The 54,345-nt window shown below is 70.7% G+C and carries 60 protein-coding genes (2 of these 60 cut by a window edge); 25 read left to right on the plus strand and 35 right to left on the minus strand.

Features of this window, described 5'->3' with window-relative positions; all coding sequences use genetic code 11:
- Positions 1-490: the 3' portion of a CG0192-related protein gene (locus Ato02nite_RS25760; RefSeq protein WP_213009194.1), read on the plus strand. 134 nt of this gene lie to the left of the window's left edge; only the last 490 of its 624 coding nucleotides appear in the window; its start codon lies off the left edge, out of view; the stop codon is at positions 488-490.
- On the opposite strand, the gene Ato02nite_RS25765 is transcribed toward Ato02nite_RS25760, so the two are convergent.
- Positions 484-1,149, minus strand: a complete 666-nt coding sequence (locus tag Ato02nite_RS25765) for an NAD(P)-dependent oxidoreductase (RefSeq protein WP_213009195.1) — start codon at positions 1,147-1,149, stop codon at positions 484-486. The genes Ato02nite_RS25760 and Ato02nite_RS25765 overlap by 7 nt on opposite strands.
- 62 nt (positions 1,150-1,211) lie before the next feature.
- Here Ato02nite_RS25765 and Ato02nite_RS25770 point away from each other — a divergent pair, with 62 nt between their 5' ends.
- Positions 1,212-1,685 (plus strand): MarR family winged helix-turn-helix transcriptional regulator, encoded by a 474-nt coding sequence (locus Ato02nite_RS25770; protein ID WP_213009196.1) that lies wholly within the window; start codon positions 1,212-1,214, stop codon positions 1,683-1,685.
- Here Ato02nite_RS25770 and Ato02nite_RS25775 read toward each other — a convergent pair.
- Positions 1,680-2,618, minus strand: a complete 939-nt coding sequence (locus Ato02nite_RS25775; RefSeq protein WP_213009197.1) for a TIGR03557 family F420-dependent LLM class oxidoreductase — start codon at positions 2,616-2,618, stop codon at positions 1,680-1,682. The genes Ato02nite_RS25770 and Ato02nite_RS25775 overlap by 6 nt on opposite strands.
- A 109-nt stretch (positions 2,619-2,727) precedes the next feature.
- Between Ato02nite_RS25775 and folP the strand changes: the two genes are divergently transcribed.
- A complete protein-coding gene (gene folP / locus Ato02nite_RS25780; RefSeq protein WP_246607427.1) occupies positions 2,728-3,525 on the plus strand; it encodes a dihydropteroate synthase in 798 nt (265 codons plus the stop codon).
- Here the strand turns inward: folP and Ato02nite_RS25785 are convergent.
- Positions 3,522-4,073: a TetR/AcrR family transcriptional regulator gene (locus Ato02nite_RS25785; protein ID WP_213009199.1), complete on the minus strand. Its 552-nt coding sequence runs from the start codon at positions 4,071-4,073 to the stop codon at positions 3,522-3,524. The genes folP and Ato02nite_RS25785 overlap by 4 nt on opposite strands.
- A 76-nt stretch (positions 4,074-4,149) precedes the next feature.
- On the opposite strand from Ato02nite_RS25785, the gene Ato02nite_RS25790 reads away from it, so the two are divergent.
- Entirely contained in the window at positions 4,150-5,559 is a 1,410-nt protein-coding gene (locus Ato02nite_RS25790) for an MFS transporter (protein WP_213009200.1), read from the plus strand.
- Positions 5,560-5,976: 417 nt separating this feature from the next.
- On the opposite strand, the gene Ato02nite_RS25795 is transcribed toward Ato02nite_RS25790, so the two are convergent.
- Positions 5,977-6,186 carry a hypothetical protein gene (locus Ato02nite_RS25795; protein WP_213009201.1) on the minus strand — a complete coding sequence of 70 codons (210 nt, stop codon included), beginning with the start codon at positions 6,184-6,186 and terminating at the stop codon, positions 5,977-5,979.
- 255 nt (positions 6,187-6,441) lie between these two features.
- Between Ato02nite_RS25795 and Ato02nite_RS25800 the strand changes: the two genes are divergently transcribed.
- Positions 6,442-7,389, plus strand: coding sequence for a hypothetical protein (locus Ato02nite_RS25800; RefSeq protein WP_246607419.1), 948 nt, complete (start codon positions 6,442-6,444; stop codon positions 7,387-7,389).
- Positions 7,390-7,453: 64 nt separating this feature from the next.
- Here the strand turns inward: Ato02nite_RS25800 and Ato02nite_RS25805 are convergent, their stop codons facing one another.
- Positions 7,454-7,948 (minus strand): DinB family protein, encoded by a 495-nt coding sequence (locus Ato02nite_RS25805; RefSeq protein ID WP_213009202.1) that lies wholly within the window; start codon positions 7,946-7,948, stop codon positions 7,454-7,456.
- Positions 7,949-7,998: 50 nt separating this feature from the next.
- Here Ato02nite_RS25805 and Ato02nite_RS25810 point away from each other — a divergent pair, with 50 nt between their 5' ends.
- Positions 7,999-8,649: a class I SAM-dependent methyltransferase gene (locus tag Ato02nite_RS25810; RefSeq protein ID WP_213009203.1), complete on the plus strand. Its 651-nt coding sequence runs from the start codon at positions 7,999-8,001 to the stop codon at positions 8,647-8,649.
- On the opposite strand, the gene Ato02nite_RS25815 is transcribed toward Ato02nite_RS25810, so the two are convergent.
- A complete protein-coding gene (locus tag Ato02nite_RS25815; RefSeq protein ID WP_213009204.1) occupies positions 8,631-9,194 on the minus strand; it encodes a dihydrofolate reductase family protein in 564 nt (187 codons plus the stop codon). The genes Ato02nite_RS25810 and Ato02nite_RS25815 overlap by 19 nt on opposite strands.
- Positions 9,195-9,221: 27 nt before the next feature.
- On the opposite strand from Ato02nite_RS25815, the gene Ato02nite_RS25820 reads away from it, so the two are divergent.
- The 3 genes from Ato02nite_RS25820 (at position 9,222) to Ato02nite_RS25830 (ending at position 12,192) form a co-directional block, all read left to right on the plus strand.
- Complete coding sequence (locus Ato02nite_RS25820; protein WP_213009205.1) at positions 9,222-9,998, plus strand: class I SAM-dependent methyltransferase; 777 nt, start codon at positions 9,222-9,224, stop codon at positions 9,996-9,998.
- 4 nt (positions 9,999-10,002) lie between these two features.
- Positions 10,003-10,941: an RNA polymerase sigma-70 factor gene (locus tag Ato02nite_RS25825; protein ID WP_213009206.1), complete on the plus strand. Its 939-nt coding sequence runs from the start codon at positions 10,003-10,005 to the stop codon at positions 10,939-10,941.
- 84 nt (positions 10,942-11,025) lie between these two features.
- Positions 11,026-12,192: an NAD(P)/FAD-dependent oxidoreductase gene (locus Ato02nite_RS25830; protein ID WP_213009207.1), complete on the plus strand. Its 1,167-nt coding sequence runs from the start codon at positions 11,026-11,028 to the stop codon at positions 12,190-12,192.
- On the opposite strand, the gene Ato02nite_RS25835 is transcribed toward Ato02nite_RS25830, so the two are convergent.
- Positions 12,159-12,602, minus strand: coding sequence for a hypothetical protein (locus tag Ato02nite_RS25835; protein WP_213009208.1), 444 nt, complete (start codon positions 12,600-12,602; stop codon positions 12,159-12,161). The genes Ato02nite_RS25830 and Ato02nite_RS25835 overlap by 34 nt on opposite strands.
- A gap of 175 nt (positions 12,603-12,777) precedes the next feature.
- Here Ato02nite_RS25835 and Ato02nite_RS25840 point away from each other — a divergent pair, with 175 nt between their 5' ends.
- Positions 12,778-14,595 carry a LamG domain-containing protein gene (locus tag Ato02nite_RS25840; protein WP_213009209.1) on the plus strand — a complete coding sequence of 606 codons (1,818 nt, stop codon included), beginning with the start codon at positions 12,778-12,780 and terminating at the stop codon, positions 14,593-14,595.
- 5 nt (positions 14,596-14,600) lie between these two features.
- Here the strand turns inward: Ato02nite_RS25840 and Ato02nite_RS25845 are convergent, their stop codons facing one another.
- From Ato02nite_RS25845 to Ato02nite_RS25880, 8 genes are all read right to left on the minus strand, one after another.
- Entirely contained in the window at positions 14,601-16,049 is a 1,449-nt protein-coding gene (locus Ato02nite_RS25845; protein WP_213009210.1) for a serine/threonine-protein kinase, read from the minus strand.
- 10 nt (positions 16,050-16,059) lie between these two features.
- Positions 16,060-18,231, minus strand: coding sequence for a bifunctional polysaccharide deacetylase/glycosyltransferase family 2 protein (locus tag Ato02nite_RS25850; protein ID WP_246607421.1), 2,172 nt, complete (start codon positions 18,229-18,231; stop codon positions 16,060-16,062).
- Complete coding sequence (locus tag Ato02nite_RS25855) at positions 18,228-18,542, minus strand: hypothetical protein (RefSeq protein ID WP_213009211.1); 315 nt, start codon at positions 18,540-18,542, stop codon at positions 18,228-18,230. Before Ato02nite_RS25855 ends, Ato02nite_RS25850 begins: the two co-directional genes overlap by 4 nt.
- 87 nt (positions 18,543-18,629) lie before the next feature.
- Positions 18,630-18,923: a hypothetical protein gene (locus tag Ato02nite_RS25860; protein ID WP_213009212.1), complete on the minus strand. Its 294-nt coding sequence runs from the start codon at positions 18,921-18,923 to the stop codon at positions 18,630-18,632.
- Between the two features lie 122 nt (positions 18,924-19,045).
- Positions 19,046-19,342, minus strand: coding sequence for a hypothetical protein (locus tag Ato02nite_RS25865; protein WP_213009213.1), 297 nt, complete (start codon positions 19,340-19,342; stop codon positions 19,046-19,048).
- Positions 19,335-20,309, minus strand: coding sequence for a GTPase family protein (locus Ato02nite_RS25870; protein WP_213009214.1), 975 nt, complete (start codon positions 20,307-20,309; stop codon positions 19,335-19,337). Before Ato02nite_RS25870 ends, Ato02nite_RS25865 begins: the two co-directional genes overlap by 8 nt.
- Before the next feature lie 181 nt (positions 20,310-20,490).
- A complete protein-coding gene (locus Ato02nite_RS25875; RefSeq protein ID WP_213009215.1) occupies positions 20,491-21,114 on the minus strand; it encodes a maleylpyruvate isomerase family mycothiol-dependent enzyme in 624 nt (207 codons plus the stop codon).
- A 54-nt stretch (positions 21,115-21,168) separates the two neighbouring features.
- The gene (locus tag Ato02nite_RS25880) at positions 21,169-21,744 is read right to left on the minus strand and encodes a TetR/AcrR family transcriptional regulator (RefSeq protein WP_213009216.1); all 576 of its coding nucleotides are present in this window, start codon (positions 21,742-21,744) and stop codon (positions 21,169-21,171) included.
- A 56-nt stretch (positions 21,745-21,800) separates the two neighbouring features.
- Here Ato02nite_RS25880 and Ato02nite_RS25885 point away from each other — a divergent pair, with 56 nt between their 5' ends.
- Complete coding sequence (locus Ato02nite_RS25885; protein WP_213009217.1) at positions 21,801-22,724, plus strand: alpha/beta fold hydrolase; 924 nt, start codon at positions 21,801-21,803, stop codon at positions 22,722-22,724.
- Between the two features lie 12 nt (positions 22,725-22,736).
- Here the strand turns inward: Ato02nite_RS25885 and Ato02nite_RS25890 are convergent, their stop codons facing one another.
- Genes Ato02nite_RS25890 through Ato02nite_RS25900 form a run of 3 tightly spaced genes read right to left on the minus strand, consistent with a single transcriptional unit; the run spans position 22,737 to position 24,867 of the window.
- On the minus strand, positions 22,737-23,084 hold the full coding sequence (locus Ato02nite_RS25890) for a nuclear transport factor 2 family protein (protein WP_213009218.1): 348 nt from the start codon (positions 23,082-23,084) through the stop codon (positions 22,737-22,739).
- Positions 23,081-23,398, minus strand: coding sequence for an ArsR/SmtB family transcription factor (locus Ato02nite_RS25895; protein WP_213009219.1), 318 nt, complete (start codon positions 23,396-23,398; stop codon positions 23,081-23,083). The genes Ato02nite_RS25890 and Ato02nite_RS25895 overlap by 4 nt, the downstream gene beginning before the upstream one ends.
- A 53-nt stretch (positions 23,399-23,451) precedes the next feature.
- Positions 23,452-24,867, minus strand: coding sequence for a GntP family permease (locus tag Ato02nite_RS25900; protein WP_213009220.1), 1,416 nt, complete (start codon positions 24,865-24,867; stop codon positions 23,452-23,454).
- Between the two features lie 56 nt (positions 24,868-24,923).
- On the opposite strand from Ato02nite_RS25900, the gene Ato02nite_RS25905 reads away from it, so the two are divergent.
- A complete protein-coding gene (locus Ato02nite_RS25905) occupies positions 24,924-26,270 on the plus strand; it encodes an FUSC family protein (protein ID WP_213009221.1) in 1,347 nt (448 codons plus the stop codon).
- Positions 26,271-26,284: 14 nt separating this feature from the next.
- Positions 26,285-26,614 carry a hypothetical protein gene (locus Ato02nite_RS25910; RefSeq protein ID WP_213009222.1) on the plus strand — a complete coding sequence of 110 codons (330 nt, stop codon included), beginning with the start codon at positions 26,285-26,287 and terminating at the stop codon, positions 26,612-26,614.
- Positions 26,615-26,689: 75 nt separating this feature from the next.
- Here Ato02nite_RS25910 and Ato02nite_RS25915 read toward each other — a convergent pair whose 3' ends face one another.
- On the minus strand, positions 26,690-28,546 hold the full coding sequence (locus Ato02nite_RS25915) for a hypothetical protein (protein ID WP_213009223.1): 1,857 nt from the start codon (positions 28,544-28,546) through the stop codon (positions 26,690-26,692).
- 98 nt (positions 28,547-28,644) lie between these two features.
- Positions 28,645-29,316 carry an SDR family oxidoreductase gene (locus Ato02nite_RS25920; protein WP_213009224.1) on the minus strand — a complete coding sequence of 224 codons (672 nt, stop codon included), beginning with the start codon at positions 29,314-29,316 and terminating at the stop codon, positions 28,645-28,647.
- Between the two features lie 72 nt (positions 29,317-29,388).
- Between Ato02nite_RS25920 and Ato02nite_RS25925 the strand changes: the two genes are divergently transcribed.
- Entirely contained in the window at positions 29,389-29,892 is a 504-nt protein-coding gene (locus tag Ato02nite_RS25925) for a TetR/AcrR family transcriptional regulator (RefSeq protein WP_213009225.1), read from the plus strand.
- Between the two features lie 13 nt (positions 29,893-29,905).
- Here the strand turns inward: Ato02nite_RS25925 and Ato02nite_RS25930 are convergent, their stop codons facing one another.
- Together Ato02nite_RS25930 and Ato02nite_RS25935 are read right to left on the minus strand one after the other, a co-directional pair.
- On the minus strand, positions 29,906-30,505 hold the full coding sequence (locus tag Ato02nite_RS25930; RefSeq protein ID WP_213009226.1) for a TetR/AcrR family transcriptional regulator: 600 nt from the start codon (positions 30,503-30,505) through the stop codon (positions 29,906-29,908).
- Positions 30,502-32,010, minus strand: coding sequence for an MFS transporter (locus tag Ato02nite_RS25935; RefSeq protein ID WP_213009227.1), 1,509 nt, complete (start codon positions 32,008-32,010; stop codon positions 30,502-30,504). The genes Ato02nite_RS25930 and Ato02nite_RS25935 overlap by 4 nt, the downstream gene beginning before the upstream one ends.
- 72 nt (positions 32,011-32,082) lie before the next feature.
- Here Ato02nite_RS25935 and Ato02nite_RS25940 point away from each other — a divergent pair, with 72 nt between their 5' ends.
- The 3 genes from Ato02nite_RS25940 to Ato02nite_RS25950 all read left to right on the plus strand — a co-directional run bounded on the left by Ato02nite_RS25940 (position 32,083) and on the right by Ato02nite_RS25950 (position 34,081).
- On the plus strand, positions 32,083-32,949 hold the full coding sequence (locus tag Ato02nite_RS25940) for an amidohydrolase family protein (protein ID WP_213009228.1): 867 nt from the start codon (positions 32,083-32,085) through the stop codon (positions 32,947-32,949).
- Positions 32,950-33,021: 72 nt separating this feature from the next.
- Positions 33,022-33,177, plus strand: coding sequence for a hypothetical protein (locus Ato02nite_RS25945; protein WP_213009229.1), 156 nt, complete (start codon positions 33,022-33,024; stop codon positions 33,175-33,177).
- Between the two features lie 37 nt (positions 33,178-33,214).
- Positions 33,215-34,081: a PfkB family carbohydrate kinase gene (locus Ato02nite_RS25950; RefSeq protein ID WP_213009230.1), complete on the plus strand. Its 867-nt coding sequence runs from the start codon at positions 33,215-33,217 to the stop codon at positions 34,079-34,081.
- Positions 34,082-34,128: 47 nt separating this feature from the next.
- Here the strand turns inward: Ato02nite_RS25950 and htpG are convergent, their stop codons facing one another.
- The 7 genes from htpG to Ato02nite_RS25985 form a co-directional block, all read right to left on the minus strand.
- Entirely contained in the window at positions 34,129-35,970 is a 1,842-nt protein-coding gene (gene htpG / locus Ato02nite_RS25955; RefSeq protein ID WP_213009231.1) for a molecular chaperone HtpG, read from the minus strand.
- A 32-nt stretch (positions 35,971-36,002) separates the two neighbouring features.
- Complete coding sequence (locus Ato02nite_RS25960; RefSeq protein ID WP_213009232.1) at positions 36,003-36,986, minus strand: hypothetical protein; 984 nt, start codon at positions 36,984-36,986, stop codon at positions 36,003-36,005.
- Between the two features lie 45 nt (positions 36,987-37,031).
- Entirely contained in the window at positions 37,032-37,925 is an 894-nt protein-coding gene (locus Ato02nite_RS25965) for an RNA polymerase subunit sigma-70 (protein ID WP_213009233.1), read from the minus strand.
- A gap of 11 nt (positions 37,926-37,936) precedes the next feature.
- Complete coding sequence (locus Ato02nite_RS25970; protein WP_213009234.1) at positions 37,937-38,893, minus strand: serine hydrolase domain-containing protein; 957 nt, start codon at positions 38,891-38,893, stop codon at positions 37,937-37,939.
- Between the two features lie 180 nt (positions 38,894-39,073).
- The gene (locus tag Ato02nite_RS25975; protein ID WP_246607422.1) at positions 39,074-40,249 is read right to left on the minus strand and encodes an RNA polymerase sigma factor; all 1,176 of its coding nucleotides are present in this window, start codon (positions 40,247-40,249) and stop codon (positions 39,074-39,076) included.
- Entirely contained in the window at positions 40,246-40,587 is a 342-nt protein-coding gene (locus Ato02nite_RS25980) for a YciI family protein (protein WP_213009236.1), read from the minus strand. The genes Ato02nite_RS25975 and Ato02nite_RS25980 overlap by 4 nt, the downstream gene beginning before the upstream one ends.
- A 55-nt stretch (positions 40,588-40,642) precedes the next feature.
- The gene (locus Ato02nite_RS25985; protein ID WP_213009237.1) at positions 40,643-41,005 is read right to left on the minus strand and encodes a nuclear transport factor 2 family protein; all 363 of its coding nucleotides are present in this window, start codon (positions 41,003-41,005) and stop codon (positions 40,643-40,645) included.
- A 90-nt stretch (positions 41,006-41,095) separates the two neighbouring features.
- On the opposite strand from Ato02nite_RS25985, the gene Ato02nite_RS25990 reads away from it, so the two are divergent.
- The gene (locus Ato02nite_RS25990) at positions 41,096-41,650 is read left to right on the plus strand and encodes a TetR/AcrR family transcriptional regulator (RefSeq protein WP_213009238.1); all 555 of its coding nucleotides are present in this window, start codon (positions 41,096-41,098) and stop codon (positions 41,648-41,650) included.
- Here the strand turns inward: Ato02nite_RS25990 and Ato02nite_RS25995 are convergent.
- The 5 genes from Ato02nite_RS25995 to Ato02nite_RS26015 all read right to left on the minus strand — a co-directional run bounded on the left by Ato02nite_RS25995 (position 41,647) and on the right by Ato02nite_RS26015 (position 47,039).
- Entirely contained in the window at positions 41,647-42,207 is a 561-nt protein-coding gene (locus Ato02nite_RS25995; RefSeq protein ID WP_213009239.1) for a GrpB family protein, read from the minus strand. The two genes, Ato02nite_RS25990 and Ato02nite_RS25995, sit on opposite strands and share 4 nt — an antisense overlap.
- An 89-nt stretch (positions 42,208-42,296) precedes the next feature.
- The gene (gene arfA / locus Ato02nite_RS26000; protein WP_213009240.1) at positions 42,297-43,805 is read right to left on the minus strand and encodes an arabinosylfuranosidase ArfA; all 1,509 of its coding nucleotides are present in this window, start codon (positions 43,803-43,805) and stop codon (positions 42,297-42,299) included.
- Positions 43,806-43,814: 9 nt separating this feature from the next.
- Positions 43,815-44,693, minus strand: coding sequence for a carbohydrate ABC transporter permease (locus Ato02nite_RS26005; protein ID WP_213009241.1), 879 nt, complete (start codon positions 44,691-44,693; stop codon positions 43,815-43,817).
- On the minus strand, positions 44,690-45,649 hold the full coding sequence (locus Ato02nite_RS26010; protein ID WP_213009242.1) for a carbohydrate ABC transporter permease: 960 nt from the start codon (positions 45,647-45,649) through the stop codon (positions 44,690-44,692). Before Ato02nite_RS26010 ends, Ato02nite_RS26005 begins: the two co-directional genes overlap by 4 nt.
- 52 nt (positions 45,650-45,701) lie before the next feature.
- The gene (locus Ato02nite_RS26015; protein WP_213009243.1) at positions 45,702-47,039 is read right to left on the minus strand and encodes an extracellular solute-binding protein; all 1,338 of its coding nucleotides are present in this window, start codon (positions 47,037-47,039) and stop codon (positions 45,702-45,704) included.
- A gap of 317 nt (positions 47,040-47,356) precedes the next feature.
- Here Ato02nite_RS26015 and Ato02nite_RS26020 point away from each other — a divergent pair, with 317 nt between their 5' ends.
- The 7 genes from Ato02nite_RS26020 to Ato02nite_RS26050 all read left to right on the plus strand — a co-directional run bounded on the left by Ato02nite_RS26020 (position 47,357) and on the right by Ato02nite_RS26050 (position 53,709).
- Positions 47,357-48,349, plus strand: coding sequence for a LacI family DNA-binding transcriptional regulator (locus Ato02nite_RS26020; RefSeq protein WP_213009244.1), 993 nt, complete (start codon positions 47,357-47,359; stop codon positions 48,347-48,349).
- 91 nt (positions 48,350-48,440) lie between these two features.
- Positions 48,441-48,998: a LemA family protein gene (locus tag Ato02nite_RS26025; RefSeq protein ID WP_213009245.1), complete on the plus strand. Its 558-nt coding sequence runs from the start codon at positions 48,441-48,443 to the stop codon at positions 48,996-48,998.
- 140 nt (positions 48,999-49,138) lie between these two features.
- Positions 49,139-50,191 carry a hypothetical protein gene (locus tag Ato02nite_RS26030; RefSeq protein ID WP_246607423.1) on the plus strand — a complete coding sequence of 351 codons (1,053 nt, stop codon included), beginning with the start codon at positions 49,139-49,141 and terminating at the stop codon, positions 50,189-50,191.
- A complete protein-coding gene (locus tag Ato02nite_RS26035) occupies positions 50,188-51,033 on the plus strand; it encodes a hypothetical protein (protein ID WP_213009247.1) in 846 nt (281 codons plus the stop codon). Before Ato02nite_RS26030 ends, Ato02nite_RS26035 begins: the two co-directional genes overlap by 4 nt.
- Complete coding sequence (locus Ato02nite_RS26040; RefSeq protein WP_213009248.1) at positions 51,030-51,401, plus strand: cupredoxin domain-containing protein; 372 nt, start codon at positions 51,030-51,032, stop codon at positions 51,399-51,401. The genes Ato02nite_RS26035 and Ato02nite_RS26040 overlap by 4 nt, the downstream gene beginning before the upstream one ends.
- Positions 51,398-52,633 carry a hypothetical protein gene (locus Ato02nite_RS26045; protein WP_213009249.1) on the plus strand — a complete coding sequence of 412 codons (1,236 nt, stop codon included), beginning with the start codon at positions 51,398-51,400 and terminating at the stop codon, positions 52,631-52,633. The genes Ato02nite_RS26040 and Ato02nite_RS26045 overlap by 4 nt, the downstream gene beginning before the upstream one ends.
- A gap of 95 nt (positions 52,634-52,728) precedes the next feature.
- Positions 52,729-53,709, plus strand: a complete 981-nt coding sequence (locus Ato02nite_RS26050) for a discoidin domain-containing protein (RefSeq protein ID WP_213009250.1) — start codon at positions 52,729-52,731, stop codon at positions 53,707-53,709.
- Here Ato02nite_RS26050 and Ato02nite_RS26055 read toward each other — a convergent pair.
- Positions 53,706-54,345, minus strand: partial view of a formylglycine-generating enzyme family protein gene (locus Ato02nite_RS26055; protein ID WP_438873073.1) — the 3' portion only. 17 nt of this gene lie beyond the right edge of the window; 640 of the gene's 657 nt are visible here — the last part of the coding sequence; its start codon lies beyond the right edge, outside the window — the gene reads right to left on this strand; it ends in the stop codon at positions 53,706-53,708. The genes Ato02nite_RS26050 and Ato02nite_RS26055 overlap by 4 nt on opposite strands.

Below are 54,345 nucleotides of genomic sequence, written 5' to 3' on the forward strand. Positions count from 1 at the left end.
CCCGGCCGGCGCGGTCGGGGTGGAGATGATCCTGGTCCGGGCCGAGGACGGTCCTCTGGTCCATGTGCCGCTGACCTACCGCGGCGCCCCGCTCGAGGGCGCCGACCTGCACCTGATCGGCACCACCGAGCATTCGGTGCTGGGCACCCGCTGGGTCTACGACGCGGTCGCCGACCCGGTCTACCTGTCGACGCTGACCGCGGCCATCCGCACCGGCGGTGAGCAGGCCGAGGAGTTCGTGGAGACGGCCGACGGGCCGCAGCGCCGCGACCCGCAGATGCGGGTGCGCGGCAGCGGCATCGCCCGGAAGTCGGCCCCGGTGGGGCCGCCGGTCCGGCTGGAGGAGGGGGACCCGGCGGTGGTGGTGACCGAGGAGGTCCGGCTGGACGTGCGCCGCGTTCTCAGTGCCGAGCCGGCCGCCGGGCCGCTGTTCCTCACCGGCACCTGGGAGGGGAACGAGAAGCCGACGGTGCTGGCCGAGCTCTACTGAGCCACGCCGATGGTGTGCCCGATCGTCTCGGGCCGGTCGAGGCAGGCGAGCATCTGGTGGGCCACGTCGGCGCGGGAGACGGTCAGGCCGCCGCGCACGTTGCGGTCCACCGCCGTCCGGTAGCGGCCGCTCAGCGGCTTGTCGGTGAGCCGGGGCGGGCGGCTGATCGTCCAGTCCAGACCGCTGGCGCGCACCACGTCCTCCATCCGGGCCAGGTCGGCGTAGTGCTCGCGGAACATCCGGTGGGTGAACGGAACGCCGAGGTGGCGCATGAAGAAGCCGTCGCCCGGGTCGTGCCGCGGCGGGTGCGGCCGGTCGGGTGACGGCAGTGTTCCGATCGGGGCGGCACTGACCACGATCAGCCGCCGGACGCCGGCCCGCCGGGCGGCCTCGACCAGCGCGGTGGTGCCCAGGGTGGCGACGCCGGCCTCGGGGGTGGTGCGGGCGCCGAGCCCGGACAGCACGGCGTCGGAGTCCTTGATCGCCTCGGTCAGGGCGGGCAGGTCGGGGTGCGCGAGATCGGCGTAGGCCGTGCGGACCGGCGCGGTGATCTTCTCAGGGCTGCGGGCCACGGCGGTGACATCGTGCCCCGCGTCCAGGGCCTGCCGGAGTAGTTGACGTCCGATACCGCCGGTGGCGGCGACAATGGTGAGCCTCATGTCGGCCCTCCCTCAGTCAGTTAGTATGAAAACCATAACATCTCCTTTGAGGTTCGTACTATATGGATTCCGTAGCATCTTCGGACGCGCGTGACCGCCGCCGGCTCACCAACGGCCTCAAACAGGCTCTGCGGGAGGCGGCACTCCGCATCGCGCAGCTGAACCACCAGGTCAGCGGCAAACTCGGGCTGCGCGACGTCGACTACGACTGCCTCAACCTGCTCAACCTGCACGGCCCGATCAGTCCGGGCGCGCTCGCGAAACTGGCCGGCGTGCACCCGGCGACGATGACCGGCGTGCTCGACCGCCTGGAGAAGGCCGGCTGGGTGGGGCGCGACCGTGACCCGGCGGACCGCCGGGCCACGGTGATCGTCGTGCACCGCGAGCGCGGCGGCGAGGTGCGTGCCCTCTACGCCGGGGCGAACGCCGAGATGGACGACATCTGCGCCGGCTACACCCCCGAGCAGCTGGCCACGATCATCGATTTCCTGCAGCGGGCCGCCGAGGTGGGGGTGCGGGCGACGCGGGATCTATAGGAGTTCCTTGGCCGCGAAGTCGAGGAAGCCGTCCATGTCGGGACCGCAGTTCATCAGCGCGATGTGGTCGTACCCGGCGTCCTGGTGCTTGCGGATCGCCTCGAGGTACGGCTGCGGGTCCGGTCCGACCACGAACTGTTCCCGGATGTCCTCGGGCCGGACGGTCGCACTGGCCGCCTCGAAGTTCACCGGGTTGGGCAGCTCGGACATCACCTTCCAGCCGGTGACCGCCCAGCGGGTCGTCTCGTGCGCGGCCCGCACGGCGTCGTCGGCGTTCGGCGCCCACGCGACGGGGATCTCCACGTAGGCCGGCCCGTCACCGCCCGCGCTCTTGAAGGCCTCGACCAGGTCGGCGCGGGGCTCGGTGGCGAACAGGCCGGAACCGTGCGTGGCCGCCAGCTCCGCGGCCTGCTTCCCGCCGGCCGCCACCGCGATTCTCGGCAGCCGCTCCGGCAGATCGAAGACCTGGGCGTCCTCCAACTTCAAATGCTTTCCGTCGTACGACTGGTAGCCGCCCCGCCACAGCAGGTTGATGATGTCCAGCGCCTCGGCGAGCAGTTCCTGCCGTTCCCGTACGGCCGGAAAACCGCGACCCACCACGTGCTCGTTGAGTCTCTCTCCGGAACCGACGCCGAGCGTGAATCGATCATCGGAGATGATCGCGAGGGTCGCCGCGGCCTGCGCGATGATCGCCGGGTGGTAACGCACCGTAGGGCAGGTGACCCCGGTGGCCAGCCCGAGGCGGGACGTCCGCGCGGCCACCGCACCCAGCACGCTCCACACGAACGGCGAATGCCCCTGCACGTCCAGCCACGGGTGATAGTGGTCGCTCATCTCGACGAACCCGAACCCGGCCTCCTCGGCCCGCACCGCCTGCCGGATCAGCTCCTTGGGTCCGAACGCCTCCGCCGCCAGCTTGAATCCCAGTTCCATGGCTTCGGGATTCCCGGAAGACCGCCTGTTAACCTCGCGAATCGTGGGCGACGTGGGAAGACGGATCATCGGCGGGCGGGAGTTCGACTTCGCGCGGCAGGTCGCGGTGATGGCGATCGTGAACCGGACACCCGACTCGTTCCACGACCAGGGCAGCACGTTCGCGCTGGAGAAAGCCCTGGAACGGGTCAAGCAGGCGGCCGCCGACGGGGCCGACTGGATCGACATCGGCGGCGTACCGTTCGCACCCGGCCCGGAGGTCTCGGTCGCCGAGGAGATCGAGCGGGTGTTACCGGTGGTGACCGCGGCCCGTGACCTGGCGGTGGTCTCGGTCGACACGTTCCGCCCCGAGGTGGCCCGCGAGGTGATCGCGGCCGGCGCCGGGGTCATCAACGACACCTCCGGCCTGCGCGACCCGGCGATGGCCGACACGGTGGCCGGGACCGGCGCCCAGCTGGTGATCACGCACAGCCTGGCCGCCCCGCGCACGCTGTGGCCGAGCCCGCAGTACCGGGACGTGACCGCCGAGGTGGGCGCGTTCCTGCGGTCGCGGGTCGAGCTGGCGCTGTCCCGCGGTGTGCGCCCCGACCAGATCATCATCGACCCGGGCCATGACCTGAACAAGAACACCCTGCACACGCTGGAGATCACCCGGCGCCTCGACGAGCTCGCCGCGATCGGCTATCCGCTGCTGGCGGCGGTGAGCAACAAGGACTTCATCGGCGAGACGCTGGACGCCGCCCAGCACGACCGGCTGACCGGCACGCTGGCCGCGGTGGTTTTCTGCATCGTCCGGGGCGCCCGCATCGTCCGGGTGCACGACGTGGCCGCGACGGTGGACGCCGTCCGGATGACCGAGGCCATGCTCGGCTGGCGCCCACCCGCCTACACCAGGCACAACATCTAGTGCTTGTGCTCCCAGGTGGCCATCAGGTCGACCATCCACGGCTGCCTGGGCACCGGGTCGGGGCCGATCACGTGCATCGCGCCCAGGCAGGTGAGCAGCATGCCGATCGAGAAGAACTCGCGGGCCTCGGTTGAGCTGGCCCCGGTCACCTCGCGCACCGTTTCGTAGAGCCGCCCGAAGCAGGCTCGCACCTGATCGCCGATCGCCGGGTCGGCCGCGGCCGTGAACCCGTGCAGCAGCAGGACGATCAGTTCCCGCTCGGCCAGCAACTCGTCGTAGGCCTCGCCGAGCGAGGCCAGGGTCGGCTCGGCCGCGGCCGCCTGCCGGAACTTCGCGTCGATGCGGTCGCCGGCCCGGTTCACGGCCGCGATGAACAGCTCCTGCTTGGTGCGGAAGATCCTGATCACGTACGGCTGGGAGACGCCGGCCAGGCGTGCGACCTGGTCGGTGGTGGTGCCGGCGTAGCCGCCGTGACTGAACGCGGTGACGGCAGCGGTCACGAGTTGCTCGTGCCGTTCCTCCGCGGTGAGACGGGTGCGGGTGCTCATGGTTGACAGGTTATCAGTCAATAACTAACGTGGTCGGCGGAAGTTATCAGTCGATAACAACTTCGGGGAGCGCAGCATGTCCACCTCAACCGCCGTACGCCCGCAGGCCTCCCGGCCCGCCCGCCGCCCACGCCCGCTGGCGGCGGTCATCGCCGCCGTCGGCATCCCGACCTTCATGGTCACTCTCGACAACCTGGTGGTCAGCACCGCGCTGCCGGTGATCCGCGACGATCTGAACGCGTCGCTCACCGAGCTCCAGTGGTTCGTCAACGCCTACACGCTGCCGTTCGCCGCGTTCCTGCTGACCGCGGCCGCGCTGGGCGACCGTCTCGGCCGGCGCCGCATGTTCATCGCCGGCATCACCGTCTTCACCCTGGCCTCGGCCGCGGCCGGCCTGGCCACCGACAGCTGGCAGCTGACCCTGGCCCGGGCGGTGCAGGGCCTGGGCGGCGCGGCCGTCGCACCCCTGGCGCTGACGCTGCTGGCCCAGGCCGTCCCCGACCGGCTGCGCACCGCGGCGGTGGGTATCTGGGGCGGCATCAGCGGTCTCGGCGTCGCGGTCGGCCCGGTGGTCGGCGGCGCGGTCGTCCAGGGCCTCGACTGGCACTGGATCTTCTGGCTGAACGTGCCGGTCGGCGTCGTGGCGGTCGTCCTGGCCGTCACCGTTCTGGACGAGTCCCGCGGCGGCGCCCGGCGCCTCGACCCGCTCGGCCTGGTCCTTTCCGCCGCCGGCATGCTCCTGCTGATCTGGGGAGTGGTGGACGGCCCGGACCACGGCTGGAGCTCCGGCCGGGTGCTCGGCATGCTGATCGGCGGCGCGGTGCTGGTGACCGCGTTCCTGCTGTGGCAGTCCCGCAACACCGCGCCCATGCTGCCCCTGAGCCTGTTCCGCTCCCGGGGCTTCAGCCTGGTCAACCTGGTGACGCTGACCTTCTCGGCCGGCACGTTCGGCGCGGTGTTCCTGCTCGCCCAGTTCTTCCAGGTGGTCCAGGGGCTGAGCCCGCTCGACTCCGGCCTGCGCACCCTCCCCTGGACGATGGCCCCGATGATCGTCGCGCCACTGGCCGGCATCTTCGGCGACCGGCTCGGCCAGCGAAATCTGATCTTCGCCGGCCAGGTCCTGCTGGCCGGGGCGATCCTCTGGATGGGCATCGCCACCACCGCCACGGTCAGCTACTCCGACCTGGTGATCGCCTTCGCGATGGCCGGCGTGGGCATGGGCCTGACCTTCGCCCCGATCAGCACGATGGCCCTGGCCAGCGTCACCGAACAGCAGCGCGGCGTGGCGTCCGGCGCCAACAACACCATCCGCGAGCTGGGCGTGGCGGTCGGCGTGGCCGCCCTGGCCTCGGTCTTCAGCTCGTACGGCGGCTACACCACGCACACGGCCTTCGTCGACGGCCTGCGCCCCGCGGTCTTCGTCGGAGCGGCGATCGTCGCGGCAGGCGCGGTGGCCGCCCTGTGGCTCCCCCGCCGGGCCGGCTGACCGGCCGAGCTGCGGCGACGCAACCGCTGTGCGGTGGCGTCGCCGCTGCAGGCCTCACCAGTTTCGCCCGATTCATCAGGTGAGCAGACCGGCAATGTGGCCGCCCGGCGGAGCCTATGCCATTACGCTGGAATCTGGAATAACGTGGCCGTTCGGGCAGTCACCCGGAGGTGGGGCCGACCGTTTAGGCAACTGAAACCGCCGTAGGGTGGCGTCGACCGCATTTAGAATGGGCGGGCGGCCAAACCAAGATTCATACAGGAGACGTCATGATTTATGAGATTCATTTCGCCGCTCCCGTCGTTTCCCGAACGGGTGGCGAGGGCGGCAGCTTCCGCTGATCAAGGCAACCGCACCGCCGCTTGGCCGCGGCGGAGCCGCCGCGGCCGACGCGGATCACGCCCACGAGAATGCGAATCAAGCACTATTCAGAGCGACCGTCGCCAAGCCGACGAGGATCGCCGACAACAGCAGCGCGGCGGCCAGCAGGCCGTTCGGTCCGATCATTGCCGCCAGTCTTGACGACGTGTTGCCGCCCTCACCGCCCGAGCCCGGCGAGTTTCGGCCGGATCTACAGGCCTCCGGGCGCGGGCGAGAGAGCACCGTCTTCGGCGAATGGATCTGCATGATGATCGCCTTTGCCTACGTTGATCGATCGAGTGCAATGTAACCTTCCGTAGCATGCGAGACCTCCCTCCCCGGAGCAACGGTTACCTGCCGGTATCAAACCGCTGCGTGAAATGTGGCACGTCCCCTCCCGCGATCGCGGACTCCATGGCATGAACGGCTTCGACAGCCAACCGAACAGCGGACACCGGACGGTGCGGTTCACTCGCTAGGGTATTTATCCTCCGCGGACTGCTTGGCATCATTGGTAGATCAATGCAGTCGGGGGTGGGAGCACTGTCATCGTCAACGACCGAGCCGGCGAAATCCGCTCGGTCGAAGAAGCCGGCGATTCTCGCGCTCACCTTTTCCGCCACAGTTCTTGGCATCGTCGCGAATATCACCCAACTCGGAGTCTTTCCGACTCGCGTCGCCCGGGCGCTTCTGATCGCAGTAGTTCTGACTGGACTGCTGTATCTCGTCATCAAGGCCTGGCAGTTCTACTTCGTGGAGAAGGTTCGCGAACTTCGAGCACAACTCGACGATGAGGCCGAGAAACTAACTCACGTTCGCTCGGCGCATCAGCGTTGCCTGGAAGCAATCGAAAGAATTAGTGATCGGGAAAAACCGCTGTTCTCCGAAACTCTTGAGGTCACGGTGTGCGTCGGTAAGGACGACGACACGGACCTTATTATCGAGAAACGGGTTACCACTCCTGAGCCGCTGGTCACGAACAGGACCATGCGCCCGATCGTACCGACCTATCGCGAGCAGATCGCCAGCCTCGACGCGCTCGGTTTTACAGTACAGCGTGACGGTGGCCAGATAACCTTCATTCCGCTACGGGAGCAAATCAACAAAATCAAGGTCTGGCTCGTCTTCGATCCACCGATGTCGGCGAAAACAGAATGGCGCGTGGAGTACCGGCCGAAGGGCCTCTGGCGGCCGCTCCGTGAGCGCGGCTTCGATGAATTGGGTTGGGATGATCGCCTGCAAACCACCAATGGGACGCCGTCGGCTTTTACCAGCTTCACGGCAGTATTCAAATTTCCGGAAGGGGATCAGCCGCCGAGCGTCAAGGAACGGCACGGCCACGGTCAGTTGACCAAGCCGGAACAGAAGCCTGATCGGACGTGGGAGGTCACGTGGCGTGATGAGCACCCTTCCGGCCGCCGCTATGACTGGGACATCACGCAGCCTCCACGGGGCACTCGGCAGCAGTAGGTTCCCGTTACCCGGCAGGACCGGCACGACCTACCGGTGGGCTGCCCACGAGTAGCCGCTGCGATTAGCGGCCGGTCACGCCGTCGATGAGCTCGCGCAGGATGTCGGCGTGCCCGGCGTGCCGCACGGTCTCGCCGGTCATGTGGGCGAGCACCCACCGCAGCGTGCGCGCCTCGCCGTTCACCGGGCTCGCGGTGCGGGACTCCGGGCCGCCGGCCGCGCGGATGAGCGCGTCGCTGTCGGCGATCGCCGCCCGATAGCCGGCGATGACCTCCTCCGCCGACCGCCCCGGGGCGACCACCATGTCGAAGTCGACCTCGGCGAACCGCTGATCACCGGCCACCGTGTACCCGAACCAGTACCGCTCGGCGTCGGTCAGGTGCTGCACCAGCCCCAGCAGCGTGGTGTCGGAGACGACCAGCCTGCGGCGCAACTGCTCGTCGTCCAGGCCGCCGACCTTCTTCAGCACACAGGACCGGGCGAACGACAGGAACGCCAGGGCGGTGTCCAGCTCGCCGTCGTCATCGAGCGGCACCCGTTCCCGCTGCGTTTCGAGCACGGCGAGATGTTATCCGATCCCGGCCGCCGTCGCCGGTAGCGTGCATCTGCATGGATGATCTGGTTCGGCAGACCCGCTACTGGGACACGGCCGGCGCGACCAAGACCTTCACCCATCCACTCGAGACCGGGTGGCTGGCCGGAGTCGACCGAACGGCGCGTGTCCTCGACTACGGCTGCGGCTACGGCCGGGTCATGGCCGAGCTCGGCGCTCTGGGCTTCACCGACATCCTGGGCGTCGACATCTCTCCCGCGCTGGTCGCCCGGGGCCGCCGGGCCCGCCCCGATCTGGACCTCGCCGTCATCGAGTCGCCGCCCGCCGTGCACCGCCCGGCGGCGAGCTTCGACGTCATCATGCTGTTCGCCGTGCTGACCTGCATCCCCGATGACGACGCCCAGCGTGCGCTGGTCGGCGAACTGGAACGCCTCCTGGCACCCGGCGGCCTGATCTACGTGAGCGATCTCGGGCTGCAGACCGACGAACGCAGCCGGCAGCGCTACCTGGCGCGCGCCGGGCAGTACGGGGTGTTCACCACCGACGACGGCGCCGTCTGCCGGCACCACGAACTCGGGCACCTGCGCCGCCTGTTCTCGGCGTTCGATCTGGTCGGCGAGCGGCACATCGAGGTGACGACCATGAACGGGAGCCGCGCCACCGCGGTACAGATGCTGGCGCGCTCACCTCATCGGGCGACCTCGTAGCTGGTCACGACGATCCGGCCGTCGAGCAGGCGGGACTCGACGGTCCGCAGTTTCAGGCGCTGCTTCGGCTCGGCGAACACCGTCCGGCCGCCGCCGAGGACCACCGGGTGCACGGCGATGTGGTACTCGTCGATCAGGCCCAGCTCGGTCAGCGCTCCGGCGAGGCCGGCACCCCCGGTCAGCAGCAGGTCCGCGCCGGGCTGCGCCTTGAGCGCGGTGACCTCGGCCGCCAGATCGCCGTGGACGACCCGGCTCGCCCACTCGTCGCCCGGGTAGTCGTGCGAGAACACGATCTTCGGGGTGGCCCGCCAGAACGGTGCGAACGTGGCGAGGTGCGGGTCCGGGGAGGTCGTCTCGACGCTCGGCCAGAAGCCGACCATCATCTCCCACACCGGCCGCCCGTAGAGCAGGGTGTCGACCCGCTGGTTGAGGCCTTCCGAGTAGGCCGACAGTTCCGGCCCCATGACCGCCCAGTCGAACGCGTCGTTCGGCCCGTTGACGAACCCGTCGATCGACGTGTGCACCCAGTAAATAATCTTCCGCATGAACTCTCCATCGGTACGGTAGGCGTCGTGACGGCGGATCTGTTCGACGCGGCATCGATGTACGACGAGGATTATCTGCACTTCTTCGCATCACCGCAGGGCGGCGCGCCGACGCACGGTCCCTTGGTCGGCACCGCCTACACCGGCGCGAACCAGGCCGCCGGCCTGGTCTGGCGGCTCCTGGATCTCGAACCGGGCATGGCCGTGCTCGATCTGGCCTGCGGCCACGGCACCCTCGCCAACGCCCTGGCCGCCCGCGGTTGCCGGGTCACCGGGCTCGACTCCTCCGCGGTCTTCCTGGACCGGGCCGCCACGGCGGGCACCGGCGTCGAGTGGGTCCGCGGCGACATGCGCCAGCTTCCGGAGTGGACCGGCCGCTTCGACCGGGTGGTCAACTGGACGACCGCGTTCGGCTACTTCGACGACGACACCAACCGGGCGGTGCTGCGAGAGATCGCCCGTGTGCTGCGCCCGGGCGGCCGGCTGGCGATGGACCTGGACAACCAGGCGCGGTTCCTCGCCGATTACACGCCGTCCCGGATCACCGTGCGCCGCGACGACGGTGACATGCTCGTCGACCATCACCACCTCGACCCGCTGACCGCCCGCTTCGAGGTGGAGCGCACGGTGATCCGCGACGGCCGGGTGCGGAGACTGACCTTCCTCAAGCGCCTGTTCGCGTTTCCCGAGCTGCGCGACTGGCTCACCGCCGCCGGTTTCACCGGCGTGCAGGGGCACGGCGAGGACGGTACGCCGTTGACCGCCCGGCACCCCCGGATGATCGTCACCGCCGGGTTACAGTGACGCCGTGGCGCTCACCTCGCGGGACACCGATCTGTTCGAGCGTTCGCGGGGGCGCCTCGAGGCGATCGCGTACCGCCTGCTGGGCTCGGCCGGCGACGCCGAGGACGCCGTGCAGGACACGTTCCTGCGCTGGCAGGCGGCCGACCGGGCGCACGTCGAGACGCCCGAGGCGTGGCTGACGAAGGTCCTCACCAACCTGTGCCTCAACCAGCTCACCTCGGCCCGCGCCCGCCGCGAGACCTATGTCGGCCAATGGCTGCCCGAGCCGGTCCTGGCCGGCGACCGGATGCTCGGCCCGGCCGAGACCGCCGAGCAGCGCGACTCGGTGTCGTTCGCCGTGCTGACCCTGCTGGAGCGGCTCACGCCGAACGAGCGCGCGGTCTACGTGCTGCGCGAGGCGTTCGGCTACTCGCACGCGGAGATCGGCGAGATCCTGGAGCTCAGCGAGTCGAACAGCCAGCAGATCCACCACCGCGCCAAGCAGCACGTGGCGGGCGGCCGGGCGCGGGTGGAGACCGACGCCGCGGCGGCCCGGAAGATCGTCGAGGAGTTTCTCGCCGCGACGCTCAGCGGGGACGTCGAGCCGCTGGTCAAGCTGCTCACCGACGACGCGGTGAGCATCGCCGACGGCGGCGGCCATGTGCCGGCCCGCACCACCCCGCTGATCGGCGCCCTCGCCATCGCCCGGTTGCTGCGCGGCATCGCGCGGCCGGCGACGTTCCAGCGGTTCGTCGAGGGCGGCACCTACGCGATGCACGCGGCCGAGGTCAACGGTGCCCCGGCGCTGCTGGTCACGGTGGACGACCGGATCGTCAGCGTGATCGCCCTGGAGGTCACCGCGGACGGGATCGCCGGCCTGCACATCCAGGCCAACCCGGAGAAGCTGGACCGCTTCAACCGCCGCTGGACCGCTGCCGGGGAGCCGCTCGCCGAGAACTGGTGATCCGCTTCACAGTCGTACCTGTCAGGAATCTCTGGTCTGCCCGGTTCAGGAACCGAGCGCAACCGAGCAGACAGGAGCGACCTCATGAAGCACCGCATCGTCGTCCTCGGAGCCGGCTATGCCGGCACCAACGCGGCCGGCCGGCTGGCCCGCCGCCTGCACCCGGACGATGTCGAGATCACGCTGGTGAACGCCGACGACGACTTCGTGGAGCGGATCCGCCTGCACCAGCTGGCCACCGGCCAGGCGATGCGGCACCGGCCGCTGGCCGACGCGCTGGCCGGCACCGCGGTCCGGCTGCGCACGGCCCGGGTCACCGCGGTGGACACCGAACTGCGGACGGTACGGCTGACCGACGGCGAGATCAACTACGACACCCTGGTGTACGCCCTGGGCAGCACCGCCGCCCGCGTCACCGGCCCCGCCCACCACGTGGCGAGCCGCCCGGCCGCCGAACGACTGAGCGCCCGCCTGCGCGAGCTGACCGCCGGCTCGACGGTGCTGGTGGTCGGCGGCGGCCTGACCGGCATCGAGGCGACCACCGAGATCGCCGAGGCCCGCCCCGACCTGCACGTCGCGCTCGCCGTCCGCGGTGGCCTCGGCGACTGGCTGAGCGACAAGGCCCGGCGGCACCTGCGCCGGGCCGTCACCCGGCTGGCGATCACCGTGCACGAGCACACCGACGTCGAACGGGCCGACGAGACCGGCGCGCTGACCACCACCGGCGAGCGGATCCCGGCCGACGTCACGGTGTGGACGGCGGGCTTCGCCACCCATCCGATCGCCGCGGAGACGTCCCTGCGGGTCGCCGCAACCGGCCAGATCGTGGTGGACGCCACGATGCGCTCGGTCTCGCACCCGGAGGTGTACGCGGTGGGCGACGCCGCGCTCGCCGAGGGCCCGGGCGGCAAGCCGCTGCGCATGTCCTGCGCGTCCGGCGGCCCGATGGCCTGGCAGGCGGCCGACGCCATCGCCGCCCGCCTGACCGGCCGCCGGGTGCCGCACGTGCCGATCCGCTACTACGCCCAGTGCATCAGCCTGGGCCGGCACGACGGCATCATCCAGATGGTGACCGCCGACGACCGGGCCAAGCCGTCGGCCGTCGTCGGCGGCCCGGCCGCCCGCGTGAAGGAGCTGATCTGCGCGGGCGCGGCGTGGGGCATCTACCACCCCACGGTGATGCTGCCGACCCGCCGCCGGCGGCTGGCCGAGCCGGTTCAGGCGTCGGCGCAGGCGCCGTCCAGTTTCTGACCGACGGTTTCGAAGCCGCCGTTGACGTAGGACTTCGGGTCCGGCTGCCGGGCGGCCGCGGTCAGGTCCGACGAGACCGCGGACAGCGCCTGCTTGAGCTCCGGATCCGAGGTCAGCGCGGCCTCCTTGTCCACCTTGGCCGCCATGTCGGTGAACGTGTCGCGCATCTTCTCCTTGGCCGAGTCGGAGGAGCTGTCGGCCACCCCGGCCAGCCGCACCGCGCCGTCGGTGAGGATCTTGTAGGCGGCGGTGCAGGTGTAGGCGGGCACGCCGGCCGACGCCGACGGGGTCGGGGCCACGCTGAACGGGACCGGGACGGCCTCGGGCGAGATCTCGATCGCGCACCCGGCGGCCAACCCCGCCGTCGCGACCAGGGTGATGGTCAGGGCGGTGCGGCGGCGGTGCGGCACGGTGTCTCTCCCAAGGCTTCGCGTACGGGGTGCGGACAAGCATAGATACCCACCGCTCGGGATGTTGATCGCTCGGGGTCGATATGTCGGTGATTAACCCGATCGGCGGGATTTGCCACCCGTTCGCGACGCATCTCGGCGCGGCAAAGCGGCGTTAGCCGACAATGTGCCCAACATGCGAAAAAGCGGTAAACCTGCCGTCCGCCGCGCTCTGATCGCCGGTGTGGCCGCGGTCCTCACCGCGGCCGGTGGGGCCGCCCTGGCCGGGGTGGTCTCCCCCGACCCCGTCGTCTCCCCGTCCTTCAACGGCCCGGTCTACGCGGTCGCCTACCGCGGCGACACCGTCTACGTCGGCGGCAACTTCACCAGTGCCAACGCCGGCGGCAAGAACGTCGTCCGGACCCGGCTGGCCGCGTTCAACGCCCGCACCGGCGCCCTGCTCGACTGGAGCCCGGCCGCCGACGCGAACGTGCGCGCCCTCGCGGTCGACGGCGACGTCGTCTACGCGGCCGGCGACTTCGACAACGTCAACGGCACCTCGCGGGACGCGATCGCCGGCCTCGGTGCGACCTCCGGACAGCTCACCACGCTGCGGCACACCGTGCTCGGGCAGCCGAACGCGCTGGTGACCGGCGGCGGCCGGCTCTACGTGGCCGGACGGATCACCGCGGTCGACGGGACACCGCGCACCAACCTGGCCGCCTTCTCGCTGGCCACCGGCGCCCTCGACGCGTGGGCGCCGACCACCGACGACACGGTCAACGCGCTGGCCTTCAGCAGCGACCGGGTCTACCTGGGCGGGCGGTTCCACAAGACCAACGGGGTCGGTTCCACCCTGCGGCTGAGCGCCGTCCACCCGGCCACCGGCGTACTCGACAAGGGTTTCGTCGCCAAGCCGGTGTCGCAGGTCTTCGCGCTCGCCGCCGACCAGGCCGGCGTCTATGCCGCCCTCGGCGGCCAGGGCGGCCGGGCGGTCGCCTACGACCGGGCCGGCCAGACCCGCTGGACCCGGGTCTTCGACGGGGACGCGCAGGCCATCGCCACCCTCGACGGCACCACCTACGTGGGCGGCCACTTCGACAAGGCGTGCACGACGTCCAACAACGGCATCAAGGGCGTCTGCACCGACGGCTCGGTGATCCGGGGCAAGCTCGCCGCGATCGACCCGCAGGGCAACCTGCTCCCCTGGTCGCCGCAGGCCAACGGCGTCGCCGGCACCCGGCAGCTGGCCACCAGCGCGGGCCTCGGCACGATCAGCGCGGTCGGCGACTTCACCACGGTCGGCGGCGTGACCCGCAAGCGGTACGTGTCGTTCGGCGGCGCGAAAGCGACCGAGTCCGCCGTCGTGGCCGCGGACGACTACGTGGCGTCCTACAACTTCGACACCACGATCGCGGACGGTACGTTCGACGACGGCTCCGGCCACGCGCACCTGCTGCGCGCGGTCACCCGCAACGGCGGCAAGGTCACGATGACGCCGCGCGGCTCCGGGCAGGCGCTGACCTTCCCGCCGAAGTGCACCGGCACCACCTGCCCGCGGCTGGTCCTGCAGGCCGCCGACACCCCGGATCTGAGCCCCGGCAACCGGCCGCTGCGCTACGGCGCCGCGGTGCTGCTGGCCGCGGCCGAGACCTCGAGCGGCGAGAACATCCTGCAGAAGGGCTACTCGACCGGCGGCGGGCAGTACAAGCTGCAGGTCGACGGGGTGTCCGGCAAGCCGAGCTGCGGGATGGGCGGCAAGGACGAGACGGCCGTTCATCTCGCCCGCAGCCGGGAGTCGATCGCCGACGGCAAGTGGCACACGCTCGAGTGCCGCCGCACCGGCCCGACCCTGTCGATCGTGGTCGACGATCAGGTGAAGACCAGCGTGCCGGTGCCGGTCGAGCTGTCGGTGATGTCGAACCTGCCGTTCAGCATCGGCGGCAAGGGCGTCGGCGCCGACAACGACCAGTTCCACGGCAGCGTCGACGACGTCTGGATCCACATCGGCTGAGTGCGCTACGGGGCCGTCGTGGCGGTGACCACCGTCGCGGCGGCCTCCTCCTCGCCACCGCCGCCGCCGCTGTTGTCCTCTTCTCCCCCGCCGTTACCGGTCCCGCTGTTGTCCTCGTCGCCGCCGGCATCCTCGCCGCTGTCGCCGGTGGTCGTGGTGGCGGCCGGGGCGGTGGTGGCGGGCTTCGTCTCCTCCGGCGCGGTGGTCGTCGCCTCGGTGGTCGGCTGCTTGCTCGGGGTCGCGCTCGGCGTCGCCGACGCGGTCGCCTTGCCGGGCACCGAGGCCGGGACCTGCCCCGGCTTGCTGTCGTTGTTGTTGGTGTTCCGCTTGCCGGTGGTCTGGGTCGCGGCGGGCGAGTTGGCGCCGCCCGGCTTGACCGTCGCCGACTCGGCCGGGCTCGAGCCGGGCAGCAGCCCATTGTTGACGAACGCGAACACCGCCACCGCGGTACCCAGGATGACCAGGGCCAGGGCGGCCAGCAACGGCGTACGCCGGCGGCCGCCTCCGGAAGCACCGCCCGCGGCGGCCGGAAGAACGGCCGGAAGCACCGCGGTGTGCCCACTGACCGGCGCGGCCGGCCTAGCCGGGGCCGGCGTCGCCGCCAGGATCGCGGTGGTGTCGGAGCCGGCCCCGGCCGCCTGATCCGCGAGCGCCAGCTCGGCCGTGTCGGCCATGGCCGACGCGGACGGGAACCGGTCCGCCGGGTCCTTCACCATCGCCGTGGTCACCACGGCGGCCACCGCCGGCGGCACGTCCGCCGGCAGCGGCGGCGCCTCGTCGCTGACGTGCTGCACGGCCACCGCGATCGGGCTGTCCCCCATGAACGGCGGATGCCCGGCGAGACAGTGATAGGCCACCACGCCGAGCGCGTAGATGTCGGCGGACGGCCCGGTCGATTCCTTCGAGACCTGCTCCGGCGCGATGTACAGCGCCGTCCCGACCACCTCTTTCGCCCCGGTCAGGGCGGCCGACTCGGCCGAGCGGGCCACCCCGAAGTCGACCAGGACGACCGTCCCGTCCGGCTGGATGATGAGGTTGCCCGGCTTGACGTCGCGGTGCACGATCCCGGCCTCGTGAGCGGCCTCCAGGGCACGCCCGGCCTGAGCGACGATCGACATCGTCTCGGCCGGGCTCAGCCGGCCGCGCTCGGCGATCCGCTCGTTGAGGGCCTGCCCGTTCACCCGGGCCATCACGATGTACGCGTCCGGACCGCTCTGCCCGTAGTCGTAGACGTCCGCCACCCCGGGATGGTGCAGGACCGCCATGGCCCGCGCCTCGTGCCGGAAACGGGTCTGGAAGCCGGGGTCGCCGGCCCGGCCCGCGTGCAGCGTCTTGACCGCGACGTCACGGCCGAGCACGGTGTCGGTGGCCCGCCAGACCTCACCCATGCCGCCGGCCGCGATCCGGTCGTCAAGACGGTATCGGTCGCCGAGTATCTCTCCGGGAAGGGGCATGGCCTGTCCTCTACCCACTCGGGGCGGAACTGAAATCTCCGGTACGCCGGATCTTCTGCCAGCCGAGCCTTCGCCCGCTCAGCGCGGCCAGCGCGGAGGCGAGAAGCACCAGGTACATGACCTGCCGGTAGACGATCTGCTGGAGCGGAAGCGTCCACAACGGGCGTAATTTCTCCCGGTCCAGGCGGAACGCGAGCACGGCGGTGAGGATCTGGATCACCAGCACGGCCAGCCAGCCGATCAGCGTGGTGCGCCGGTCCAGGAAGATCAGTCCGTAGACGGCCATCAGGTCGATCAGCGGGGCGAGCAGCGGCAACAGCACCGTGAAAACCGCGATCAACGGCAAACCCCCACGACCGAAATGCCCAGGTTCCCGTACGGCGTGCCGGTGCTTCCACATCGCCTGCATGGTGCCGTAACTCCACCGGTACCGTTGCCGCCACAGTTGCCGCATGGTGGCCGGTGCCTCGGTCCAGGCCCGCGCCGACTCCTGGTAGACCACCTTCCAGCCGTTCCGCTGGATCGCCATCGTCAGGTCGGTGTCCTCGGCCAGGGTGTCGGTGCTGAGCCCGCCCGCGTCGGTGAGCGCCTGCCGGCGGAACGCGCCGAGCGCCCCCGGGATGGTGGGGATGCAGCCGAACGTGTCGTAGAGGCGGCGATCCAGGTTGAAGCCGATCACGTACTCGATGTGCTGCCACTTGCCGAGCAGGCCGTGCCGGTTGCTGACCTTCACGTTCCCGGCGACCGCGCCGACCCGGCGGTCCGCGAACGGCTGCACGAGCTGGTGCACGGCGTCCGGGGTGACCACGGTGTCCGCGTCGACCATCACGATCAGGTCGTCGTGGCTCAGCGCGACGCCGGTGTTGAGGGCGGTGGCCTTGCCACCGCTCGGTATCCGCACGACCCGCACGTTGCCCAGCTTCAGCGCCTCGACCGCCGCCGACGTCCCGTCGGTGGAGGCGTCGTCGACCACCAGCACCTTTACGCCCGGGTGGGCGGAGCGGGCCAGGGAGCTGACCGCGGGCGCGATGGTGGTCTCCTCGTTGAAGGCGGGCACCACGACCGTCACCGGCGCGGTCACCGGCAGTCCCCACGACCAGCTCGGCGCGCGCCGCCGCCGAGCGTGCTGCCAGGCGAACAGGAAGAGGATCAGGGTACGCACCACGATCAGGCCACCGGCCACGATGAGCAGCACCCACATCAGCCGGAGCACCGCGTCGGAGCCCCGCACCGTCCACACCAGTGCGCGGCCGCGCCACACGTCGGCGGTGGCGGCCGGCGGGTCCGGCGGCAGGCCGACGGCCCGGGTGACCGTGGTGAAGCGGTAGCCGTCCCGCTGCAGCTGCGGAATCAGCCGGTCCAGCGCGGTCACCGTCTGCGCACGGTCCCCGCCCGCGTCGTGGAACAGCACGATCGCGCCTCGTCCGCCCTCCGGCGTGGCGTTGCGGACGATGGCGTCGGCTCCCGGCCGTCTCCAGTCCTCGCTGTCGACATCGTCGAGCACAGTCAGGTAACCCTGGGCGCCGACGGCCCGCACCGTCGCGTAGTCGTCGTCGGTCAGCGCGTCCGGAAAGGACGAATACGGCGGCCGCAGCAGCGATGCCGACCGGCCGGTGGCGTAGGCGACCGCCAGCTGGGCGTGCGAGTTCTCCAGGTCGCGGCGCCAGGCCGGCAGGGACGCCAGGTCGGGGTGGGTGAAGGTGTGCACCCCGATCTCGTGCCCCTCGGCCACCACCCGCCGGGCCAGCTCCGGATGCCGGGCCACCTCGGAGCCCACCACGAAGAACGTGGCCGGCACGTGATGCCGGGCGAGCACGTCGAGGATCTTCGGCGTCCACTGCGGGTCCGGCCCGTCGTCGAAGGTCAGCACCACCGTCCTGGCCGGCACCGCCGACGACCGCGGCTCACCCCCGGATTCGCCGGTTCCACCTCGGAAGTCGAGGACCGGGCCGCCGTCCAGCACCGCGTCCGGCACCGAGGAGTCCCGGGACGAGCGCGGATCGGTGCCGTCCGGGCTGAAGCCGGCGTCGGTGTAGACCTCGACCAGCACGACGGTGGCCAGCACCAGCAGCGCCACCAGCGCGAGCAGGGCACGCAGCACCCGCCGGCGGCGCCGCACCGCCGGGATCTGACCCGTCGACTCCGGATCGAACGGCGGCGGAACACCGCGGTACACCGTCACCGGGTGCAGGCCCCCGACGCGCAGGGCGGCCGGGCCGGCGGCGCCGCCGGGCCGGACAGCTGACTGACCCAGACGGCCACCAGAATCAGCACCAGCAGCGCCCCGGCCGCATAGGCCGCCCACCGGATCCGCCGGCGCCGGGCCCCACTGGGATCGACGAAGACCGGCTGCGACCCGGGAACCTCCTGCCGGATCAGCCCGGTGACCTCCTCGGCCGGCAGGCGCGCCTTCCCCACCGCCCGGCCGACGCGAGCCCGTCCTCGCGGCGGCCGCGGCACGGGCGCACGTCCGACCGGCGACTCGTCAGGCACACCATCGACGCTAGGAGATACCGGGCCGGCCCGCATCTCACACCGGTACCCCTTCCCGTCAGTCGGAGAACCAGGCCGCCGCGGGCGTCAGAAGAACATCCGGACCACGGCCCCGACCACGTGACCCATCGCGGCGCCGAGCACACCTCCCAAACCCCGGGCGAGCGAGTTCAGCCACGATTGGAACGAATCCCGCCCCTGGCTGCGAATCCGCGCGACCTCGTCGTTGTGGCGATCGATGAGTTGAGCTAGCAGCCGCGCGGACCTGATGATCTCTGCTATCGCCCCGTCGGCGTCCGATGAGCTGAACTTCCAGCCGCACGAGCAGTAGAAGCTCGTCTCCCGGACCGCCCACTGCGCGGAACAGGCGTCACATCGCACGCGCCGCGAGTCGGGCTGAACCTCCATAGTGCCGTTACGGGAACACTGCCGGTGTCGGCTGACCGCCCATGACTTGCCGCAGTCCGGACACTCCGGGAATGGAAACTGCACCCAGGCCATAACTAACGCAGCCTCTGTACTCGACGTGCCTTCTGGTAGGCGTCTCGATATCCACCCGCGAACGAGGTCGCGGCATTGAGCCCGATGGTGAAGACGTCCTCGATCAGCACGTGGACATTAGCCAGGGCGATGCCGAGCTCACGGGAGATGCGCCGGACGATGTCGTCGAGCCATTCACGGAAGGATTCCGTGGAGAGCTCCTGAATTTTTCCGCGTTCGTTCTCGTCGGATTGGATCAGCTGTGCGATCCTGCGGATCGTCTCGTCGTAGGTAGAATCGCCCGGAGTTACGTCAGGCATTCTTCCCCCAACCGTCGCGCAGCTGACGGAACCGGGCCCGGTCCGCCACGAGAGCTCCGTACTGGGCTTCGGAGAGACTGTCGAGGTACTCGTCGAACGTCGCCGGGCGCTGCTCGGAACGGTTGGCCTGCGGGGGAACCCGCGGGGGTATCGCCTGCCGAGTGTCCTGGGCTATCTTCACCATCCCCCGATCGACCAGGGCGATGAAATCCGCCAGATCCATCCGGCTCTCGAGGACCCAGCGGCGCTGCTTGGGCACCGCCTCCATCAGGATCCGGAACAGCGTCGCGAGGTTGTATCGGCGCAATGCCGAGTAGGGCACGATCGCCGGTTTCTTGACCTTGAGGTGGGGCTTGACGCTGTCGGCGAACTCATCAACCCGCAACTCGAGGTAACGCAGCTGCGCATCGGACGGTGTGTTGGCCCGCGGATTCCAGTCACCGGGATACATCTCGTCGGCCTTGTTCAGACCGAAGACGATTCGGGACCTCAGGTCGGGCGCCCGCGTCACGAGTTCACGCAGCACCTGCTGGGTGAACGCGACCATCCGGTCGGAAGCGGGATGAACCCAGAGGATCGCGTCCGCCTTGGGCAGCGTCTCCAGATACAACCGCAGGTAGGCCTCGTAGTTCTCGATGTCGTCGCCAAGTCCGGGCATGTCGATAACGCGGAGGTCACCACGACTGCCCTGCACGTGATCGACGGTGGCGTAGACCTGCAGACCGTCGACCGTAAGAGTTGTCGGCTTGAAATGACCGACCTCCTGACCAGCATTGAACAGCGAATTTACCGTCGTCGACTTGCCGACGCCGGTCTCACCGATGAATGCCAGCACTGGTGACGGTTCCTGGTCGTAAGCATTGTCGACCTCACGGAGCAGTGTCTCCTTGCTCGACGGGTCTATCGAGGAATCCTGCCTTACGCCTTCACGGAAGGCGTTCATCAAGCCACGCACCATATCGGACATGCCTCAAGCCTAGGAATGACGGCGAATTCGGCGATCACCGTACCGGCGGGAATCATGCCCCGGCTGTCCGCCATTATTCGGCGGCCGGTATCCACATGCGACCGCTCAGCCCATCTATTCCGGCAACGCGGGAAGGCCCGTCCTGACCGACACGCGAGGCCAGGACGAGACGTCCCGCTGGTCAGCCCGCGAACCGTGCCGCCGCCGTACCCTCCAGAAGCGCCGCCGGCAATCGCCGGCCGCACACCACCAGAAGCAGGTCCTGGGCGGTGCCGCGCAGCGGCGCCCCCTCGCCGAAGGTCCAGTCGAGATCCGTGGCCGTCAGCCGCACGCCGCTCAGATCCACCCCGAAGTACCGGAGATTCCGGTCGCGCATGCTGTCCAGGATCGTGCCGATCCGGGACACCGGCGGCCGCCGGTCCAGCCCCAGCGCGACGGAGATGTCCAGCCCGTGGATCACGTCGTGGGACAGCGCCCCCACCACCCCGCCGCCCGGCGGCCGCCACGGATGCTCGGTGTTGTCCCGCAGGCAGGCGAGCAGTTCGGCGTCGGAGAGGCGGGCGGCATCCCGCCGGGCCACCCGGTCCGCCATCCGGTTGAAGTTGAAGCGGTCCCTCAGCATCTCCGCCAGGAACCGCGGTGGCGACATCCGGAACGGCATGGTCATGTGGGCCACGACCTCCCGCACCCGCCATCTCTCGCACAGCGAGGGCGCACCCCACTGCGACGCGTCCAGCGCACCGAGCATCGCCGCCAGCTCACCGCGCTCGGCGACGACCGCCGCCCGCACCACTTCCTCGTCCATAACCCCTCCAGATCAACAGCTGTTCGGAGGGGATACGCCGGGCGGGGCCGAAACTCATCGGTCACCCGGAACACGGGCGGCGGCCGCGGCGACGGTTTCCAGGTCTTCGTTCGAGAAGCCGGCGCGGCTCAGCACGGCCAGGGATTTGTTCGTCGCCAGCGTGCACAACGCGAGCTCCGCCGCCTCGTGCTCGTCGGCCCCGGCCGCCCGCAGCGCCTGCTCCAGCATCGCCCGCAAACCGTCGATCATGGCGCGGACCATCGCCTGACCCTCGGCGTCCAGGGCCGGGAACTGCGTTGCCGACACCGTGAGCAGGCAGCCGTCCGGCACCGTCGGGTCGGCGATGCGGTTCAGGGTGACCCGCAGGTAGGCGGCCACCACGGCGCTCGGGCTCGAATGAGGGCCGGACAACGCCTGGTCGTACAACGGGTGGTAGGTCTCCGCGTACCGTTCGAGGCTTTTCCGGAAGAGGGTGCTCTTGTCGCCGAAGGTGCCGTAGAGCGAGCTCCGGCCCAGGCCGGTGCCCTCGGTCAGGCGATCGATCGAGGCCTCCGAATAGCCCCAGCGCCAGAAGACGTGCATCGCGCCTCGTAACGCCTCGTCCACGTCGAATTGCTTGCGGCCCGCCATGTTCGCCAGCCTACCCATCTTGCACCGATCGTTTCAACATGGGTATGGTCACCGGCATGACAAGTTGTACTGATCGTTCCAGAATTAGTTCGCTGCGGCTGCCCGACGGGTTCACCGACGTCTTCACCAGCCGGCTCGTGGAGCTGAACGGGCTGCGGCTGCACGCGGTCACCGGCGGCGACGGCCCGCCGCTGCTGCTGGTCGGCGGGTGGCCCCAGACCTGGTACGCCTGGCGGAAGGTGATGCCCGCCCTCGCCCGCCGGCACACCGTCGTCGCCGTCGACTCGCGCGGAGCCGGGCTCTCCGACAAACCCGACGACGGCTACGACGCCGGCACGCTGGCCGCCGACCTGGTCGCACTGATGGCCGCGCTCGGGCACGACCGGTTCGACGTGGTCGGCCACGACATCGGCATGTGGACCGGGTACGCCCTCGCCGCCGATCACCCCGAGCGGGTGGGCCGGCTCGCCGTCGTGGACGCCATCATCCCCGGTGTCACGCCGGCCCCGTCGTTCTTCAGCCCGGCCGCGGTCAGCCTGCGGTTCTGGCACTTCGGCTTCAATCAGCTCACCGACCTCAACGAGGAACTGGTCCGAGGCCGGGAGCGACTCTTCTTCGGCTATCAGTTCGCCAAGAAGGCAGCCACCCCGGACGCGATCCCCGCGTACGCCGTCGACGCCTACGTCGATGCGATCGTCGCGGATCCTCGCGGGCTGCGGGCGAGCTTCGCGTACTACCGGGCGCTGGACGAGACGATCGCGCAGAACGAGCAGCGCACGAAGACCCGGCTGACGTTGCCGGTGCTCGCCGTCGGCGGCGCGCGGTACACCGGCGCGGCGGCCGCCGCCACGATGCGGCTGGTAGCCGACGACGTCACCGAGGCGGTCATCGGCGACTGCGGCCATTACGTGGCCGAGGAGCAACCGGCCCGGTTCACCGAGATCCTGGAGGATTTCCTCGGTGGGTCCCGGCCGCGATGACGGTCTCCTCGATCAGGGCAGCGGGACGACGTACGAATCGACCCGGGCGATCCGGCCGTCGCGGAAGGTGAACAGGTCGTTGAACGCGAAGCGGAACGGTTCGTGCTCGACACTGGTGCCGCGGCCCTCACCGGTGGTGACCACGACCGGCCCGTCCTCGTAGACCCGCTGCACGTCGAGCTCGGGACTGCCATTGAATCCCGGGTTCTCGATCTCGCCGTCGAACTCGGCCTTGCCGCGGGTGGCGCGGTGACCGTGGATGACCCAATCGACGTCGTCGGTGAGGGTCGCGAGGATCCGCGGATGGTCGCTCGCCCGGAAGCCGGCGAAGTATTCGGCGACGAGGTCACGCCGGCTCATGAGATCTCCGAGAGGTGTGCGGCGAGGGCGTCGAGCCGGTCGTCCCACACCCGGCGCTGCTCGTCGACCCAGGTGTTGATCACCGACAGCTGGTCGACGCGGAGCCGGCAGGGCCGCCGGGTGCCCTCGCGGCGCTGCTCGACCAGGCCGCAGCGGCGAAGGATGCCGATGTGGTGGGAAATGGCCTGCTGAGTCAGGTCGAACGGGGCCGCGAGCTCCCCCACCGTGGCGTCACCCTGCGCGAGGCGGGCCACCAGGGCGCGGCGGACGGGGTCGGCCAGGGCGGCGAAGGTGAGGTCGAGAGTGGCCGGCACGACCTCACCCTAATACAAACGTACGTTTGCACAAGCCTTTGATTGTGGATTTTCTAGACCACCAGATCGAGCAGGAAGACGCAGATCACGCCGACCACCGAGATGATCGTCTCCATCACCGACCAGGTTTTGATCGTTTGTCCGACGGTCATCCCGAAATACTCCTTGACCAGCCAGAACCCGGCGTCGTTGACGTGCGAGAAGAACAGCGAGCCGCACCCGATCGCCAACGCCAGCAACGACACCTCGGGCTTGTCGAGGGTGGCGGCCAGCGGCGCCACGATGCCCGCCGCGGTGATGGTCGCGACCGTCGCCGAGCCGGTGGCGACCCGGATGCCGACCGCGACCAGCCAGCCCAGCAGCAGCGCGTTGATGTTGGCGTCCTTGGCCGCGTCGGCGACGACGTTGCCCACCCCGACGTCGACCAGGACCTGCTTGAAGCCACCGCCCGCGGCCACGATCAGCAGGATGCCGGCGATCGGCGGCAGCGATCCGCCGAGGACCGCGTTGGTCTCCCGCCGGTCCATCCCCGACCGCTTGCCCAGCGACCACATCGCCAGCAGCACCCCGAACAGCAGCGCCACCGGCGGGTTGCCGAGCACGTCGAGCGTGTCCCGCACCGGGTTGCCCTTGTCGGCGGTCAGCTCACCGATGGCCCGGGCCAGCATCAGCACGATCGGCAGCAGCACGGTCAGCACCGCGGGCCAGAAGCCCGGGTTCCGGCGGTTCCGGTCGACGGCGGTGGCGTCCCGGTCGTAGTCCTCGTCACCGGTGGCGACGGCCGCGTCGGCCGGCCCGAGCAGGGCGGGCACCGGCAGCGGCACCCGCTTGGCGATCCAGTTGCCGAAGACCGGGCCGGCCACGATCACCGTCGGGATCGCGCAGATCAGCCCGAACAGCAGGGTGAGACCGAGGTCGGCGTTGAGGCTGGAGATCGCGACCAGCGGCCCGGGGTGCGGCGGCACGAGTCCGTGCAACACCGACAGGCCGGCCAGGGCCGGAATGCCGACCCGAAGAAGACCGATATCCGTACGCCGGGCGACGAGCAACACGATCGGCACCAGGAGCACCACGCCGACCTCGAAGAACAGCGGCAACCCGACCAGGGCCGCGACCCCGGCCATCGCCCACGGCAGGGCCGACCCGGAGACCCGGTCGACGATCCGGTTGACGATGCCGTCGGCACCCCCCGACTCGGCCAGCAGGGCGCCGATCATCGAGCCGAGCGCGATCAGCAGACCCACGCTGCCGACGGTGCTGCCCAGACCGGTGGTGAAGGAGGTGACGGTGGTGCCCGGCGAAGCACCGGCGACCAGGCCGAGCGTCGCCGATCCGAGGATGAGGGCCAGGAACGGGTGCCACTTGGCCCAGGCGATGAGGACAATGACGACCGCGATGCCGAGCACCGCGGCGAGCACTAGTTGACCGGTTCCGGCATCGGTGATGGCCTCGGCTGCGAGGGGCGTCATGCGCGGGGCATACCCCCACCCGGTCGCTTTGAATCTTCGTCGAGTAAAAGGGATGAATGGCTAGGTCGATCATGCCGGAGGTGCGGGCCGCGGCGAAGGTCCGGCCGGTCGACGCCGCCTGGGCCTTCGCCCTGCGGGCCGGCCTGGCGGTGGCGTTTCCGCTGGTCGTCCTGGTTGCGGCCGGAGAGCCGGCCTGGGCCGGGGTGGCGACCTTCGGCGCCTTCACCGCGCTGTACGCCCGCGACGAGCCCTACCGCCGCCGCGCCCGGGTGCTGACCGCCGCCGCGACCGGTCTGATCGCCTGCGTCCTCGCGGGCACCCTGACCGCGCTGACCCCGCAACCGGAGGTGTTCGGAACGGCCGCGGTGGCGGTGACCGGCGGCGTGGCGACCCTGCTGTGCGGCCGCTTCCGGGTGGGCCCGCCCGGGGGCCTGATGTTCGCCTTCGCGACGGCGGTGACCGGCGCGATGCCGGCCACCAGCACCGACCTGTGGCGCCACCCGCTGCTGTGCGCCGGCTCGGCCGCCCTGGCCTGGCTGATCGCGATGGCCGGCGTCCTGGTCGACCGCGAGGCCCCGATGCGCCTGGCCGTGGCCCGCGCCCTGCGAGCGGCAGCCGCCCTGAACGACACCGCCACAGGCCTGGCCGGCCCGAACGCCGCCGCAGGCACCGCTGGTCCGAACCCGGCCGCAACCCCCGCCGGGCCGAACGACGATGCGCTCGCGAGTCCCGCCGGTCTTCTCGCTCGGCAGCAGGCGTCGGCCGCGATCGAGCGGGCCTGGCGGGCCGTTCCGCCCGATCGGCCGGCGGAGGCGTTGCTGGTCGCCCGGGCCGAGACCGAGCTGAGCGGCATCAACGGCCACAGGCCGGAGGCCGCGAAGGCGCTGCGCGCCCTGGCCGACGCCGTCGCCCGCCGCGGCCCGGCGCCGATCGCCGAGATGGCGCAGGCGGAGACCGACGAGGTGCTCGGCCGCCGCGTCTACACGCTGCTGCTGCGCGAGCCGGGCGCGCGCCGCCCCGGCCCGGTCTGGCCGGCCGCGGCCCGGGTCGCGCTGGGCGCGCTCGCCGCGGGTGCCGTCGCGGGCCTGCTGGCCCACGTCACCGGCCTGGGCCATCCCTACTGGGCGGCGCTGTCGGCGGTGGCGGTGCTGCAGGCCGATTCGCTGCGGCTGTCACTGCACAAGGCGATCCAGCGGGCGGCCGGCACGACGATCGGCCTGTTCCTGGCCGGCGCCGCCGTGGCCCTGCCCGGCGACCGCTGGACCCTGGTCGCCTCGATCGCGATCGCCCAGGTCTGCGCGGAACTCCTGGTGGTCCGCAACTACGGCCTCGCGATGCTGGCGATCACTCCCCTGGCCCTGCTGGTGGGCGAGCTGGCCGGCCGACACCGGCCGCCGACCTGATCGGTGACCGGCTCGTGCAGACCCTGCTGGGGTGCGCGCTGGGCCCGGTGGCGGCGGCGCTGGTCCGCAACCGGGCGGCCGCCCGGCACCTGAGCGAGGCGATCACCGAGGTAGCGGCGGCCACGGCCGCACTGCGGCGCGATCCGGGAGATCCGTCCGGGGAGGCGACGCGGCTGGCGCGGGCGTTACTGACGCTTCGCGAGGCGTACGCCGTGGCGACCGGCGAACCGGGCCCGGCCCCCGACACGACCGAACGGGTCCTGGCCGCCGAACGCGCGGGCCGCCAGGTGCTCGCGGCCCTGAACCAGCCCGGCGCGAGAGACTCCCCGGGAAGCACCGCCTGACACCCCCCGATCCATTCGCGATCTTGGAGAGTTCGTGTCAGCTCCGAACGGCAAGTCTTCAAGGTCGCGGCGGTGTCAGAACCGCTCGGCGGTGAACCAGCCCGACGCGGACGGCCCGAGCGGCTCGTCCAGGTGCACCGCGAAGACCGCACGCACGGCCGTGGCGACCACGTTGAGCAGCGCCGTCACGCCACGGGCCTGGGCCACGGCCGATTGGCCGACCGCCCAGAAGTAGGTCGACTGCTGCTTGACTATCCGGATCCGGTGGCTCTCCTCGGTGAAGCCGAACGTCAGGTGGGCGAACTGCTCGTAGTCGATCCGGAATTCCCGGGGCGCCTGCTGGGCGTGCGGCCCCGGGACGCTGTGGCAGTGCACGCCCCGGTTGCTCAGGCCGATCAGGGACCCGGCGTCCAGGTCACCCAGCCGCACCAGCCACAACGGACGCTCGGCGGCCCGCAGCGAGAGCACCGGCAGCCAGCGGTCGACCGGCCCGGGTTCGCGCAGCACCCGGCGGAGTTCCTCGACGGCGGCCGCCCGGGCCAGCTCGACCCGGTCGCCGGTCCAGTCCCCGCGCAGGTCGGCGGCCCGCGGCGACTCGCCGAGCAGTTGACCGATGTACGGCCGGACCCACCGCCGGCCGGGATCGTCGAGCAGCATTCGCACGACCCGGCCGGCCATCGGCCCGCCGTCGCCGGCGTCGAGCTCCTCGATCAGGCCCGCGACCTCCCGTGGCGAGCGACGCTGGACGACCAGGTCGAGGTAGCGGTCGACCAGGTCGGGCCGGCGACCGCCGGACGCGGCCGGTTCCGGGGCGATGTGCCACAGCCGGGCGACCCATTTGACCGTGTCAGCGCGACGGGCCAGCTCGGCGAGGATCGCGTCGACGACCGGGATGGCGGCGACGGCGCAGGCCCGGGTGAGCACGGCCGCGACGATCCCGGGCGGTTCGTCGGCCAGTTCGGCGGCGAAACTGCCCGGCGCCGCCAGCCCGGCGAGCCGGCCACTGTGCACGGCGGACGCCACCACAAGGTCGATGAGGACCCGGGTGCCGGCCTGCGACGGCCACGCGAACACCGGCGGCACCGCGGTGGCGATCGCCCGGGAGAGCGCCCGCCGACCGGCCCGCACCAGCTCGGCCATCACCTCGACCACGGCACTCGAGCTCAGCCCGGCCAGCCGCGGAACGAACCGGCGCAGCGGCTCCGCCTCGAGCCGAGCCAGCACCTGCCCGGTAACGGCCGCCCCCGCGGCGAGCACCGCGTCGGCCAGCACCTCGGCCGCTTCCGGATCGATGGTCTCGAGCTGCGTGGCAAGGGCAGCAGCCCGGACCGGATCGCCACGCGCAATCCGATCCGTCACCGCGCCAAGTTCGTCCGCATCGGACAGCGCCGCCACCAGCGCGGACAACCTCCCCGGATGACCGAGCCGAGTGTCGACGCCAACGTCCAGCAGAGCGTCCCGCTCCACCGCGACGAGCAGGACAGCGACCGACACAAGCTCGGCGGCCCCCAGCTCGGCGGCGACGACCGCACGCCCCAGGACGACAGGCGCCCCGGCCCCGGCACCCTGCGAATCACTCGCCCTATCTGCACGGTCCGAGGCTCGCGAGTCGGGCGCCGCGCCCGTCCCGGCCGGATCGCCGGTCCCGGCGGCGGGATTCGGCGCGCCCGGGTCGGCGAGAACGGTGAGGATCGCCGCGATCTCGGCGGCGGGCCGGCGGCAGGCGGCAGCCAGCACCCGGCCGGCGTCGGCCGGGTCCACAACCGCGACGACGCCGGCCACCTCACCGGCCGTCCGGCCTGCGCCGATCGCGTCGAGAAGCATCTCGGCCGGCCGGTGCCCACCGGCAGCGCGCATCTCGGTGATCCGGCGCACCACCGCGGACGGGGCGAGCCACGGCACGCGCCCGGCCGGGCTGCCGTCGACCATCATGGACGGATTGAAGCACGTGACGGCCGGAAGCGGGCCGCACAGCTTGTCAGCCACCGGCCGACGGCCCGCCGCCTGACGAGCCGGCGGGCCGCACGTCGTCAGGCGGCCAGGCCGGCCTTGACCGCGCGGGTCACGTCGTCGGCGAGGATCTCCGGGTGGCCCTCGGCCAGGCCGTCCAGAGCCAGGGCCGCGACCACGGCCGGGTCGGTCTTCTGGTCGGCGGGGACGTGGGCCGCCATGTCGGTGGCCATGTAGCCGACGTGCAGGGCGGCCACCTCGATGCCGCGCGGGGCCAGCTCGTCGCGCACCGCTCGGGTCATCGCCCAACCGGCGGCCTTCGCCGCGGAGTAGGCACCGGCCTGGGCCGGGTGCCACCAGGAAAGCACGGACAGCACGTTGAGGATCGCGCCGCCGCCGTTGGACTCGATCACCGGGACGAATGCCCGGGTCACGCCCAGGGTGCCGAAGTAGTGGGTTTCCATCTCCAGGCGGATCTGCTCCAGGTCGCCGTCGATGAGGCTCTGGCCCAGGGACGTGCCCGCGTTGTTGATCAGCAGGGTGGCGTCCGGGGCGGCCTTGGCGGCCCGCTCGATCGATGCCGGGTCGGTGATGTCGAGCTGCAGCGGGATCGCGCCGGGGAGGTCGATGCTCTCCGGGTTGCGGGCGGCGGCGTAGACCTTGGCGCCGCGCTCCAGGAGCTGGGCGGCGAAGTGGCGGCCGAGGCCGCGGTTGGCGCCGGTGACTACGGCTACCGAGTTCGTGATGTCCATGCGGCTTAGATTACGAGTGACATCTAAATGGCGCAAGGTAATAGATGACACACACCATCTATACTCACGTTCATGGGACGGGTATCGCAGGCGCAGGCGCAGGAGAACCGGAAGCGGATCGTCGAGACGGCGGCCCGGCTGTTCCGCGAGCGCGGGGTGGACGGGGTGAGCGTGGCCGACGTGATGACCGAGGTGGGGCTGACCCACGGTGGCTTCTACAAGCAGTTCGCCTCGAAGGACGCCCTGGTCGCCGAGGCGGTGGAACACGCCTTCAACGGGATGGCCGACCGGCTGAGCGGGCTGGACCGGGAGACCTTCCTGAACGAGTACCTCTCCCCCGAGCACCGGGACAATCCGGGGACCGGCTGCCCGGCGGCCGGGTTCGGCGGGGACCTGGCGCGTGAGGATGGCGCTCTCCCGACGTACGCGCAAGGGGTTGATCTTTATGCCCGATGGCTCGGCGATGATCTCGCGGCCGTGTGCACCCTGGTGGGAGCGATGGTCCTCGCCCGCGCGACGGCCGGCACCGAGATCTCCGACCGCATCCTCGCGGCGGCGAAGGCCGCCCTCGCCTGAGGCGCGGACCAGCTCAGCGGAGGCGAAAACTCTCCTCGAGGATCGTCAGCGCCTGTTCGATCCGGGTGAAGTCGGTGGGCTCGAAACCGTTCGGGTTGCCGGGCGGGGTGATCGCCACGACGACGCCGACCATGGCCCCGGCGATCACCCGGCAGGTGAGGTCGTCGGCGTCCTTGCCGTCCCGCTCGGCGAGGGCCTCGGCGAGCATGTCGATCGCCATCACCGTCTGGTTCATCACCCGCGCCCGCAGCTCCGGCACGGCCTGGAAGATCCGCTGGCGCCGGCGCTCGCTCTCCCACTCCTGCTCGCTCATCGTGAGGAAGACCGACTTCATGCCGTTGACCAGGGCCGTCACCGGGGAGACCGAGCTGGGCTGGGACTTGATCGCGGCGACGATCTGCGGGTCGTAGTCGTCGACGAGGATGACGTCTTCCTTGGTCGGGAAGTAGCGGAAGAAGGTGCTCGGCGAGACCTCGGCCGCCTCCGCGATCTGGTCCACGGTGGTCGCCGCATACCCCTGCTCCTCGAAGAGCCGGATCGCGTGCTCGCGGATGGCGAGCCGGGTCTTTGCCTTCTTGCGTTCCCGCAGGCCGGCTGGCAGGGACGAGGTCATAGCCCCGATTCTGCCAGGGCGAGCCGTTCTTCTTCCACGACCGCCGCCGCGGGCTTCGCCCGGCCCGGGAGCATCAGCAGCGCGAGGATCGCCCCGGCCGCCGCGACGGCCGCCGCGACCACCAGCGAGACATCCATGCCGTGGGTGAACGCGGTGCGGATCGCTTCGAGCGCGCCGGGGTCGGCCGCGGTCGCGACGCCGCCGGCGACACTCTCCCGGGCCGCTTCGCCGGCATTCGACGGCAGGTGATCACGGTAGGCGCCGTTGAGCACGGTGCCCAGCACGGCCACCCCGATCGCGCCGCCGACCTGGCGCATCGCCTGGAGCAGGCCGTTGCCGACGCCACTGCGCTCGGCGGTCAGCGCGCCCAGGGCCGCGTCCATCGACGGCGGCAGGGTGAAGCCGAGACCGAGACCGGCGAGGCTCACCCAGATGGCGATGAACCCGTAGCCGCTGGTCGCACTGGTCTGCGCGCCGATCAGCAGGGCCACGGTCATCAGGGTCAGGCCGCCCGCGATGACCGCGCGGCTGCCGATCCGGGCCGCGAGCTTCTCGGCGGTGCGGGCGCCGACCAGCAGGCCACCGATCACCGGCAGCAGGCGCAGACCGGAACCGAACGCGTCCTGTCCCCCGACCGCGCTGTAGAACTGCGGCAGCGAGAACATCAGGCCGAGCATCCCGAAGCTGGCCACGGTGGCGAGCACGGCGCCGCCGGTGAACTGCCGGGAGCGGAACAGGGCGAGGTCGACGAGCGGGGTCCTGGCTCGCCGCTGCCACCACACGAAGGCGGCGAGCAGCAGAACTCCCGCGGTCATGGTGGTCAGCGAGCGGGCGTCGGACCAGCCGCGGTCGCCGGCCTCGATGATGCCGTAGGTGACCGCGACCAGGCCGGCCGCGCTGAGCAGCACGCCGGGCAGGTCGAAGCGGCGGGTGCGGTCGCCGTGCGACTCGGGCACCCAGAGGGACACCGCGACCAGCGCGATCGCGACCAGCGGCACGTTGATCAGGAAGACCGAGCCCCACCAGAAGTTGTCGAGCAGCCAGCCGCCCAGCAGCGGGCCGAGCGGGATGCCGAGCGCGCTCGCGGTGAGCCAGATCGACAGTGCCCGGGAGCGCTCCCTGTCCTCGAAGAGCACGGTGAGCACGGCACCGGAGAGCGGCATCAGCACGGCGGCGCCGAGGCCGAGCGCGGTGCGGGCCGCGATGAGCTGGCCGGTGGAGGCCGACCAGGCGCAGGCGGCGGAGGCGGCGCCGAACACGAACAGGGCGCCGAGCAGGAACTTCTTGCGGCCGAACCGGTCGCCGAGCATGCCGGCCGGCAGCAGCACGGCGGCCAGGACCAGCAGGTAGGAGTTGGTGAACCACTGCAGGTCGCCGGTGGAGGCGTGCAGGTCCCGGCTGAGCGTCGGCAGGGCGACGCTGAGGATCGTGGTGTCCAGACCGATGGCCAGGGTGCTGAGGGCCAGGGCGGCGAGCGCGTACCAGCGCGCTTTGGAAGTAGCCATAATTTGAGAGTAGCTGCCACTTAAGAGTGACTGTCAATATAGCCGATCTCAGCCTGCCCTCAGAATAGGAGGATGATCTGGCGCGAACTTGGCCTGCCAGGGCTGGCCGATGTGCACACGCACTTCCTGCCGCCGCGGATGGAACGGCGGGTCTGGCACCACTTCGAGTCGGCCGGGCCGCTGATCGGCCGCGAGTGGCCGATCATCTACAAATCGGCTCTGCCCGACCGGGTGGAGACGCTGCGCGCGCTCGGGGTACGCACCTTCAGGGCCCTCGCCTACGCCCACCGGCCGGACATGGCCGCCGACCTCAACCGCTGGACCCTGGATTTCGCCGCCGCCACCCCGGGATGCCTGGCCAGCGCGACGTTCTTCCCCGAGCCGTCCGCCGTCGCCTATACCCGGGCGGCGCTCGACGAAGGCGCACAGATCTTCAAACTGCACCTGCAGGTGGGCGGTTTCGATCCGCGCGCCGCCGAGCTGGACCCGGTCTGGGGACTGCTCGCCGAGGCCGGCACGCCGATCGTCGTGCACGCCGGCTCCGGCCCGGTCGCGGCCGGCTTCACCGGGCCCGGCCCGATCGGCGACGTGCTGCGGCGCCACCCCCGCCTGTCGATCATCGTGGCGCATCTGGGCGCCCCGGAATACCCGCAGTTCTTCGAGCTGGCCGGCCGCTACGAGCGGGTGCGGCTGGACACCACGATGGCGTTCACCGACTTCTTCGAGCAGATGGCACCCTTCCCGCCCGGCCTGCGGCCGACGCTGCGCGACCTCGGCCTGGCCGGGAAGGTCCTGCTGGGCAGCGATTTCCCCAACATCCCATATCCGTACGGGCATCAACTCGAGTCGCTGGCGCGACTAGATCTCGGCGACGACTGGCTACGGGCCGTCCTGTGGCGGAACGCCCACGATCTGTTCGATTCGACGCCGCGCGGGTGAAGATCCCGGATCGACGAGCGCGGACGTGCCACGATCATGTAGGACACGCCCGGATCATCGAAGGGGGCCGACATGAAGAAGGCCGTCGGCTGGATCGTGCTCATCCTGCTGATCTTCTACATCGGCACCAATCCCGGCCCCGCCGCCGACATCGCCCAGAGCCTGGGTGACGGGATAGCGGAGGCGTTCCGGGGCATCGGCACGTTCTTCCAAGACCTGGCCAATTGACCCGGTCGCTCGGCTCCCGTCGCGCGGGGACGACCCCGTGACCCGGCTGCTGTGCGTCGGGCTGGCCACCGTGGATCTGGTCTATGCGGTCGACCACATCCCGGCGGCGGACGAGAAGGCGCAGGCCACCGGCTTCGAGGTGGCGGCGGGCGGGCCGGCCGCGAACGCCGCGGTCACGGCGGCCGCACTGGGCGCGGACGTCACCCTGGTCACCGCGGTCGGCGCGCATCCACTGGGCGACCTCATCCGCTCAGACCTGCAAAACCATGGCGTACGAGTTATGGATGTCTCGCCCGAGAGCTCCGCACCGCCACCCGTCTCCGCCATAACCGTGCTCGCCGGAACCGGTCAGCGGACGATCGTCAGCCGCAACGCCGGCGACGTCCTGGTCCGCGTACCGCAAGGGGGTCTGCCCGATGCCGACCTGACGTTGGTCGACGGGCATCATCCCGCGCTGGCCGTCGCGGCGGCGCGCAGCGCCCGCCGCCTGGTCGTCGACGCCGGCACCTGGCGCCCGGTCTTCGCCGAGATCTTCCCGTTCGCCGAGGTGGTGGCCGCGTCGGCAGCGTTCCGGCACCCGGCCGAGGCCGCACCCACCGACGAGGCCCTGGCCGCCGCGATCGGTGCACCGCACGTGCTGGTCACCCACGGCCCCGAGCCGGTCCGCTGGTTCAGCGGCACCCGCTCCGGCGCGATCCCGGTGCCGGCGGTGACCGCGGTCGACACCGCCGGCGCCGGCGACGCGTTCCACGGCGCGCTGGCAGTGGCCTTGACCGGCGACCCCCCTCACCCCGACAAATCCGATTTATCGGATTTCATCGTGTTCGCCGTGCGGGTGGCCGGCGTTCGGGTGGCGCACGCCGGGCCGCGAGCGTGGCTCGCGGCCCTCCCCCGGCCGGGCTGAGCCGGCCGAAACGCCGGCGCCGACGCCGGCCCGAACGTCGGCCCCGGTCAGACCGTCTTCGCGAGGCGGTCGGCGAGCAGTTTGGCGAAGCGGGCCGGGTCCTCCAGGTCACCGCCCTCGGCGAGCAGGGCCGTCCCGTACAGCAGCTCGGCCGTGTCCGGCAGGGCCGGGTCGTCGGCGCCGCGCTCGTGCGCCTCGCGCAAGCTGCTGACCAGGGCGTGGTTCGGGTTGAGCTCGAGGATGCGCTTGACCCGCGGGCCCTCCTGGCCCATCGCCCGGTACATCTTCTCCAGCGCCGGCGTGATGTCGTCGGTGTCGCTGACCAGGCAGGCCGCGCTGGTGGTGAGCCGGTGCGACAGGCGGACGTCCTTGACCTGCTCGTCCAGCTTCTCCTTGAGGAAGGTCAGCAGCGGCGCGAAGTCGCCCTCGGGCTCCGGCTCCTCGGCGTCCTTGGGCAGGTCGACGCTGCCGCGGGCGATCGACTGCAGCTTCTTGCCGTCGTAGTCGGGGACCGCCTCGACCCAGATCTCGTCGACCGGGTCGGTGAGGATCAGCACCTCGTAGCCCTGCGCCTGGAACGCCTCCATGTGCGGGGAGTTCTCGACCTGGGAGCGGGAGTCGCCGGTCAGGTAGTAGATCTCCTCCTGGCCCTCCTTCATCCGCTCCACGTAGGCGGCCAGGGTGGTCGGCTCGGTGCCGGCCGTGGACGAGAACGTGGCAACGTCGAGGATGGCCTTCTGGTTGTCCGGGTCGTTGAGCAGCCCCTCCTTGAGGGCCTTGCCGAACTCCCGCCAGAACGTGGCGTACTTCTCGGCGTTGTTGTTCAGCAGGTCCTTGATCGTCGACAGCACCTTCTTGACCAGCCGGCGGCGGATCATCTGGATGTGCCGGTCCTGCTGGAGGATCTCCCGGGAGATGTTCAGCGACAGGTCGGCCGCGTCCACCACGCCCTTGACGAAGCGCAGGTAGTCGGGGATCAGCTCCTTGCCGTCGTCCATGATGAAGACGCGCTTGACGTACAGCTGCAGGCCGCGCCGCGAGTCACGCTGGAAGAGGTCGTGCGGCGCCCGCGAGGGCAGGAAGAGCAGCGCTTCGTACTCGAAGGTGCCCTCCGCCTTCATGTTGATGATCTCGAGCGGGTCGCTCCAGTCGTGGCTGATGTGCCGGTAGAACTGGTTGTACTCCTCGTCGGTCACCTCGGAACGCGGCCGCGCCCAGAGCGCCTTCATGGAATTAAGCGTCTCGACCTGCTCGCCGGAGAGCATCCTGATCGGGAACGAGATGAAGTCGGAGTACCGCTTGACGATCTCCTTGATCTTCCGCTCGTCGGCGTAGTCGTAGAGCGCGTCCTCCTCGTCCTTCGGGCGAAGGTGGACGGTCACGGTGGTGCCGACCGGCACGTCGGGAGCGTCGTCGATGGTGAAGGTGCCCTCGCCGGCCGACTCCCAGCGGGTGCCGTGGCCCTCGGTGCCGGCCTTGCGGGTCACCAGCTCGACCCGGTCGGCGACCATGAACGTCGAGTAGAACCCCACGCCGAACTGGCCGATCAGCTCGGGCGACTCCTTGGCCTCCCTGAGCTTGGTGAGCAGCTCCGCCGTACCCGATTTGGCGATCGTGCCGATGAGGTCGACCACCTCCTCGTGGGTCATCCCGATGCCGTTGTCGCGGACCGTGAGGGTCCGCGCCTCGCTGTCGGCCTCGATCTCGATGTGCAGATCGGAGGTGTCCGCCTCGAGCCCGTCCTGAAGGGTGGCCAGACGCAGCTTGTCCAGCGCGTCGGACGCGTTCGAGATCAGCTCTCGCAGGAAGATGTCCTTGTTCGAATAGATCGAATGGACCATCAACTGCAGAAGTTGCCGAGCCTCGGCCTGGAACTCCAACGTCTCCATTCCCCGCACTCCCAAAAGGTCGCCGACAGTTGTCACTCGCCCAGATCGTATGACCTCAGCGTCACGACCCCGGCACCGGCCGGGGTTCTGCCCTCCCGGGTGATCACGTGGCGCGCCTCCAGGACGAGCAGCAGGACGGCGGCCAGCGCGAACACCACGTGACTGACGAGGATCAGGGATTCCGGCGCGTCGATGACCGGATTCATGGTGAAGCTGTGCCAGGCGTACGTCAGCAGACCGCCGGCCGCGAGGGCCAGGCGATGCCGGCCGTCCCAGCCGGGCCGGCGCGACCAGCGCACCACCGCCACGACGATCGCGGCCAGCACGGCCAGGACCACCGGGACGCCGATCCCCCACGGCAGCGGATCGATCGCGGAGAGCACGCCGCCGCCGGCCAGCGCCACGATCAGCACCAGCCAGGGCGACGGAACCGGGCCGTCCTGCGCACCGAGGCGGGCCGGGACCCGGAAGGCCGCCACCACCAGCAGGACCACGACGACGACGGTGACCGCCAACTGAGCCGGGCGGGCCATGAAGTGGCCGTCGGCGTAGGAGACGGCGAACGTCCCGGCCGCGCCGAGCACGGCCAGCCCGATGGCCACGGCGAAACCGCGGGTACGCAGCCACGGCTCGGTGCGGCGGCTGGTCCACTCCTCCACCAGGGCGATCGGCACGCTCATGCTGAAGATGGTGTGGATGGCCAGGACGAACAGGGTCCACGGGATCGAGATGCCCAGGGACGGGACGAAGCCGTGCTCGAGCAGGTGGGCGTGCGCGTAGTCCGGGTTGAACAGGGACTGCGTCTCCAGGCCCTCCTCGAGCACCCCGTAGGCGAGGGCCAGCAGCAGGATGGTCGGCCAGCCGCGCCCGGTCCGCCGGGTCAGCTCGCGGATCACGATGGCGGCGCCGCCGTAGGCGGGCGCCAGCAGGAACAGGAACGGCAGCTGGGCGAGCGTGAAGTCACCCAGCAGGAACTCGGCCACCAGTGGTGACAGGAAGAACAGCGCGATGGACATGGTTCGATGTTCGGCCCGCCCGGCGCGGATCATCCGGGCCTTTTGTCATGGCCGCCCGGTGACATCCGGACGGTATCCGAGAAACGTCGTGATCTCGGAGATCAGCTCGTCGCCGAACTCGAAGACCAGCAGCGCGAACCGCTCGTACGACCCACCCGGCCCGGTCGGCCGCTCCTGCCAGAGGGCCGGCCCGCCGTTGGCCGTCACCGGCACCAGCCGGGCACCGTGGCACGACCCGTCGGAGCCGGCGAACGCGGCCGCCACCGCGGCGCGGCCCCGGATCCACCAGGTGAACGGCGGCATCGAGTTGATCACGTCGTCCTGCAGGAGGGCGACCAGCGCGGCGATGTCGTCCCGGTGGAAGGCGTCGGCGTACCGCTCGACCAGGGCCAGCTTGGCCTCGTCGGACAGCGGGCCGGGCGGCGCCGGGTCGGCCTTGCGCAGCGCGGCGCGGGCCCGCTGCAGGGCGCTGGTCACCGACGGCACGGTGGTGTCGAGCAGCACGGCGACCTCGTCGGCGGGCCAGCAGAACACGTCCCGCAGGATGAGCACGGCCCGCTGGCGGGCCGGCAGGTGCTGCAACGCGGCGACGAACGCGAGCCGCACGGAGTCGCGCCGCACCGCGGTCTCGGCCGGGTCGCCCAGGATGGGCAGCACCCAGGTCGTCTCCGGCAGCGGGGTGCCGAGGGTCAGGTCGGCCTCGAAATCGACCGGGCGGGCCCGCCGCCGGGCCGACCGCAGCATGTCGAGGCACACGTTGGTGGCGATCCGATAGACCCAGGTGCGCAGCGAACCGCGCGCCGGGTCGTAGTCACCGCCGTGCTTCCAGGCGCGCAGCAGCGCCTCCTGGGCCGCGTCCTCCGCCTCGTAGGGCGAGCCGAGCATGCGGTAGGCGAACCCGACGAGCTCGGGCCGCAAGGCCGCCAGCTGTGCCTCCATGGTCGGAGAAGCTACCCCAGCACGGCGTCGCTGACCGCACACTGATGCGGCCCGCCACCGAGCCTGTTGGTCAGGTAGGCCACGACGAGCCGCCGCTCCGGGTCGGCCCACCCGAAACAGACGTTCGACCCGTTATGCCCGAAGGCCAGGCGACTCGACCGGCTGCCGATGAACCGCATCCGCCCCGGATAGCCGAGCTGGAAGCCTTCCGACCAGCGGATCGGCGTCCCGGAGACCCGGTCGGTCTCGCCCTCGCTGGTCGGCGTGGTCGCGTCCCGCCAGCTCCCGTCGTCGAGCAGTGACTGATAGAAGGCGGCCAGATCCCGCGCGGTGCTGGAGACGGTCGCCGCCGGGATCACCGCGTCGCGCACCGACCGCCGGTTGAACAGCGCCCGCGGCACCACCGGCCCGCCGCGCAGCGGCACCCGCGACCCCGGCGCCCCGAGCCGCGAGTGCCGCATCCCGGCCGGTGCGAACACCTCGTCGCGAAACAGGTCGGGCAGCGGCCGTCCGGTGACCCGCCGCACCACCTCGCCGAGCAGAAACCCGTGGCTGAGCACGTGGTAGGCGCACACCGCGCCGGGCGCGCTGTGCGGCCGCGCCCGCGCCAGGGCGCGGACCGACCGATCCCACCGGGTGGCGATCAACGCATCACCGCGGACGCTTCTGACGTACGGGAGTCCGGACCGATGCCGGAGCACGTGCCGGACGGTGATCCCGTCCTTGCCGTGCTCGGCGAACGCGGGCCAGTGCCGCGCGATCGGGTCGTCCAGGCTCAGCGCACCCTGCCCGGCGAGCCGGTGCACCAGCATGGCCAGGACCGGTTTCCCCGCCGAGAACAGCACGAACGGGGTGTCCGGGCCGACGCCCCAGGCCCGGTCGAGCACCACCTCACCGTCGCGCAGCACGCACAACTGGGCGAGCGCCCCGTTCTCCTCGACCAGCTCCACCACCCGCCGGAGGTCCACGATGTTCCAGGCTAATCGCGCGGCGTTTCCGGTTGGTTCCGCCCGAGACCTCGGAAATAGCAGATCCCGGAGTTCGCCCGATCGAATCCGACAGAGCTGTTGCATCGACGGTTCTTTCGGTGTCTGATGCGATGGGCGTGGTCGTGGTCGAGTGGCCGCCACCGCACGTCCACGGCCGCGTCACTCATCGGCGTCGGCGCGGCCGAGCAGGAAGCGTCGCTCGGCCGCGTTCGCGGTCAGTTCGGCGGCGCGGCGGAACTCGGCGGCCGCCTCGACCCGCCGGCCGAGCCGATGCAGAAGTTCGGCGCGCACGACATGCCACACGTGATGCCCGGCTATAGAAATCAGCCCGTCGACGATCCGCAACGCCGGTCCGGGCCCGGCCACCTCGGCGACCGCGACCGCCCGGTGCAGGGCCACCACCGAGGTGGGCGTGAACGCGAGAAGCTGGTCGTAGAGGGCGAGCACCTGCCGCCAGTCGGTCACCCCGTCGGCGTGCACGGCGTTGATCGCGGCCTGGATCTGGTAGGGGCCCGGTTGCCCGCGGCGCAGGCAGCCGCGCACCAGCGCCTGCCCCTCGGCGATCAGCTCCCGGTCCCACCGCCCGCGGTCCTGCTCGGCCAGCGGCACCGGATCGCCGCCGGCGCTGACCCGGGCGGACCGCCGCGACTCGATGAGCAGCATCAGCGCGAGCAGGCCGCGAGCCTCCGGCTCGTCCGGCATCAGAACCACGAGGAGGCGGGCCAGGCGGATCGCTTCCGCCGTCATTTCGGTACGGGTGACCAGCGCTCCACCGCTCGGGGCGTACCCCTCGTTGAAGATCAGATAGAGCACCGCGAGGACGGCGCCGAGCCGGGCCGGCAGGTCCGCGTCCCGGGGCACCCGATAGGGAATGCCGGCGTCCCGGATCTTGGCTTTCGCCCGGGAGATGCGCTGCGCCATGGTCGCCTCGGGCACCAGGAACGCCCGGGCGATCTCGCCGGTGCCGAGCCCGCCGAGCAGCCGCAGGGTGAGCGCCACCCGGTACGCGGGCGCCAGCGCCGGATGACAGCACGTGAAGATCAGCCGAAGCATGTCGTCCGGCTCCTCGGTCACCGCGGTGTCCACCGTCGCGCTCGCCTCCCGCACGGGCCGCTCCGATTCGCGGCGCAGGTGGTCGATCGCCCGGTTCCGGGCGGTCGTGATGATCCAGCCGGCCGGGCTGGGCGGGATGCCCAGCTCCGGCCAGCGCCGCACGGCGGTGACGAACGCGTCCTGCACCGCTTCCTCGGCGAGCCCGATGTCGCCGAAGTACCGGACCAGCACGGCGACGGCCCGGCCGTACTCGGCGCGGAAGATCCGCTCGATGTCGGTCACTGGATCGGACGGACCTCGATCGCCAGGGGTGCGAGCACCTTCGCCATCCGCGAACCCCATTCCAGGGCACCGTCGAGATCGTCGGCCGCGATGATGGTGAAGCCGCCGAGGTGTTCCTTGCCCTCGGTGAACGGCCCGTCGGTGAGCGTCGGCTCGCCGTCGCGGTCGCGGATCACGGTGGCGCTCTCCGGCGGGTGCAGGCCGGCCGCGAAGACCCACGCTCCGGCCGCCTTCATCTCCTCGTTGAGCTTCCCGAGCCCGGCCATGATCGGCTCGAGGACCTCGGGCGGAGGCGGCGGCCCGTCGGGCTGGTAGATGCTGAGCAGGTACTGGCGCATGGTGCGCTCCCTTCCGTCACCACCCATACGAACCGGGCCCGGCCGTTCTCGACATTCAGCCCCGGAGGATTTCGGCGAGCTGCCGGTGGTCGTGGTAATCCCGCGTCGCGACGATCAGCCCGTCGCGCACCCGCAGCACCTGGATGTTCTGCAACAGCCGGCCGCCGACCTCATACTTCCACTCCGCGATGACCACCTCCGGGTCGTCCGTGTCGTAGATCCGCACGTCGCGAGGTTCCAGAACGATTCGCCCGGCGTGCTGCGCGAAGTGCTCCCGGATCTGCGCACGCCCATGGATCCGGTTCGGCTGGAACGGGATCTCGACCTCCGCGTCCTCGGCGTAGAGGAGGTGCAACTCGGACCAGTCGCCGCTGCCGATCGTCGCGTTGAGCTTCTCGAAGACCTCTCGTGGCGTCACAACGAACCCCCATGGCAAAATAGAAGTCATCACTCCGCTTATCGACTATACGGAGCAGCGACTCCGTTTACTACCCCCGCAGGGAAGGTCATGACGCCACCGCGTGCCGACGCCGTCCGCAACCGGGCCCGCATCCTCGACACGGCCGAGCAGGTGCTGGTCGAGCACGGCACCACGGTGTCCACCGAGGAGATCGCGAAGGCCGCCGGGGTCGGCATCGGCACCCTGTTCCGCCACTTCCCGACCAAGGAGGAGCTGATCCGCGGCGTCTTCGAGGCCCGTCTCGAGCGCCTGGCCGCCGACGCCACCCGGCTGGCCACCGAGGGCGACCCGGCCACGGCGCTGCCGGCGTTCCTGCGCCAGGCGGTCGAGCAGAGCGAGGTGAAGAACGCCCTCGCCGGCATGCTCGCCTCGGCCGGCGTGGACGTGCACGAACTCTCCGGCGCCCCGCAGCGGGCACTGCGCGAGGCCCTCGGCACGCTGCTGCACAAGGCGCAGCAGGCCGGCACGGTGCGCCGCGACCTCGAGGTGCCCGAGCTGATCGGCCTGCTGGCGGGCACGTCCAAGGCCATGGAGTACGCCGGGGACGCCGCCGGCCGGCACCGCATCCTCGCCGTGGTCCTCGACGGCCTGCGCGCGACCTAGGCGGGCGTCGCGAAGATGCGGGTGAAGATGTCGTCGATGACTTCGTTCTTGCCCATGTTGTAGGTGGCCGGGTCGGCGGCGGTCGCCCGGGCCACGCGGTGCTTCGTCTCGGCGTAGTGGGCGCGGTCGTCGGGGTGGGTGCGCAGCCAGTCGCGGAACAGGCGGTGGCGGAGCAGCTCGGGTGAGTCGGGCGGCCAGACGTGCAGGTTGACGTCCGCGTCGGGTGGGATCAGCATGCGGTGGCCGTGCCACCAGGGCTCGCGCAGGATCAGCCGGTAACCGAGCGTCGCCAGCGGTGGCAGGTAGGCCGCCTCGTTCTCGGTGTCGGCGATCGTCAGGTCGATGTCGATGATCGGCTTCGCGGGCAGGCCGGGCACCGACGTGGAGCCCACGTGCTCGAGGGCGATGATCTGCGAGCCCAGGGCCGAGCGGATCGGCGCGGCGGCATCGTCGAATCGGGTGACCCAGGACGGGTCGTAGTCCTCGATGACGATGTGGTCCCACCGCGCCGGCCGCTCGCCCACCAGGCCGCTCGCGTGCTGTTCGGGAGTGCCCACCGAGCGCTCCCGAACTTCGCGTGGATATTCGGTCAACTCACACCTCCGCGGAAGAATCCGGAAAAGGGAAGTCGGCCAGAATACGACGATTACTCGGCGGGCGTGAGCCGGATCGCGGTCCAGGAGACCGGGGCCAGCGAGACCCGCAGCTCGCCGCCGGTCACCTCGGCCGGCACCGGGCGGGGGGTCACCCGGTCCGGGTCGGCGGCCGTGTTGGTGGCGTCCGGGTCGTCGTCGTGGACGGTCCACGACTCGGCGACCCGCAGCGCTCCCCCGAACCCGGCCAGCGACACGGCCAGGGTGGTGGCCGAATCCTGCGAGCGGTTCACCACGAAGACCGTGACGTCGCCGGACTCCGGGTCGTGGGTGGCGACCGCGTCGACCACCGGGACGTCGCCGTAGCGGGCGGTGGGGTAGCTCGGCGAGTCCGGTTCCACCCGCAGCACCGAGCCCTTGGCCAGGCGGGAGGTGATGGCGAAGGGATGGAAGATGGTCTGCCGCCAGGCCGGGCCGCCCGGCTCGGTGCGGATCGGGGCGATCACGTTGACCAGCTGGGCCTGGCAGGCCGCGGTGACCCGGTCGCTGTGCCGGAGCAGGGAGATCAGCAGGCTGCCGACCACCACCGCGTCGGTCACGTTGTAGCTGTCCTCGATCACCGGCGGGGCGACCTGCCACTCGGTCTCCCGGGTGGCCTGGAAGCGGGTCAGGTACCAGACGTTCCACTCGTCGAACGAGATCTTCAGGCGCTTCTTGCTCTTCAGCTTGGCGCCGACGCTGTCCGCGGTCGCGACCACGCTGTTCACGAAGTGGTCCATGTCCACGGCCGACGCCAGGAAGCTGCCGATGTCACCGTCGATCGGCTCGTAGTAGGCGTGCGCCGAGATGTAGTCGACCTGGTCGTAGGTGAGCTCCAGAACCTCCGACTCCCAGGCGGCGAACGTCGGCATCGACGAACTGGAACTGCCGCAGGCGACGAGCTCCAGGTCGGGCTCGGCGGCCCGCATGGCCCGCGCGGTTTCGGCCGCCAGGCGCCCGTACTCGTAAGCGGTCTTGTGTCCGGTCTGCCAAGGGCCGTCGAGCTCGTTGCCGAGGCAGAACATCGAGATCCCGTAAGGCTTGTCCGCGCCGTTGGTGCGGCGCAGCTCGGCCAGGCGGGTGCGGTCGGGGTGGTTCAGGTACTCCTGGACGTCGAGGGCCTCGGCGACGCCGCGGGTGCCCAGGTTGAGCGCGTACATCACCTCGACGCCGGCCTTGCCCGCCCAGCGCATGAATTCGTCGATGCCGACCTCGTTGGTCTCCAGGCTGTGCCAGGCGAGGTCGCGCCGGACCGGCCGGTCGGTGACCGGCCCGATGCCGTCCTCCCAGCGGTAACCGGAGACGAAGTTGCCGCCGGGGTAGCGCACCGTCGACACCCCCAGCTCGCGGGTCAGCGCGAGCACGTCCTGCCGGAAGCCGTCCGCGTCGGCGGTGGCGTGCGTGGGCTCGTAGATGCCGGTGTAGACGCAGCGGCCCATGTGCTCGACGAACGAGCCGAAGGTGCGGCGGGAGACCGGCGCGATGGTGAAGGCCGGGTCGAGGTGGAAGGACGCGTTGGGCAACGAAATCTCCTACTTGAGGCTGCCGACCGCCAGCCCGCCCCGCCAGTACTTCTGGAGGGTGAGGAAGGCGATGACGAGCGGCACGATGGACACCAGCGAGCCCACGATGATCAGGTTCCACAGCGACTGGCCGCCGCCGTTGTTGGAGCTGGCCAGGGTGGTCCACAGGGTGATGCCGACGGTGAGGGGATAGAGCTTCGAGGTGGAGAGCATGACCAGCGGGAGGAAGAAGTTGTTCCAGGTCGAGACGACCGAGAGCAGCAGCACGGTGATCACGCCGGGACGCATGAGCGGCAGCGCCACCCGGAAGAAGGTGCGCAGTTCGCCGGCGCCGTCGATGCGGGCCGCGTCCAGCAGTTCGTCCGGGATGGACGCGGCGGCGTACACCCGCATCAGGTAGACCGCGAACGGGCTGAGCAGCGACGGCAGGATGACCGCCCAGATCGTGTCGATCAGCCCGATGTTGGTCATCAGCACGAAGGTCGGGATGACCAGCGAGGTGAGCGGCACCACGACCGACCCGAGCACCGCGGCGAAGACCAGGTTGCGGCCGCGGAAGTTGAACTTCGCGAACCCGTAACCGGCCAGCACCGAGATGACCGTACATCCGATGCCGCCGGTGAGCGCGTACAGCACCGAGTTGCCGAGCCAGGTCAGGAACTCGCCGTTGTTGTACGCGAAGAGGTCGTGCAGGTTGTCGAAGAAGTGGAAGCCGCCCCGGAACCAGAGCGCGCCGCTGCCGGCGAACAGGCCCTCGGCATTCTTGGTGCTCGCCACCAGGAGCCACCAGACCGGCACCAGGAAGTAGCAGATCAGGGCCAGCAGCAGCAATTTTCCCCAGATGTGCCGGGGCGTGCGCCGTTCTCTGCTTTTCAGCGCGTCACTCATGTGAAGAGGCTCCCTCGCTTGCGAGTAACGAACATGAAGATCGCCACGGCCAGGAACACCACGAAACCGAGCGAGAACGAGATGGCCGACGCGTAGTTGAACTGCGCGTACTGCAGGGCCAGGGTGACCGCGTAGATGTTCGGCGTGAAGTCGGGGGTGACGGTGCCGTTCGCGATCGGGCCGAGGACCTTCGGCTCGACGAAGAACTGCAGGGTGCCGATCAGCGCGAAGACCAGGATGAGCGCGAGCGCCGGGGTGATCATCGGGATCTTGATGCGGAACGCGATCTGCCGGGCGGTGGCGCCGTCGGTCCGGGCCGCCTCGTAGATCGAGGTGTCGATGCCCTGCAGCGCCGCGTAAATGATGATCATGTAGTAGCCGGCCCACTGCCAGGTGACCACGTTCAGCAGCCCGTAGAAGATGTTGCCCTGGCTGAGCAGGAACGGCGCCTGCACGTTGAACAGCGTGGAGATCTGCTCGATCGGCCCGAAGCTGGGGCTGTACAGGAAACCCCACATCAAAGAGCCGAGAACGACCGGGATCGCGTACGGGAGGAAGATGATCAACCGGGCGAACCGGGCCAGCCGGCCGACGATCTCGTCCAGCAGCAGTGCCGCGGCCAGCGCCACGAACACCTGGAGCGGGATCACCACGAGGCTGAACTTCAGGACGAACCACAGCCCGTGCAGGAACGACGGGTCGGTGAACGCGCGCTTGTAGTTGTCGATGCCGGCGAACGTGGTGCCGGTGGCCAGGCCCTTGGTGTAGAGGCTCAGGTAGCCCGCATAGGCCAGCGGCGCCACCAGGAAGGCGAGGAACACGACGAGGAACGGAAGAATGAAGAACCAGCCGACCCAGTGGCGCCGCGCCGACCCGCGCCGGCCGCCGGGTGCCGCCGGGGTGTCGGGGACGACGGCGCCGGCGCTCAGCGCGGTCGGCGGTGTGGTGCTGACCATGACGCTCCCTACCGCGGAGCCGGGCGGCCCGGGGCCGCCCGGCTCGAGCGAACTACTTGACGGTGAAACCCTGGCTCTTGGCGTACGTGACCAGCGCGTTCTGCAGGTCGGTAGCCGCCTTGTCGCCGGTCGTCTGGCCGGCGTTGAGCTTCACGATCTGAGCCTGCAGCTGGGCGTAGTAGTAGACGGTGAAGGGGCTGTAGACGGCGCCCTTGTAGGCGTTCTCGGCCGGGATGTAGATGTCCTTGTTCGCCGTCTGACCGCTGAAGAAGTCGACCTTCGCGTTGATGAACTCGTCCGACTTCAGCACGCTCTGGTTGAGCGGGAAGATCGTCTGGGTCTTCCAGCCGTCGGTCAGTGACGCCTCGTCGGCGTACAGGCCGAGCGCGACCTTGGCCGCGGCCGCCTTGTCGGACGCCTGGCTGGTCACCGCGAACGCGGAACCACCCCAGTTGACCGAGACCGGGCTGGCCGGGTCCCACTGCGGCAGCGGCGCCACCGCGAACTTGCCCTTGGAGGAGCCGTTGCCGACACCGGCGCCGGTCAGGTAACCGGGCGCCCAGGCGGCCGAGACGTAGGTGGCGTACTTACCGCCGACCATGCCCGCCACGTAGTCGGTGGTGAACTGGTCCTCCTTGCCGATCAGCTTCTTGGTCGACAGGTCGGCCCAGTAGTTCAGCACGTCCTTGGTGGCCTGGTCGTCCACCTTGATGCCGATGTTCTGCTTGTCGGCGAGGTCGTACTGGAACGGCGTCGCGCCCTTCTGGATCATCAAAGCGGTCGTCACCGCCGGCACATTGCTGGCGAAGTCGCCGAACGGCGGGCCGCCGGCCGCCTTGACCTTGGCGGCGTCCTCGGCGTACTCGGCCCAGGTCGTCGGGGGCTTGGTGATGCCGTACTTGGCGAAGACGTCGGTGCGGTAGATCAGGGCCATCGGCCCGCCGTCGATCGGCGCCGCGTAGACCTTGTCCCCCTGCGAGACGTCCTTCCAGGCACCCTCGCTGAAGTTCTTCTTGACATCGTTCGCGCCGTACGGCGACAGGTCGACCAGCGCGTCCTGGATCTCGAAGCCGACCAGCTGGTCGGCCTCGAGCATGACGACGTCCGGCGCGCCCTTCTTCGCCGAGACCGCGGTCTGGAACTTCGAGTACTCGTCCTGACCCTGGCCAGCGTTGGTCCAGCAGACCTGGACGTCGGTGTGCTGGTTGTTGAAGTTGTCGACGACCTTGGCCATGTTCGGGTACCAGGCCCAGACCAGAACGCGCGGCGCGTCCTCTTTTACGATCTTGTTGGTGCAGTTGGTGGGCTTGGCCGCCGTACCACCGCTGCCGCCGTCGTCGCCGCCACCACTGCAGGCGGCGAGTCCGAGGGCGAGAACAACGGGGGCCACGACGGAGAGAGTTTTCGTTAGGCGCATTCCTGGCCTCCTGAGATCGCACCGGAGCAGACAAAGGGCACGGTTGATTACCGGGCGTGATGTCCAAGCTCGGGGTGGGGTGCACTATCTGAGTGGATGCCGAGGGTGGGGGGAGCTCACCACTCGCCGGTGATGTGTGATGTAAGTTCCGATTGCAGCGCTGCAAAGGACTATGCCTCGGCCGTTAAGGTCTGGCAAGAGGCAACGTCGCGGAAATACTTTCGTTACCTCGGGCTCTTCTGTCCGCTTCAACGGGGAGGCACCCCTTGCGAGAAACTACGCTGCGTGACGTGGCGGACCTGGCCGGCGTCTCCCCGCGCACGGTCTCCAATGTGGTCAACGGCTACGCCAAGGTCACCGACAGCACCCGGGCCAAGGTCGAGGCGGCCATCGCCGAACTCGGCTACCGGCCCAACGTTCTAGCCCGCAACCTGGCCACCGGACGGTCTGGGCAGATCGTCGTGGTGGTGCCCTATCTGGACACCCCGTACTTCGCCGAGCTGCTGCAGGCGATCATCCCGGCGGCCCGCAAACTCGGTTACAACGTGCTGATCGACCAGACCGACGGCGACCGGCAGCACGAGGGCGAACTGATCGGGCGCGGCTCCCGGCGGCACCTGTTCGACGGCATGATCATCAGTCCGCTCGGCCTGGCCCAGGAGGACCTGGCCGCCCGCGACCCGTCCCTGCCGCTGGTCGTGCTCGGTGAGCGCGTCTCGGACGGCACCTTCGACCACGTCGGGATCGACGACGTGGCCGCGTCGACCGAGGCGGTCGCCCACCTCATCGCGATCGGGCGGCGGCGGATCGCGGCGATCGGGGACCAGCCGTACCCCACCGGAGAGGCCGCCCAACTACGCACCCGGGGCTTTCGCGCCGCGCACGAGGCGGCCGGCCTGCCGGTCGACGAGTCGCTGATCATCGGGACCACGCGGTTCAACCGGATCGACGGTGCCACCGCGATGGCCGCCCTGCTCGACCGGGCCGACCCGCCCGACGCCGTGTTCTGCTACAGCGACCTGGTCGCCTCGGGAGCGATCCACACCGCCCTCGGCCGCGGCCTGCGGGTGCCTGAGGACATCGCGGTCATCGGTTACGACGACATCGAGGACGGCCGCTACAGCCAGCCCACGATCAGCACCATCTCGCCCGACAAGAAGGCGATCGCGCAGCTGGCCGTGGACCGCCTCGTGCTGCGGATCGCCGCCTCCGAGCCGATCCCCGGCGTCGAGCTGCGCGCCGCGCACCAGTTGGTCCCCCGGCAGAGCACACTCGGATATTGATCAATACCACCCGAACGGACAGTGCCGCTCCGCGCACCCAGCGCACTATCTTCGTGGCGACTCTTCGGACCCTCAACGGGCGGAAACTCTCATGACTGGTGGCACGATCACCGCCGTCGGCGGCGGTGTCGGATGCGCCCTGTTGATCGTCCTCGTCGCGGTGCTGGCGGCCACCAACAATCGGCTGGCCCGGCTCCGCAACTCCGCCGACACCACGTGGGCGCAGATCAACGTGCAGCTCACCCGCCGTTACGACCTGATCCCCGACCTCGTCGACACGGTGCAGCGCTACATCGCCCACGAGCGGCAGACCCTCACCGAGGTGATGGCCGCCCGTGGCGCCGCGATGGCCGCGGCGCAGAACGGCGGGCTCGCTCGCCGGGCCGAGGCCGAAGGCGAGCTCACCCGGGCGCTCGGCCGGCTGCTCGCGGTCGCCGAGACCTACCCCGACCTGCGCAACAACCAGCACTTCGTGACGCTGCAGGTGGAACTGACCAACACCGAGGACCGCGCCGCGTACGCCCAGCAGGCCTTCAACGCCGCCGTGCAGAGCTACAACAGTGCGGTCCGGCCGCTCCCCGGTTTCCGGGCGCGTGACTACTTCCAGTCCGCCAAGGGCGAGCGCGGACCGGTCCACGCCCGGTTCTGACTTTCCCGGCCGATCACACGAACTTTTCCCGGCCGATCACGCGAGCCGCATGGTGAACGGCCAGTTGACGAATCATTGACCCGCGGGAATGTAGGTTGTCCCTGGCTTTTCCCTGTCGGGCTTCCACAAAGGAGCGGGTCGTGGCGCCTTTCTCATCGCGCGAACGCTGGATCATGCTGGTGGCCAGCGCGTGGCTGGTCACCGGGTTGCAGCTGGACGCGTATGCGCACGCGACCACCCCGGAACTCGAAACCTTCTGGACGCCCTGGCACGCCGTGCTCTACTCCGGCATCGCCGTCTCCGGGCTCACCCTGGTCTGGCTGCTGCGCTCCCGGTTGCCGAACATTCCGACCTACCAGACAGTGATCGCGCTGCCCAACGCGCTGCGCGTCCCCCTGCTCGGCATGGCGTTCCTGCTCGTCGGCGGCGGCATCGACACGCTGTGGCACAACGTCTTCGGCATCGAACAGGGCCTGGAGATCTTCGTGAGCCCCAGCCACGAGTTCATCATCCTCGGCATGGTGCTGGTCGCGGCCGGTCCGGCACTCATGACGGCCGGGCGGCCCGGCGATCGGCTGTCGTTCGGCGACGGCGCGCTCGTGACGATCTCGGCGCTGCTCACCGTGCTGCCGCTGCACATCTACTCGCTGCACGCCAACATCCTGGGCACGATCTTCTTCGGGGACGGCCAGAATCCCGTACGCATCTATTCGCACGACGCCCAGATCATGCACGGCTTCTTCTTCACCACCGCGCTGCTGCTCCTGCCGATCATCCTGATCGGCCGCCGCTGGCGGCTGCCGATCGGCGTGCCGAGCGTGCTCGTCGCCCTGCCCGCCATCGCCATGCACCTGATGTTCCTCGAGGGCGAGCCGTGGTGGATGCCGCTGACGGTGGCCTTCGGCGCGATCGGCACCGAACTGGTGGCCCGGGTGGTCGGCCCGGTGCTACCGCTCTCGCCGTCCGGCTCCTGGGTGGTGCTCGGCCTGGTCGCACCGCCGCTGGTGTGGGGCTCGCTGCTGGTGGTCGCCGACATCGAGATCGGCGTCGGCTGGAACGTCCACGTGGTCAGCGGCCTGCTGACCTTCACCGCCCTGATCGGCATCGGCACCGTCCTGGTCGCCCGCAACGTTCGCCCGCCGTCGACGCCCGCACCCGCGGAATCCTCGACGGCCTCCGTCTCGGTCCAGTGACCCGGTTCGGCCTGCTGCTCCTGTTCACCTGCGGGGTCGTTCTGGGCTGGGGTGCGCCCGCGTTCGCGCACGCGGGCGGCCTGGTCGCGACCGACGCCCGCAGCCGGGTCGTATCGGTCACCCCGCCGGTCGCGGGCCTGTCGGTGACCGCCGTCGAGGACGGCGCCAAACTACGGCTGGTCAACGGCACCGCTCTGCCGGTCACCGTCCCGGGTCTCCCGGTGGTCACCCCCGGTGACACCCTGACCTGGGCGGACACCCACAGCTCACCGGTCGGCCGGCGGTCCGGCGGGGACTGGTCGCTCACCCTCGACGCCGGCGGCACCCCGGTCACCGTGCGCGGCGTGTTCGATCACGTCCCACCGCCGTCGTTCGTGCCCTGGTGGGCGTTCACGGTCGCCCTCGCCGTCGCCGTGCCGGTGCTGTGCCGCCGGGTGCGGCGCGGCGACCTGGTGCTGGCCGGGATCGGGGCGGCCGCGATGGCCGCGTCGGTCACCCACGTGGCCGGGTCGAGCCTGGCGGTGACGTCCGCCCCGCTGCTCGGCACGTTCGTGAACGCGGCCGGCATCAACCTGCTCGCCTGGCCGCTGATCGTCGGCGGATTCGTGGCAGTCGTGCGGAACCGGCCGGCCGGTCTCCTGGCCGTCTGCGCCGGGGCCGCGCTGACCGCGGTGTTCGTGCTGCCGGACGTGACGGCCTTCCACCGCTCGGTCCTGCCGTTCGCCGGCCCCGGCATGCTGGAACGCCTCCTCGTCGTGGTCGCCCTGGGCGGCGGCGCGGGCGCCGCGGTGGCCGGCGCGTCGGTGCTGCGCACGCTCGCCGCCCGCCAGGCCGCCGCATGAGACGCACCGTTCCGGCTATCGCTTTGGCCGCGGCCGTCGTGGTCCTGCCGGCCGGGTGCGGTCGAGCGCCGGCCGCACCCGCCGTCGCCGGTTGCTCGGCCTCGCCCGGCGCACTGACCGTGACCACCGCCGTGCTGGACGGCCGGGCCGACCCCGCACCCCATCGGGTCGCGGTGCCGCTCAACGGGACCGTGCAGGTCCGGGTCAGCGCCGACAGGGTGCTGCAGGTGCACATCCACGGTTACGACCTCGAGTACGACGCCGCACCCGGCACCCCCGGCTGCGTGTCCTTCACCGCGGACCGGGCCGGACTGTTCGATGTGGAGGCCCACCCCGACACCCTGCTGGTGCAGCTCGAGGTTCGATGACCGTCCTGGCTCACGGCGTGGGGCAATCCACCGACCTGCCGCTCCCCCTCGACCTGGTCCTGCAGGCCGGGGCCGCCACCGTCGTCATCTCCTTCCTCGGGTCGGCGCTGCTGTGGCGCCGGTCCCGGCTGTCCCCCGCCACCGAACGCCACCCTCGGTCGACGTGGTGGCGATTTCCCGCCCGGTTCGTGGCGTTGGCGGCCTCGATCTACATCGCGGCCGACGCGTTGTTCGGCCCACGGAACACCTCAAATCCGGCGGCACACGCCCTCTACGTATGGCTGTGGGTCGGGCTGATCCCGCTGAGCGTCGCCCTCGGCCCGATCTGGCGGGTCCTGAATCCCCTGCGAACGCTGTACCGGTGGCTACGCCTGGACCGCGCGGGACCCTCTGCCACCTCTATCCCCTCCCCGCGCCGCGTCGGTGCTGGGCGCTCGTTCGCTGCGCCCTGGGCGGCGACGGTGGCGCTGCTCGGGTTCGCGTGGCTGGAGCTGGTGGCGCCGGGGCGGGCCGATCCACTGGTCATCGGCATTGTTCTGGTGGGCTATGCCGTCGTGCAGCTCGGGCTGGCGGCCCGCTTCGGGGAGGACTGGTTCGGGCACGCGGACGCCTTCGAGGTCTACTCCGATCTGGCCGGGCGGCTCAGCCCAGTCCGCTGGCGGCCCTGGCTGTCCGGGCTGGCGGTGGATCATCCCGCCGGGGCCGGGCGGGCGGCCTTCCTCGCGGTGTGGTGGGGGTCGACCATCTTCGACAGTGCCGCCGGCTCCCCCGCGTGGGCCGGGTTCGTGCAACGCCACGGGCACGCGACCGGGCTGGGCACGGCCGGTCTGGTCGCGGTCTGCGGGTTGGTCTTCCTCGGCGTACGCCGATTGGCCGGCAAACTGGACGTCACCAACTCGCTCATTCCGATCGCGGTGGGTTACACCCTCGCCCACTACCTGACGTTATTGCTGACCGAAGGGCCACGCGGAGTGCTGCTGCTGGTGCAGCAGTGGGGCCTCGCCGAGGGTGCGGCGTGGACCGTCGTGCCCGACGCGCGGGTCGTCTCGGTGCTCCAAGTGGTGCTGATTCTGGCTGGTCACGCCATCGGGGTGCTGGCCGCGCACGACCTCGCCCTGGCCGACGCGCCGCCGGGCCGGCCGCCCCTGGCCACGTTGGCCGACGAACTCCCGGTGGTGCTGTTCATGATCACCTGCACGTGGGCGGGCCTGTTCCTGCTCTTCGTCCGGTAACTGACAGTGCGACCGCCCACGTCCCAACACATCGACACATAAAAGATCGCTAAGCTACCCGCCGTCCGACCCGACCGCCATCGAGGGAGATGTGGGTGACAGGCACGCCATCGGACCATCCCGATCCGTCTGACGTACCGGCCCAGCGTCCCTCCCCCGGCGAGACCGGCCCATCCGCATCGGAGCGGGCCGCGACCGAGCGTGCCGCGGCCCTGCGCGCGGTCTTCGCCGCCTCGCCGCGACCGGGCCAGTCCTCCCGCGATCGCCGCGGCTTCGGCAACTCCGGATCGCCGGCCCCGGGGCGGCCATCCGGCCGGAACGGGACCGGATCCGCGGCTACCGGCCCGGCGGGCGCGCCGCTCACCCCCGCGCGCCGGCGGCGGCGGTTGTGGCTGGTGCCGGTGGTCGCCGGAGCGCTTGCGCTCGGTGCGGTCGCGGGCGGCATCGTGGTGCACCGGGCGAAGACCACCGCCACCGGCGGCACCGCCACGGCCGACTCCAGCGGGCAGGCCGGCGTCCAGCTGCCGGCCACCGGCGTGACCGACTCACCCGTGCCGCCGTCGCCGTCGGGCGCACCGGCGGTCACGCCGAGCTCGGCGTCCGCGCCGCCGCCGTCAACGCCCACGGCGACCGCGACCGGCAAGCCCGCACCGTCGGCCTCGCCCGCGGTCACCGGCCGCGCCAACCCGGGCGGCGCCAACCTGGCCCTGGGCCGGACGGCCACCGCGTCCAGCATCGAGTCCGCCCCCTGGCCGGCCTCGGCCGCCGTGGACGGCGACATGGCGAGCCGCTGGAGCAGCGGCTTCGCCGACCCGCAGTGGATCAAGGTCGATCTGGGTGCGGTCTGGGCGATCAGCGACGTACGCCTGGCCTGGGAGCACGCCTACGCCGTCAGCTACCGCGTCGACCTCTCGCTCGACGGGAGCCACTGGTCGACGGTCTACCGGACCACCGCCGGAACCGACGGCATCCGCGACGTTCCGGTGGCCAGGGTGCCGGCCCGCTACGTCCGCGTCTACGGCATCAAGCGGGTCAGCCAGTACGGCTATTCGCTGCAGGAACTCGAGGTCCGTTAACGGGCGACCCGGAACCCGACGTCGTCGAGCCGCAGTGCCGGGTGGCTGCGCCGGCGCACCGAGGCCCGGCAGCTCCAGTGCTCGTCGAACCAGCCGCCGCCGCGCAGCACCCGGTAGGTGCCGTAGACCTCGGCGTCGTAGACGTCCCAGCACCAGTCCCAGGTGTTGCCGAGCATGTCGTACAGGCCCCACGGGTTCGGGGCCTTGCCGCCGACGTCGTGGATCCGCTCCTCGGAGTTACCGCGGTACCAGGCGACATCGTCGAGCGGCCCGTAGCGCGGGCCCGCGGTTCCGGCGCGGCACGCGTACTCCCATTCGGCCTCCGTCGGCAGCCGGTAGCCGTCCGCCGAGTCGTCCCAGGCGATGTCCTCGGCGTCGATGGCGTAGGCGGGCCGGAGCCCCTCCCGCGCGGAGAGCGCGTTGCAGAAGCGCACCGCATCCCACCAGGACACCCCCTCGACGGGCCGGTTGTCACCCCGGGCGGTGCCCGGCCGCTCCCCGGTGATCTCGAAATACTGTGCCTGGGTGACCGGGACCGTGCCGAGCCGGAACGGTGCGATGTCCACCGGCCACACCCGCTGCGTCCGGCGGTCCGAGAGCGTCACCCGTCCCGGCGGCAGGCCGGTCATGTCGATA

Source organism: Paractinoplanes toevensis, from assembly GCF_018332695.1.
Classification (GTDB): Bacteria; Actinomycetota; Actinomycetes; order Mycobacteriales; family Micromonosporaceae; genus Actinoplanes; species Actinoplanes toevensis.

What these genes read in the sequence shown, in the direction of transcription:
- Ato02nite_RS25920 (WP_213009224.1), bottom strand. Translation starts at nt 29,316, where the DNA reads ATGGACATCACGAACTCGGTAGCCGTAGTCACCGGCGCCAACCGCGGC.
- htpG (WP_213009231.1), bottom strand. Translation starts at nt 35,970, where the DNA reads ATGGAGACGTTGGAGTTCCAGGCCGAGGCTCGGCAACTTCTGCAGTTG.
- Ato02nite_RS25810 (WP_213009203.1), top strand. Translation starts at nt 7,999, where the DNA reads ATGGATGATCTGGTTCGGCAGACCCGCTACTGGGACACGGCCGGCGCG.
- Ato02nite_RS25990 (WP_213009238.1), top strand. Translation starts at nt 41,096, where the DNA reads ATGACGCCACCGCGTGCCGACGCCGTCCGCAACCGGGCCCGCATCCTC.
- Ato02nite_RS25865 (WP_213009213.1), bottom strand. Translation starts at nt 19,342, where the DNA reads ATGCCTGACGTAACTCCGGGCGATTCTACCTACGACGAGACGATCCGC.
- Ato02nite_RS25875 (WP_213009215.1), bottom strand. Translation starts at nt 21,114, where the DNA reads ATGGACGAGGAAGTGGTGCGGGCGGCGGTCGTCGCCGAGCGCGGTGAG.
- Ato02nite_RS25790 (WP_213009200.1), top strand. Translation starts at nt 4,150, where the DNA reads ATGTCCACCTCAACCGCCGTACGCCCGCAGGCCTCCCGGCCCGCCCGC.
- Ato02nite_RS25800 (WP_246607419.1), top strand. Translation starts at nt 6,442, where the DNA reads ATGCAGTCGGGGGTGGGAGCACTGTCATCGTCAACGACCGAGCCGGCG.
- Ato02nite_RS25930 (WP_213009226.1), bottom strand. Translation starts at nt 30,505, where the DNA reads ATGACCTCGTCCCTGCCAGCCGGCCTGCGGGAACGCAAGAAGGCAAAG.
- Ato02nite_RS25765 (WP_213009195.1), bottom strand. Translation starts at nt 1,149, where the DNA reads ATGAGGCTCACCATTGTCGCCGCCACCGGCGGTATCGGACGTCAACTA.
- Ato02nite_RS26045 (WP_213009249.1), top strand. Translation starts at nt 51,398, where the DNA reads ATGACCGTCCTGGCTCACGGCGTGGGGCAATCCACCGACCTGCCGCTC.
- Ato02nite_RS25770 (WP_213009196.1), top strand. Translation starts at nt 1,212, where the DNA reads ATGGATTCCGTAGCATCTTCGGACGCGCGTGACCGCCGCCGGCTCACC.
- Ato02nite_RS25945 (WP_213009229.1), top strand. Translation starts at nt 33,022, where the DNA reads ATGAAGAAGGCCGTCGGCTGGATCGTGCTCATCCTGCTGATCTTCTAC.
- Ato02nite_RS25830 (WP_213009207.1), top strand. Translation starts at nt 11,026, where the DNA reads ATGAAGCACCGCATCGTCGTCCTCGGAGCCGGCTATGCCGGCACCAAC.
- Ato02nite_RS25905 (WP_213009221.1), top strand. Translation starts at nt 24,924, where the DNA reads ATGGCTAGGTCGATCATGCCGGAGGTGCGGGCCGCGGCGAAGGTCCGG.
- Ato02nite_RS25915 (WP_213009223.1), bottom strand. Translation starts at nt 28,546, where the DNA reads ATGATGGTCGACGGCAGCCCGGCCGGGCGCGTGCCGTGGCTCGCCCCG.
- Ato02nite_RS26040 (WP_213009248.1), top strand. Translation starts at nt 51,030, where the DNA reads ATGAGACGCACCGTTCCGGCTATCGCTTTGGCCGCGGCCGTCGTGGTC.
- Ato02nite_RS25885 (WP_213009217.1), top strand. Translation starts at nt 21,801, where the DNA reads ATGACAAGTTGTACTGATCGTTCCAGAATTAGTTCGCTGCGGCTGCCC.
- Ato02nite_RS25775 (WP_213009197.1), bottom strand. Translation starts at nt 2,618, where the DNA reads ATGGAACTGGGATTCAAGCTGGCGGCGGAGGCGTTCGGACCCAAGGAG.
- Ato02nite_RS25900 (WP_213009220.1), bottom strand. Translation starts at nt 24,867, where the DNA reads ATGACGCCCCTCGCAGCCGAGGCCATCACCGATGCCGGAACCGGTCAA.
- Ato02nite_RS25965 (WP_213009233.1), bottom strand. Translation starts at nt 37,925, where the DNA reads ATGGAGGCACAGCTGGCGGCCTTGCGGCCCGAGCTCGTCGGGTTCGCC.
- folP (WP_246607427.1), top strand. Translation starts at nt 2,728, where the DNA reads ATGGCGATCGTGAACCGGACACCCGACTCGTTCCACGACCAGGGCAGC.
- Ato02nite_RS25980 (WP_213009236.1), bottom strand. Translation starts at nt 40,587, where the DNA reads ATGCGCCAGTACCTGCTCAGCATCTACCAGCCCGACGGGCCGCCGCCT.
- Ato02nite_RS26005 (WP_213009241.1), bottom strand. Translation starts at nt 44,693, where the DNA reads ATGAGTGACGCGCTGAAAAGCAGAGAACGGCGCACGCCCCGGCACATC.
- Ato02nite_RS25845 (WP_213009210.1), bottom strand. Translation starts at nt 16,049, where the DNA reads ATGCCCCTTCCCGGAGAGATACTCGGCGACCGATACCGTCTTGACGAC.
- Ato02nite_RS25840 (WP_213009209.1), top strand. Translation starts at nt 12,778, where the DNA reads ATGCGAAAAAGCGGTAAACCTGCCGTCCGCCGCGCTCTGATCGCCGGT.
- Ato02nite_RS25785 (WP_213009199.1), bottom strand. Translation starts at nt 4,073, where the DNA reads ATGAGCACCCGCACCCGTCTCACCGCGGAGGAACGGCACGAGCAACTC.
- Ato02nite_RS25960 (WP_213009232.1), bottom strand. Translation starts at nt 36,986, where the DNA reads ATGTCCATCGCGCTGTTCTTCCTGTCACCACTGGTGGCCGAGTTCCTG.
- Ato02nite_RS25815 (WP_213009204.1), bottom strand. Translation starts at nt 9,194, where the DNA reads ATGCGGAAGATTATTTACTGGGTGCACACGTCGATCGACGGGTTCGTC.
- Ato02nite_RS26025 (WP_213009245.1), top strand. Translation starts at nt 48,441, where the DNA reads ATGACTGGTGGCACGATCACCGCCGTCGGCGGCGGTGTCGGATGCGCC.
- Ato02nite_RS25940 (WP_213009228.1), top strand. Translation starts at nt 32,083, where the DNA reads ATGATCTGGCGCGAACTTGGCCTGCCAGGGCTGGCCGATGTGCACACG.
- Ato02nite_RS25870 (WP_213009214.1), bottom strand. Translation starts at nt 20,309, where the DNA reads ATGTCCGATATGGTGCGTGGCTTGATGAACGCCTTCCGTGAAGGCGTA.
- Ato02nite_RS26010 (WP_213009242.1), bottom strand. Translation starts at nt 45,649, where the DNA reads ATGGTCAGCACCACACCGCCGACCGCGCTGAGCGCCGGCGCCGTCGTC.
- Ato02nite_RS25880 (WP_213009216.1), bottom strand. Translation starts at nt 21,744, where the DNA reads ATGGCGGGCCGCAAGCAATTCGACGTGGACGAGGCGTTACGAGGCGCG.
- Ato02nite_RS25935 (WP_213009227.1), bottom strand. Translation starts at nt 32,010, where the DNA reads ATGGCTACTTCCAAAGCGCGCTGGTACGCGCTCGCCGCCCTGGCCCTC.
- Ato02nite_RS25925 (WP_213009225.1), top strand. Translation starts at nt 29,389, where the DNA reads ATGGGACGGGTATCGCAGGCGCAGGCGCAGGAGAACCGGAAGCGGATC.
- Ato02nite_RS25795 (WP_213009201.1), bottom strand. Translation starts at nt 6,186, where the DNA reads ATGCAGATCCATTCGCCGAAGACGGTGCTCTCTCGCCCGCGCCCGGAG.
- Ato02nite_RS25890 (WP_213009218.1), bottom strand. Translation starts at nt 23,084, where the DNA reads ATGAGCCGGCGTGACCTCGTCGCCGAATACTTCGCCGGCTTCCGGGCG.